Source organism: Pseudomonas sp. B19(2017) (assembly GCF_002113165.1).
In the GTDB taxonomy this organism is placed as follows: Bacteria; Pseudomonadota; Gammaproteobacteria; order Pseudomonadales; family Pseudomonadaceae; genus Aquipseudomonas.
Genome location: NZ_NEJR01000018.1, coordinates 1 through 57,130 on the forward strand (window position 1 = coordinate 1; position 57,130 = coordinate 57,130).

The 57,130-nt window shown below is 61.3% G+C and carries 51 protein-coding genes, 5 tRNA genes and 2 pseudogenes (1 of these 58 cut by a window edge); 39 read left to right on the top strand and 19 right to left on the bottom strand.

The features are described from left to right. Positions 1–392: 392 nt before the first annotated feature. On the top strand, positions 393–1,811 hold the full coding sequence (locus tag CAF70_RS20895) for an amino acid permease (protein WP_172827514.1): 1,419 nt from the start codon (positions 393–395) through the stop codon (positions 1,809–1,811). 176 nt (positions 1,812–1,987) lie between these two features. Here the strand turns inward: CAF70_RS20895 and CAF70_RS20900 are convergent, their stop codons facing one another. Next, a complete protein-coding gene (locus tag CAF70_RS20900) occupies positions 1,988–2,872 on the bottom strand; it encodes a LysR substrate-binding domain-containing protein (RefSeq protein ID WP_085623079.1) in 885 nt (294 codons plus the stop codon). Between the two features lie 152 nt (positions 2,873–3,024). Between CAF70_RS20900 and CAF70_RS20905 the strand changes: the two genes are divergently transcribed. Next, positions 3,025–6,045, top strand: coding sequence for an FAD-binding and (Fe-S)-binding domain-containing protein (locus CAF70_RS20905; RefSeq protein WP_085623080.1), 3,021 nt, complete (start codon positions 3,025–3,027; stop codon positions 6,043–6,045). 138 nt (positions 6,046–6,183) lie between these two features. On the opposite strand, the gene CAF70_RS20910 is transcribed toward CAF70_RS20905, so the two are convergent. From CAF70_RS20910 to phhA, 4 genes are all read right to left on the bottom strand, one after another. Continuing rightward, entirely contained in the window at positions 6,184–7,383 is a 1,200-nt protein-coding gene (locus CAF70_RS20910; protein WP_085623081.1) for an MFS transporter, read from the bottom strand. A 92-nt stretch (positions 7,384–7,475) separates the two neighbouring features. Beyond that, positions 7,476–7,604 carry a hypothetical protein gene (locus CAF70_RS27970; RefSeq protein ID WP_256202935.1) on the bottom strand — a complete coding sequence of 43 codons (129 nt, stop codon included), beginning with the start codon at positions 7,602–7,604 and terminating at the stop codon, positions 7,476–7,478. A 273-nt stretch (positions 7,605–7,877) separates the two neighbouring features. Beyond that, complete coding sequence (locus CAF70_RS20920; RefSeq protein ID WP_085623082.1) at positions 7,878–8,234, bottom strand: 4a-hydroxytetrahydrobiopterin dehydratase; 357 nt, start codon at positions 8,232–8,234, stop codon at positions 7,878–7,880. A 39-nt stretch (positions 8,235–8,273) separates the two neighbouring features. Next, positions 8,274–9,062, bottom strand: coding sequence for a phenylalanine 4-monooxygenase (phhA, locus tag CAF70_RS20925; protein WP_085623083.1), 789 nt, complete (start codon positions 9,060–9,062; stop codon positions 8,274–8,276). Positions 9,063–9,318: 256 nt separating this feature from the next. On the opposite strand from phhA, the gene CAF70_RS20935 reads away from it, so the two are divergent. Continuing rightward, positions 9,319–10,878 (top strand): sigma-54-dependent phenylalanine hydroxylase transcriptional regulator PhhR, encoded by a 1,560-nt coding sequence (locus tag CAF70_RS20935; protein WP_024087504.1) that lies wholly within the window; start codon positions 9,319–9,321, stop codon positions 10,876–10,878. A gap of 151 nt (positions 10,879–11,029) precedes the next feature. Here CAF70_RS20935 and CAF70_RS20940 read toward each other — a convergent pair whose 3' ends face one another. Continuing rightward, the gene (locus tag CAF70_RS20940) at positions 11,030–11,284 is read right to left on the bottom strand and encodes a DUF2790 domain-containing protein (RefSeq protein ID WP_003260110.1); all 255 of its coding nucleotides are present in this window, start codon (positions 11,282–11,284) and stop codon (positions 11,030–11,032) included. 398 nt (positions 11,285–11,682) lie between these two features. On the opposite strand from CAF70_RS20940, the gene acs reads away from it, so the two are divergent. From acs to mgtE, 21 genes are all read left to right on the top strand, one after another. Continuing rightward, entirely contained in the window at positions 11,683–13,644 is a 1,962-nt protein-coding gene (acs, locus tag CAF70_RS20945) for an acetate--CoA ligase (protein WP_085623084.1), read from the top strand. Between the two features lie 581 nt (positions 13,645–14,225). Beyond that, entirely contained in the window at positions 14,226–15,011 is a 786-nt protein-coding gene (locus CAF70_RS20950; RefSeq protein WP_046614631.1) for an ABC transporter substrate-binding protein, read from the top strand. 88 nt (positions 15,012–15,099) lie between these two features. Beyond that, on the top strand, positions 15,100–15,789 hold the full coding sequence (locus tag CAF70_RS20955; protein ID WP_003260113.1) for an ABC transporter permease: 690 nt from the start codon (positions 15,100–15,102) through the stop codon (positions 15,787–15,789). After that, positions 15,786–16,484, top strand: a complete 699-nt coding sequence (locus CAF70_RS20960; protein WP_085589096.1) for an ABC transporter permease — start codon at positions 15,786–15,788, stop codon at positions 16,482–16,484. Before CAF70_RS20955 ends, CAF70_RS20960 begins: the two co-directional genes overlap by 4 nt. Positions 16,485–16,506: 22 nt before the next feature. Next, positions 16,507–17,271, top strand: coding sequence for an ABC transporter ATP-binding protein (locus CAF70_RS20965; protein ID WP_025340127.1), 765 nt, complete (start codon positions 16,507–16,509; stop codon positions 17,269–17,271). Between the two features lie 98 nt (positions 17,272–17,369). Continuing rightward, positions 17,370–18,350: a transcriptional regulator ArgR gene (gene argR, locus CAF70_RS20970; protein WP_085623085.1), complete on the top strand. Its 981-nt coding sequence runs from the start codon at positions 17,370–17,372 to the stop codon at positions 18,348–18,350. A 279-nt stretch (positions 18,351–18,629) separates the two neighbouring features. Continuing rightward, positions 18,630–19,850, top strand: coding sequence for an aspartate aminotransferase family protein (locus tag CAF70_RS20975; RefSeq protein WP_085623086.1), 1,221 nt, complete (start codon positions 18,630–18,632; stop codon positions 19,848–19,850). A 132-nt stretch (positions 19,851–19,982) separates the two neighbouring features. Then, positions 19,983–21,002: an arginine/ornithine succinyltransferase subunit alpha gene (aruF, locus tag CAF70_RS20980; RefSeq protein ID WP_085623087.1), complete on the top strand. Its 1,020-nt coding sequence runs from the start codon at positions 19,983–19,985 to the stop codon at positions 21,000–21,002. Between the two features lie 78 nt (positions 21,003–21,080). Then, complete coding sequence (astA, locus tag CAF70_RS20985) at positions 21,081–22,109, top strand: arginine N-succinyltransferase (protein WP_085623088.1); 1,029 nt, start codon at positions 21,081–21,083, stop codon at positions 22,107–22,109. After that, on the top strand, positions 22,110–23,573 hold the full coding sequence (astD, locus tag CAF70_RS20990) for a succinylglutamate-semialdehyde dehydrogenase (RefSeq protein WP_085623089.1): 1,464 nt from the start codon (positions 22,110–22,112) through the stop codon (positions 23,571–23,573). It abuts the gene before it with no gap. A gap of 23 nt (positions 23,574–23,596) precedes the next feature. After that, complete coding sequence (astB, locus tag CAF70_RS20995; RefSeq protein ID WP_085623090.1) at positions 23,597–24,946, top strand: N-succinylarginine dihydrolase; 1,350 nt, start codon at positions 23,597–23,599, stop codon at positions 24,944–24,946. Between the two features lie 14 nt (positions 24,947–24,960). Next, positions 24,961–25,251, top strand: coding sequence for a topoisomerase II (locus CAF70_RS21000; protein ID WP_003256592.1), 291 nt, complete (start codon positions 24,961–24,963; stop codon positions 25,249–25,251). 10 nt (positions 25,252–25,261) lie between these two features. Then, entirely contained in the window at positions 25,262–26,269 is a 1,008-nt protein-coding gene (astE, locus tag CAF70_RS21005; protein WP_085623091.1) for a succinylglutamate desuccinylase, read from the top strand. Positions 26,270–26,711: 442 nt separating this feature from the next. Beyond that, positions 26,712–29,336 (top strand): alanine--tRNA ligase, encoded by a 2,625-nt coding sequence (alaS, locus tag CAF70_RS21010; RefSeq protein WP_085623092.1) that lies wholly within the window; start codon positions 26,712–26,714, stop codon positions 29,334–29,336. An 86-nt stretch (positions 29,337–29,422) separates the two neighbouring features. After that, entirely contained in the window at positions 29,423–30,658 is a 1,236-nt protein-coding gene (locus CAF70_RS21015) for an aspartate kinase (protein ID WP_085623093.1), read from the top strand. Between the two features lie 166 nt (positions 30,659–30,824). Beyond that, on the top strand, positions 30,825–31,013 hold the full coding sequence (gene csrA / locus CAF70_RS21020) for a carbon storage regulator CsrA (RefSeq protein ID WP_003254503.1): 189 nt from the start codon (positions 30,825–30,827) through the stop codon (positions 31,011–31,013). Between the two features lie 72 nt (positions 31,014–31,085). Then, positions 31,086–31,176 (top strand) — tRNA-Ser (locus tag CAF70_RS21025). Positions 31,177–31,282: 106 nt separating this feature from the next. After that, positions 31,283–31,359, top strand: a tRNA-Arg gene (locus CAF70_RS21030). Between the two features lie 71 nt (positions 31,360–31,430). Beyond that, a tRNA-Arg gene (locus tag CAF70_RS21035) sits at positions 31,431–31,507 on the top strand. A 72-nt stretch (positions 31,508–31,579) separates the two neighbouring features. Beyond that, positions 31,580–31,656 (top strand) — tRNA-Arg (locus CAF70_RS21040). Between the two features lie 511 nt (positions 31,657–32,167). Further along, positions 32,168–33,610: a magnesium transporter gene (gene mgtE / locus CAF70_RS21045; RefSeq protein WP_085623094.1), complete on the top strand. Its 1,443-nt coding sequence runs from the start codon at positions 32,168–32,170 to the stop codon at positions 33,608–33,610. A gap of 220 nt (positions 33,611–33,830) precedes the next feature. Here the strand turns inward: mgtE and CAF70_RS21050 are convergent, their stop codons facing one another. Continuing rightward, positions 33,831–34,157 carry an Arc family DNA-binding protein gene (locus tag CAF70_RS21050; RefSeq protein ID WP_003254499.1) on the bottom strand — a complete coding sequence of 109 codons (327 nt, stop codon included), beginning with the start codon at positions 34,155–34,157 and terminating at the stop codon, positions 33,831–33,833. Positions 34,158–34,502: 345 nt separating this feature from the next. On the opposite strand from CAF70_RS21050, the gene phnN reads away from it, so the two are divergent. Together phnN and CAF70_RS21065 are read left to right on the top strand one after the other, a co-directional pair. Further along, the gene (gene phnN / locus CAF70_RS21060) at positions 34,503–35,096 is read left to right on the top strand and encodes a phosphonate metabolism protein/1,5-bisphosphokinase (PRPP-forming) PhnN (RefSeq protein WP_085623096.1); all 594 of its coding nucleotides are present in this window, start codon (positions 34,503–34,505) and stop codon (positions 35,094–35,096) included. Between the two features lie 111 nt (positions 35,097–35,207). Further along, positions 35,208–35,284, top strand: a tRNA-Arg gene (locus CAF70_RS21065). A 69-nt stretch (positions 35,285–35,353) separates the two neighbouring features. Here CAF70_RS21065 and CAF70_RS21070 read toward each other — a convergent pair. After that, a complete protein-coding gene (locus CAF70_RS21070) occupies positions 35,354–35,911 on the bottom strand; it encodes a hypothetical protein (RefSeq protein ID WP_085623097.1) in 558 nt (185 codons plus the stop codon). A gap of 40 nt (positions 35,912–35,951) precedes the next feature. Beyond that, a pseudogene (locus CAF70_RS27975) lies at positions 35,952–36,131 on the bottom strand (serine recombinase); the annotation flags it as partial. Positions 36,132–36,208: 77 nt separating this feature from the next. On the opposite strand from CAF70_RS27975, the gene CAF70_RS21080 reads away from it, so the two are divergent. The 3 genes from CAF70_RS21080 to CAF70_RS27185 all read left to right on the top strand — a co-directional run bounded on the left by CAF70_RS21080 (position 36,209) and on the right by CAF70_RS27185 (position 39,287). Continuing rightward, positions 36,209–36,928 carry a hypothetical protein gene (locus tag CAF70_RS21080; RefSeq protein WP_085623098.1) on the top strand — a complete coding sequence of 240 codons (720 nt, stop codon included), beginning with the start codon at positions 36,209–36,211 and terminating at the stop codon, positions 36,926–36,928. 56 nt (positions 36,929–36,984) lie between these two features. Beyond that, positions 36,985–37,800: a hypothetical protein gene (locus CAF70_RS21085; protein WP_085623099.1), complete on the top strand. Its 816-nt coding sequence runs from the start codon at positions 36,985–36,987 to the stop codon at positions 37,798–37,800. A 68-nt stretch (positions 37,801–37,868) separates the two neighbouring features. Next, complete coding sequence (locus tag CAF70_RS27185; RefSeq protein ID WP_143491554.1) at positions 37,869–39,287, top strand: hypothetical protein; 1,419 nt, start codon at positions 37,869–37,871, stop codon at positions 39,285–39,287. A gap of 148 nt (positions 39,288–39,435) precedes the next feature. Here CAF70_RS27185 and CAF70_RS21095 read toward each other — a convergent pair. Next, a protein-coding gene (locus CAF70_RS21095) for an IS3 family transposase (RefSeq protein ID WP_143491555.1) occupies positions 39,436–40,598 on the bottom strand; the annotation gives its coding sequence in 2 pieces (ribosomal slippage) (positions 39,436–40,343 and positions 40,343–40,598; 1,164 coding nt in all). 68 nt (positions 40,599–40,666) lie between these two features. Next, a complete protein-coding gene (locus CAF70_RS21100) occupies positions 40,667–41,197 on the bottom strand; it encodes a hypothetical protein (protein WP_085623101.1) in 531 nt (176 codons plus the stop codon). A 216-nt stretch (positions 41,198–41,413) separates the two neighbouring features. On the opposite strand from CAF70_RS21100, the gene CAF70_RS21105 reads away from it, so the two are divergent. Then, on the top strand, positions 41,414–42,412 hold the full coding sequence (locus CAF70_RS21105) for a diguanylate cyclase domain-containing protein (protein ID WP_085623102.1): 999 nt from the start codon (positions 41,414–41,416) through the stop codon (positions 42,410–42,412). A gap of 177 nt (positions 42,413–42,589) precedes the next feature. On the opposite strand, the gene lpdA is transcribed toward CAF70_RS21105, so the two are convergent. From lpdA to CAF70_RS21125, 4 genes are read right to left on the bottom strand one after another with little or no spacing between them, the layout of a single operon-like run. Further along, positions 42,590–43,969 carry a dihydrolipoyl dehydrogenase gene (gene lpdA, locus CAF70_RS21110; protein ID WP_085623103.1) on the bottom strand — a complete coding sequence of 460 codons (1,380 nt, stop codon included), beginning with the start codon at positions 43,967–43,969 and terminating at the stop codon, positions 42,590–42,592. Between the two features lie 2 nt (positions 43,970–43,971). Beyond that, positions 43,972–45,243: a dihydrolipoamide acetyltransferase family protein gene (locus CAF70_RS21115; RefSeq protein ID WP_085623104.1), complete on the bottom strand. Its 1,272-nt coding sequence runs from the start codon at positions 45,241–45,243 to the stop codon at positions 43,972–43,974. Then, positions 45,244–46,302, bottom strand: coding sequence for an alpha-ketoacid dehydrogenase subunit beta (locus CAF70_RS21120; RefSeq protein WP_013973637.1), 1,059 nt, complete (start codon positions 46,300–46,302; stop codon positions 45,244–45,246). A gap of 1 nt (position 46,303) precedes the next feature. Next, entirely contained in the window at positions 46,304–47,536 is a 1,233-nt protein-coding gene (locus CAF70_RS21125; protein ID WP_085623105.1) for a 3-methyl-2-oxobutanoate dehydrogenase (2-methylpropanoyl-transferring) subunit alpha, read from the bottom strand. Between the two features lie 198 nt (positions 47,537–47,734). Between CAF70_RS21125 and bkdR the strand changes: the two genes are divergently transcribed. The 3 genes and pseudogenes from bkdR (at position 47,735) to CAF70_RS21135 (ending at position 49,881) form a co-directional block, all read left to right on the top strand. Continuing rightward, positions 47,735–48,220 (top strand): Bkd operon transcriptional regulator BkdR, encoded by a 486-nt coding sequence (gene bkdR, locus CAF70_RS21130; RefSeq protein ID WP_012273540.1) that lies wholly within the window; start codon positions 47,735–47,737, stop codon positions 48,218–48,220. A gap of 70 nt (positions 48,221–48,290) precedes the next feature. Then, positions 48,291–48,371: pseudogene (locus CAF70_RS27765) on the top strand (hypothetical protein); the annotation flags it as partial. A gap of 169 nt (positions 48,372–48,540) precedes the next feature. Beyond that, positions 48,541–49,881 (top strand): MFS transporter, encoded by a 1,341-nt coding sequence (locus tag CAF70_RS21135; RefSeq protein WP_085623106.1) that lies wholly within the window; start codon positions 48,541–48,543, stop codon positions 49,879–49,881. A 168-nt stretch (positions 49,882–50,049) separates the two neighbouring features. Here the strand turns inward: CAF70_RS21135 and CAF70_RS21140 are convergent, their stop codons facing one another. The 4 genes from CAF70_RS21140 to flgA form a co-directional block, all read right to left on the bottom strand. Then, a complete protein-coding gene (locus CAF70_RS21140) occupies positions 50,050–50,793 on the bottom strand; it encodes a flagellar brake protein (RefSeq protein ID WP_085623107.1) in 744 nt (247 codons plus the stop codon). A gap of 80 nt (positions 50,794–50,873) precedes the next feature. Continuing rightward, complete coding sequence (locus CAF70_RS21145; protein ID WP_085623108.1) at positions 50,874–51,341, bottom strand: flagella synthesis protein FlgN; 468 nt, start codon at positions 51,339–51,341, stop codon at positions 50,874–50,876. Positions 51,342–51,390: 49 nt separating this feature from the next. Then, positions 51,391–51,705, bottom strand: a complete 315-nt coding sequence (gene flgM, locus CAF70_RS21150) for a flagellar biosynthesis anti-sigma factor FlgM (protein ID WP_063912863.1) — start codon at positions 51,703–51,705, stop codon at positions 51,391–51,393. A gap of 164 nt (positions 51,706–51,869) precedes the next feature. Then, a complete protein-coding gene (flgA, locus tag CAF70_RS21155; RefSeq protein WP_085623109.1) occupies positions 51,870–52,622 on the bottom strand; it encodes a flagellar basal body P-ring formation chaperone FlgA in 753 nt (250 codons plus the stop codon). Between the two features lie 77 nt (positions 52,623–52,699). Here flgA and CAF70_RS21160 point away from each other — a divergent pair, with 77 nt between their 5' ends. From CAF70_RS21160 to flgE, 6 genes are all read left to right on the top strand, one after another. Beyond that, positions 52,700–53,629 (top strand): chemotaxis protein CheV, encoded by a 930-nt coding sequence (locus tag CAF70_RS21160; protein ID WP_085623110.1) that lies wholly within the window; start codon positions 52,700–52,702, stop codon positions 53,627–53,629. 51 nt (positions 53,630–53,680) lie between these two features. Then, the gene (gene cheR / locus CAF70_RS21165) at positions 53,681–54,508 is read left to right on the top strand and encodes a protein-glutamate O-methyltransferase CheR (protein ID WP_085623111.1); all 828 of its coding nucleotides are present in this window, start codon (positions 53,681–53,683) and stop codon (positions 54,506–54,508) included. A 365-nt stretch (positions 54,509–54,873) separates the two neighbouring features. Next, positions 54,874–55,284: a flagellar basal body rod protein FlgB gene (gene flgB, locus CAF70_RS21170; protein WP_015271243.1), complete on the top strand. Its 411-nt coding sequence runs from the start codon at positions 54,874–54,876 to the stop codon at positions 55,282–55,284. A gap of 2 nt (positions 55,285–55,286) precedes the next feature. Continuing rightward, positions 55,287–55,730: a flagellar basal body rod protein FlgC gene (gene flgC, locus CAF70_RS21175; protein ID WP_085623112.1), complete on the top strand. Its 444-nt coding sequence runs from the start codon at positions 55,287–55,289 to the stop codon at positions 55,728–55,730. 12 nt (positions 55,731–55,742) lie between these two features. Continuing rightward, a complete protein-coding gene (flgD, locus tag CAF70_RS21180) occupies positions 55,743–56,444 on the top strand; it encodes a flagellar hook assembly protein FlgD (RefSeq protein ID WP_085623113.1) in 702 nt (233 codons plus the stop codon). Positions 56,445–56,473: 29 nt separating this feature from the next. Next, positions 56,474–57,130 carry the start of a flagellar hook protein FlgE gene (gene flgE / locus CAF70_RS21185; protein WP_085623114.1) on the top strand. It continues 666 nt past the right edge of the window, so only the first 657 of its 1,323 coding nucleotides appear in the window; its start codon is at positions 56,474–56,476; the stop codon falls past the right edge of the window.

Below are 57,130 nucleotides of genomic sequence, written 5' to 3' on the forward strand. Positions count from 1 at the left end.
CCCTTGCCCAAACCCCCGCCTCACGGTGTTATAGCCGCCATTGCCGTGTGCAAAAGCCTGTCCACAGAGCCAGGCTGACAAAACAACAAATGGAGGCGCCATGTACGCCGATCACTCCGCCTTTCAAGGCCCACACCACAGGATCGCTGCGTTTTTTCCCGAGGAAACGACGCAACGCGTTGACGCCTGCGCGTTTGCAGGGGTATACAGTGCGCCGCGTTTTACCTGTGACTCCTTTGCGTACCGCGCACTCCTGATCACGCCTGGTTAAACCGCTCCGGCGGCACCTGAGGTCAGGAAACCCAAGGTAACCACCTTGCCCATTCCGCTGCGCCACGAGCGCGGTGGGTCCGATTCCGTCACAGATAAAAACAATGCAGGTGACTTCGTTCATGAGTGGACAAAACATGCATTCAGGCGAGCTCAAGCGGGGCCTGAAGAACCGCCATATCCAGTTGATCGCCCTCGGCGGTGCAATTGGTACCGGCCTGTTCCTCGGCTCGGCAGGCGTGATGAAATCCGCCGGCCCGTCGATGATCCTTGGCTACGCCATCTGCGGCTTCATCGCCTTCATGATCATGCGCCAACTCGGTGAAATGATCGTCGAAGAACCGGTGGCCGGCTCCTTCAGCCATTTCGCCCACACCTACTGGGGTGGTTTCGCCGGCTTCCTGTCGGGCTGGAACTGCTGGGTGCTGTACATCCTGGTGGGCATGTCGGAGCTTTCGGCGGTCGGCAAGTATGTTCACTACTGGTGGCCGGAGATCCCCACCTGGGTCACGGCGGCAGCGTTCTTCGTGCTGATCAACGCCATCAACCTGATGAACGTGAAGTTTTTCGGTGAGGCCGAATTCTGGTTTGCCATCATCAAGGTGGTGGCCATCGTCAGCATGATCGGCCTGGGTGCCTACTTGCTGACCAGCGGCAGCGGCGGCCCTGAAGCCACCGTGGCCAACCTGTGGTCGCATGGCGGCTTCTTCCCGAACGGTGTCAGCGGGCTGGTGATGGCCCTGGCCTTCATCATGTTTTCCTTCGGTGGCCTGGAAATGCTCGGCTTCACCGCCGCCGAGGCCGACAAGCCGAAGACCGTGATCCCCAAGGCGATCAACCAGGTCATCTACCGCATCCTGATCTTCTATGTCGGTGCCCTGGTGGTGCTGCTGTCGCTGACCCCATGGGACAACCTGGTCGCCAGCATCGATGCGTCCGGTGGCAGCTATGGCAGCAGCCCGTTCGTGCAGGTGTTCTCGCTGCTGGGCAGTGACGTGGCCGCGCACCTGTTGAACTTCGTGGTCCTGACTGCGGCGCTGTCGGTGTACAACAGCGGTACCTACTGCAACGCCCGCATGCTGCTGGGCATGGCCGAACAAGGTGACGCCCCGGCGGCGCTGGCCAAGGTCGACAGCCGCGGTGTACCGGTGCGCTCGATCCTGGTGTCGGCAGCCGTGACCCTGATTGCGGTGCTGCTCAACTACCTGATGCCGTCGAACGCGCTGGAACTGCTGATGTCGCTGGTGGTGGCTACCCTGGTGATCAACTGGGCGATGATCAGCTACTCGCACCTGAAGTTCCGCCAGCACCTGGACCGCACCGGCCAGAAGCCGCTGTTCAAGGCCCTGTGGTACCCCTATGGCAACTACATCTGCCTGGCGTTCGTGGTGCTGATCCTGGGCATCATGCTGATGATCCCGGGTATCCAGGTTTCGGTGTATGCGATCCCGGTGTGGCTGTTCGCCATGTTCGTAGCCTACATGATCAAGCCGCGTCGCAAGGCGCAGGCTGTTGGGGCTGCTGGTAGCGTGGCCCGATAAGGCGCTACAGGTAGCGTATGAAAAACCCGAGGTCAGGAACTGGCTTCGGGTTTTTTATTGCCTGTACCGGCCTCTTCGCGGGTAAACCCGCTCCCACAGGGATATCACCTGACCCGAGAGCAGCGCTACATCTGTGGGAGCGGGTTTACCCGCGAAGAGGCCGGCACAGCCAGAAATCAGATCTGCTCCAGCAACCAGCTGCGAAACGCCCGCAGCGACGGCAGCGCCTCATTGCGCGGGGGATAGATCAGGTAATAACTGCGCTGGCTGGCAAAGGCCTCCCCGGGGCTGTACAGCTCACCCTTGGCCAGTTCCTCTTCCACCAGTATGCGCGGCACCAGGCCGATGCCGATCCCGGCCCGTACCGCCTGGATCAGGTGTGAGGTCAGTTCGAAGCTCGGCCCCAGGCGCATTGCCCGGTGCGCCAGGCCATGGTGCGAGAACCACTCGCCCCAGGCATGCGGGTTGTTGGCCACATTCAGCAGCACCTCTTCACTGATGCGCGTCGGGCACCAGCCTTGGCTGTCCGCGCCAGCCTCCGGCGGCAATATCACCACCAGTTCCTCGGCATGCAGGCGATGGCAGATCAACCCGGGCAGGTCGTGGCTGGCCACGCCGATGGCCGCATCGATCTCGCTGGTGTCGAAGTTGATGGCTTCGATGCGGGAATGGATGTGCACCAGCATGCCCGGATGGGCGCTGTAGAAGGCATGCAACCGCGGCAGCAGCCATTTCGAGCCAAAGGTGGGCAGGGTGGCCAGGCGCAAGGTGCCCACCCCCGACTGGTAGGCCAATGCCTGCAAGGTGGCGCTGCGGATGCGCCCCAGTGCCTCGCTGAGCTCGCGCTGGTACAGGCGGCCGACATCGGTCAGCTGCACCTGGCGCCCCTCGCGGCGGAACAGGGTGAGGCCCAGTTGCTGTTCCAGCGCCTGCACCTGGCGGCTGACCGCGCTCTGGGTGAGCGACAGCTCGGCGGCGGCACGGGTGTAGCTTTCATGTCGGGCGGCGGCCTCGAATGCCAGCAGCAGCGACATGGACGGGGTCAGATGGCGGTAATTCATTCATGAAAGTCATCAATAGCGGCAGGATTATCCGTTTGCCCCTGGAGCGAAACTACAGGAACATTGGCCTGTACGTCATCCCCGCATGCCACCACCCATGCCGGTACGACAGGAATCCCGTGAATTTGCCAATATCAAGAGGCCATCCTTCGATGATCGCCCAGCTGCCGACCGTTGCCCCGAGCGCCAACTACCCCGAATTCCTCGAAGCCCTGCGCAACAGCGGCTTCCGTGGCCAGATCAGTGCCGACTACGCAACCCGTACGGTGCTGGCCACCGACAACTCGATCTACCAGCGCTTGCCACAGGCGGCGGTGTTCCCGCTGGATGCCGACGATGTGGCGCGGGTCGCCACGCTGATGGCCGAGGAGCGCTTCCAGCAGGTGAAGCTGACCCCGCGCGGCGGCGGTACGGGCACCAATGGCCAGTCGCTGACCGACGGTATCGTCGTCGACCTGTCGCGGCACATGAACAAGATCCTCGAAATCAACGTCGAGGAGCGCTGGGTGCGCGTGCAGGCCGGTACCGTCAAGGACCAGCTCAACGCCGCCCTCAAGCCGCACGGGCTGTTCTTCGCTCCCGAGCTGTCCACCTCCAACCGCGCCACAGTCGGCGGCATGATCAACACCGATGCCAGTGGCCAGGGCAGCTGCACCTATGGCAAGACCCGCGACCACGTGCTGGAACTGCATAGCGTGCTGCTCGGTGGCGAGCGCCTGCACAGCCTGCCGATCGACGATGCCGCGCTGGAGCAGGCCTGTGCCGCGCCCGGCCGGGTCGGCGAGGTGTACCGCATGGCGCGCCAGATCCAGGAAACCCAGGCTGATCTCATCGAAGCTACCTTCCCCAAGCTCAACCGTTGCCTGACCGGCTACGACCTGGCCCACCTGCGCGACGAGCAGGGTCGCTTCAACCTCAACAGCGTGCTGTGCGGCGCCGAGGGCTCGCTGGGCTATGTGGTCGAAGCCAAGCTGAATGTGCTGCCGATCCCCAAGTATGCCGTGCTGGTCAACGTGCGCTACACCAGCTTCATGGATGCCCTGCGTGATGCAAACGCGCTGATGGCACACAAGCCTCTGTCGATCGAGACCGTCGACTCCAAGGTGCTGATGCTGGCGATGAAGGACATCGTCTGGCACAGCGTCGCCGAGTACTTCCCGGCCGACCCCGAGCGACCGACCCTCGGCATCAACCTGGTGGAGTTCTGCGGCGACGAGCCGGCCGAGGTCAATGCCAGGGTGCAAGCGTTCATCCAGCACCTGCAGAACGACACCAGCGTCGAGCGCCTGGGCCACACCCTGGCCGAGGGGGCCGAAGCGGTGACCCGCGTCTATACCATGCGTAAACGTTCGGTGGGCTTGCTGGGCAACGTCGAAGGCGAAGTACGCCCGCAACCGTTCGTTGAAGACACCGCGGTACCGCCGGAGCAACTGGCCGACTACATCGCCGAGTTCCGCGCACTGCTCGATGGCTACGGCCTGGCCTATGGCATGTTCGGCCACGTTGATGCCGGCGTGCTGCACGTGCGCCCGGCACTGGACATGAAGGACCCGGCCCAGGCCGCACTGGTCAAGCCGATTTCCGATGCCGTGGCGGCGCTGACCAAAAGCTATGGCGGTTTGCTGTGGGGCGAGCACGGCAAGGGCCTGCGTTCGGAATACGTGCCGGAGTACTTTGGCGAGCTGTACCCGGCGCTGCAGCGCCTGAAGGGCGCTTTCGACCCACACAACCAGCTCAACCCGGGCAAGATCTGCACCCCGTTGGGCAGCGCCGAGGGCCTGACCCCGGTCGATGGCGTAACCCTGCGCGGTGACCTCGACCGCACCATCGACGAACGCGTGTGGCAGGACTTCCCCAGCGCCGTGCACTGCAACGGCAACGGCGCGTGCTACAACTACGACCCCAACGACGCCATGTGCCCATCGTGGAAGGCCACCCGTGAACGCCAGCATTCGCCCAAGGGCCGTGCCTCGTTGATGCGCGAGTGGCTGCGCCTGCAGGGCGAGGCCGACATCGATGTGCTGGCTGCCGCGCGCAACAAGGTCTCGTGGCTCAAGGGCCTGCCGGCGCGCCTGCGCAACAACCGTGCGCGTAGCCAGGGCCAGGAAGACTTCTCCCATGAGGTGTACGATGCCATGGCCGGCTGCCTGGCGTGCAAGTCGTGCGCCGGGCAGTGCCCGATCAAGGTCAACGTGCCGGATTTCCGTTCGCGCTTCCTCGAGCTGTACCACGGCCGCTACCAGCGCCCGCTGCGTGACTACCTGATTGGCTCGCTGGAATTCACCATCCCGTACCTGGCCCATGCGCCCGGGCTGTATAACGCGGTGATGGGCTCGAAATGGGTGAGCAAGCTGCTGGCCGACAAGGTCGGCATGGTCGACAGCCCACTGATCAGCCGCTTCAACTTCCAGGCCACCCTGACCCGCTGCCGCGTCGGCGTGGCCACGGTACCGGCCCTGCGTGAGCTGACCCCGGCCCAGCGCGAGCGCAGCATCGTGCTGGTGCAGGACGCCTTTACCCGTTATTTCGAAACGCCGCTGCTTTCGGCCTTCATCGACCTGGCCCACCGTTTGGGCCACCGGGTGTTCCTGGCGCCGTACAGCGCCAACGGCAAGCCGCTGCACGTGCAGGGCTTCCTCGGTGCGTTCGCCAAGGCGGCGATTCGCAATGCCACCCAGCTCAAGGCCCTGGCCGACTGTGGTGTGCCGCTGGTGGGCCTGGACCCGGCGATGACCTTGGTGTATCGCCAGGAGTACCAGAAGGTACCGGGCCTGGATGGTTGCCCGCAGGTGCTGTTGCCGCAGGAGTGGCTGATGGATGTGCTGCCTGAGCAGGCGCCGACCGCGCCGGGCAATTTCCGCCTGATGGCGCATTGCACCGAGAAGACCAACGTGCCGGCCAGCACCAGGCAGTGGGAGCAGGTGTTCGCTCGCCTGGGCCTGAAGCTGGTGACCGAGGCGACTGGCTGCTGCGGTATGTCCGGTACCTACGGGCACGAGGCGCGTAACCAGGAAAGCTCGCGGACCATCTTCGAGCAGAGTTGGGCGACCAAGTTGGACAAGGAAGGCGAGCCGCTGGCAACGGGCTACTCGTGCCGCAGCCAGGTCAAGCGCATGACCGAGCGGCAGATGCGCCACCCGCTGGAAGTGGTGCTGCAGTACGCCCAGCGCTAGGTCTCAGGGCGTCGGGGGCTGCCTCGCAGCCCATCGCCGGCAAGCCAGCTCCCACACCGACCGCATTGATCTCAGGTCATGTGCTACCCCTGTGGGAGCTGGCTTGCCGGCGATAGGGCCAGTGCAGGTACTACGAATTCAGGCTTCTTGCGCTCTGTTTCGTCCCCGTCGCGCCTGCCGATACAGATACAGGCTCAACACCAGCCCGCAGGCCGCCGCCGCAGCAGCAAACAAAAACATCGAAGCAAACCCGAACCCCGCCGCCACCGCGCCCACCAGCGGCCCGGTCACTCCCAGCGACAAATCGATGAACAGCGAATACGCCCCCACCGCCGCCCCGCGGTTGGCCGCCGACACCTGGTTCACCGCCTCCACGCCCAATGCCGGGAACACCAGCGAGAAGCCGAACCCGCTCAACGCCGCCCCTGCCAATGCCATCTCGGCGCTGGGCGCCAGCCACAGCATCAGCAGCCCAAGCGTTTCCACCGACAGGCAGGCGATTGCCACCCGGAACCCGCCAATCCGGTTGATCAGGTTGCCGAACAACAGCCGTGCACTGATGAAGGCGGCGCCGAACAGGCTCAGGGTCAGCGCCGCATTGGCCCAGCCGCGGCTGGCGTAATACAGGGTAATGAAGGTGGCAATGGTGCCAAAGCCGATCGAGCCCAGCGCTAGCCCCGAGCCATGCGGGAACACCTTGCCCAGCACACGCAGGAACGGCAGGCGCACGCCGCTGACGATCGGTGCGGCCCGCTTGGGCCAGGCCAGCAGCAGCCCGAGCGCACACAGCAGGATGATGCTCACGCCCATGCTCCACAGGCCCAGGCCCTTGACCATCAGCACGCCCAGCGGGGCGCCAATGGCCAGCGCGCCATAGCTGGCAATGCCGTTCCAGGAGATGACCTTGGCCGTGTTTGCGGCACCCACCCGGCCAATGCCCCAGCCAATCGCACCGGAGCCCACCAGGCTTTCGGCGCTGCCGAGCACCAGGCGGCCGAGCAGCAGGCAGGCCAGGCTCAGCCACGGCAGGTGGCTGAGAAAGGCGCAGGCCAGCATGAACACCCCGCTGAGCCCGCAGCCGGCCAGGCCATACATGACGGCTTTCTTGCTGCCGTGGTTGTCGATGATGCGGCTGGCGGTGGGGCGGCTGAGCAGGGTGGCCAGGTACTGCACGCTGATCACCAGGCCCGCGACCACGGCACTGAAGCCCAGGTCGTTGTGCACGTAGCCGGGCAATACGGCCAACGGGATGCCGATGTTCAGGTAGCCGATGAAGGTGAAGAGGACGATGGAGACGACTTGCAGGGTGACCGCAAGGGGGCGCGGTGAGTGGGGCATGAGGGCCTACGTGGGTTCTGGACGGTGTGAAAACGTGATGACGGGGGTGGCCCGCAGGTCAGCCGTTTTCACACAGTCGGGGGGATGCGCGGTTATTCCTGGTCAGCGCTGGATTGATCGTCACCATCCTGCTCGACGGCGGTTGCCGGTTCGGCGTGAACGGTCACGGTTGGCTCTTCTGGGTTCAGGCTTGGGAAGGGAAGATTCGGGATTTCATGCATCTCGTCGTTCCTCGCAAGTGTGAGTGAAAAGTCTGCGCCAGGCGCGTTTAAGCTTCGCGAAGCAGGGGCAGGATACACAAGTCTGGATGACAGTTTGGAATTTTTGCCGATCGTTTGTCGGTTTTGCGGGCGAACAGCGGACAGTTATCCTGCAAAAAACTGGGGCCCCTGTGGGAGCGGGTTTACCCGCGAACACCGGCGAAGCCGGTGCCATGCACCGCGTTGTCTGCTTCGCGGGTGAACCCGCTCCCACAGGCCCCATTTTCTCAGTGCTTACTTGCGGCCTTCTGCCGTTTTCGCAACTTCGTCAGTACGCGCACACATGATGAAGTCGTTACGGTGCAGGCCTTTGATCGAGTGGCTCCACCAGGTCACGGTGACCTTGCCCCACTCGGTCAGCAGCCCCGGGTGATGGCCTTCGGCTTCGGCGATCTCGCCTACGGCATTTGTGAACGCCAGGGCGTGCTTGAAGTTCTTGAACAGGAACACGCGCTCCAGCTCCATGTGGCCGTCACGTACTTCGATGTTCCAGTCCGGGATTTCGCGAATCAGCTCGGCCAGTTCTTCGTCGGTGACCTTCGGTGCGTCGGCGCGGCAGGCTTCGCAATGGGCTTGGTTCAAGGCATTCATGTGGTGTTTTCCGGTTCGAGTTGTTATCGGCAAAGTCGCTCAGGCAGCGACCTTGGGTGGAAATTTCGGTGCGTGCAGGCCCAGCTGCATGGCTTTGTGAACCATGCCCATGATGTCTTCGTGGGCCAGGTCGAACAGACGCTTCATGTTCGGTAGCACGAAATACAGCGGCTGCAGAATGTCGATGCGATACGGTGTACGCATCGCCTCGATCGGGTCGAAGGCCTGGTGCTCGGGCTCGTCAGACAGACAGTAGACGGTCTCTTTGGGTGACGAGAGGATGCCGCCGCCATAAATCTTGCGGCCCTGCGCGGTTTCCATCAGGCCGAACTCGATGGTCATCCAGTACAGGCGCGCCAGGTACACCCGTTGTTCCTTGGTCGCGGCCAGGCCGAGCTTGCCATAGGTGTGGGTGAATTCGGCGAACCAAGGGTTGGTCAGCAGCGGGCAGTGGCCGAAGATCTCATGGAAGATATCGGGCTCCTGCAGGTAGTCCAGCTCTTCCGGGGTGCGGATGAAGGTGGCTACCGGGAAGCGCTTGCTGGCCAGCAGTTCGAAGAAGGTCTGGAAGGGGATCAGCGCCGGGACCCGGGCAACCTGCCAACCGGTGGTGGCGCCCAGCACCTTGTTGATCTCGCCCAGCTGCGGAATGCGGTCATGGGGCAGCTTGAGCTGGTCGATGCCGTCCAGGTATTCCTGGCACGCACGGCCTTCGATCACTTTCAGCTGGCGGGTGATCAGGGTGTTCCATACCGCATGCTCTTGCTGCGGGTAATCGATAAAACCATGCGCATCGGGCTCGCGTGCCACGTATTGCGTCTGTTTCATGTGGCTCTCCTGGTGAGGGCTTTTCTTGTTATGTACAGGACATGCCTAAGGAATATCCCTTCGCTGGCCGCTTTGCACGGGGTGGGTCAACGGCCGGTGCTGGCTTTGGGCGGTATTTTCGTAACGATAATTTTACAAAAATGCGCAGGTGTCGGAAAATCCGAGGCATCTGGCTGAAGCTTCGGCTGTTTTTGTCAGCTTATCTTTACGACTTTTCCGCGCGGTGTTGAAAAACATTGGCGCTTCGAGAGCCCTCATGCGTATCAAAGTGCATTGCCAGAACCGTATTGGCATCCTGCGCGACATCCTCAACCTGCTGGTGGAGTACGGCATCAACGTGCTGCGCGGCGAGGTGGGCGGTGACCATGGCAACGCCATCTACCTGCATTGCCCGAACCTGATCAATTTGCAGTTCCAGGCGCTGCGGCCGAAGTTCGAGGCCATCGCCGGGGTGTTTGGCGTCAAGCGCGTGGGGCTGATGCCCAGCGAGCGCCGGCACATGGAGCTGAATGCGCTGCTCGGGGCGCTGGACTTCCCGGTGCTGTCGATCGACATGGGCGGCAGTATCGTCGCCGCCAACCGTGCCGCTGCGCAGTTGCTGGGGGTGCGGGTAGACGAGGTGCCGGGCATGCCGCTGGCGCGCTATGTGGAGGACTTCGACCTACCAGAGCTGGTGCGGGCCAACAAGTCGCGCATCAACGGCCTGCGCATCAAGGTCAAGGGCGATGTGTTCCTCGCCGACATCGCGCCGCTGCAGTCCGAGCATGACGACAGCGAGGCGCTGGCCGGGGCAGTGTTGACCCTGCATCGCGCCGACCGTATCGGTGAGCGCATCTACAACGTGCGCAAGCAGGAGCTGCGCGGTTTCGACAGCATCTTCCAGAGCTCGCGGGTGATGGCGGCGGTGGTACGCGAGGCGCGGCGCATGGCGCCGCTGGATGCGCCATTACTGATCGAGGGCGAGACTGGCACCGGCAAGGAGCTGCTGGCGCGTGCCTGCCACCTGGCCAGCCCGCGCGGCCAGTCGCCATTGATGGCGCTCAATTGCGCCGGGTTGCCCGAGTCGATGGCCGAAACCGAGCTGTTCGGCTACGGCCCCGGGGCATTCGAAGGGGCGCGGGCCGAGGGCAAGCTGGGGCTGCTGGAGCTGACCGCCGGTGGCACGCTGTTCCTTGACGGGGTAGGGGAGATGAGCCCGCGTCTTCAGGTGAAGCTGCTGCGTTTTCTGCAGGATGGCTGCTTCCGCCGCGTAGGCAGTGATGAAGAGGTGTATCTGGATGTGCGGGTGATCTGCGCGACCCAGGTGGATCTGTCCGAATTGTGTGCCCGTGGCGAGTTTCGCCAGGACCTGTATCACCGGCTCAATGTGTTGTCGCTGCACATTCCACCCTTGCGCGAATGCATGGATGGCCTGGAAGGGCTGGTGCAGCACTTTCTCGACCAGGCCAGCCGGCAGATTGGCTGCGCCATGCCACGCCTGGCGCCGGCGGCGATGGACAAACTTGGCCAGTACCATTGGCCGGGTAATGTCAGACAGTTGGAAAACGTATTGTTCCAGGCGGTTTCGTTATGCGAAGGCGGCGTGGTCAAAAGTGAACATATCCGTTTGCCGGATTATGGTGTGCGCCAGCCGTTGGGTGAGTTTTCGCTGGATGGAGATCTTTCGCAAATTGTCGGGCGCTTTGAAAAAGCGGTGCTGGAAAGTTTGATGGGGGAGTTTCCGAGTAGCCGGGCTTTAGGTAAAAGACTGGGTGTTTCGCATACGACCATTGCCAACAAGTTGAGGGATTATTCGTTGGGCAAGTCGGTGGATTAACAAGCGGTCAATAACCTGTTAATCAGGTGCAATATTCTTCGCGGGCTTGCCCGCTCCCACAGGTACCGCGCCAGATTCAAGGCAGGCGCTGTACCTGTGGGAGCGGGCAAGCCCGCGAATGGGGCCCGCAGGGCCCCCAATCCACAAGGTATCAGCCGTTCGAGCAGCCGTTCCCCATCACGCGGTATTCGAGAATGTGCTTCTGGCCCTTGGAGTCCTCGTAGGTCATGCGGGCTGGCACGACTTCGCACACATTGGGCACTTCGCTCATGGAAATGACGCGGGCAATGTCCAGGTGCTGCGAGTAACTGTACTGTTCAACCGGAATCTGCTCGGCATCTTTGGCTTCGCCGGCCATCGCCGCGCCGCAAAGACTGCCAAGTACCAATACCAGTAAAGCTTTCATTTTCAATTTACCTGTCTAAGGTCGTGAGGGGGCACGCGGCGCTTATGGCGCCGCGAGTATTGCTGGTTTTAACTATCGGGTTTGGATGGGGATTAACGCTTGCCTTCGTGGGGGCTGTTACCAGTTGTTAATCGCCTTGCCGTTGCTGGCGAAGTGAATTTTATGGCTGGGGCGAAGGCCGAAACAGTGGGTCTTTTGATAAAGTGTTTTGGCAAAATCTGTAACAATCTTCTGCTAAAGCCCCCCGTTTTTTCGTGGTCAGGGCTGTAATCCGCATGCCAGAGCGCTTTGCCGGGACGGGCGTACCAAATTACTACCAACGTCGAATGGCTTTTGTTGCTCTGGTACAGTTACAAACGGTTCCATACAAAAACAACTATTACACCGAGGTAACACAGATGAGTGCGGCTCCACTGTATCCCGTTCGTCCCGAGGTTGCGGCCACTACCCTGACCGACGAGGCCACCTACAAGGCCATGTACCAGCAGTCGGTGATCAACCCGGACGGCTTCTGGCGCGAGCAGGCCCAGCGCATCGACTGGATCAAGCCATTCACCAAGGTCAAGCAGACCTCTTTCGACGACCACCACGTCGATATCAAATGGTTCGCCGACGGCACTCTGAACGTTTCCTCCAACTGCCTGGACCGCCACCTCGAAGAGCGCGGCGACCAGTTGGCCATCATCTGGGAGGGTGACGACCCTTCCGAGCACCGCAACATCACCTACCGCGAACTGCACGAGCAAGTCTGCAAGTTCGCCAACGCCCTGCGTGGCCAGGATGTGCACCGCGGTGACGTGGTCACCATCTACATGCCGATGATCCCCGAAGCCGTGGTCGCCATGCTGGCCTGTGCCCGTATCGGTGCGATCCACTCGGTGGTGTTCGGTGGCTTCTCGCCCGAGGCGCTGGCCGGCCGTATCATCGACTGCAAGTCCAAGATCGTGATTACCGCCGACGAAGGCGTGCGCGGCGGTCGCCGTACCCCGCTCAAGGCCAACGTCGACCTGGCGCTGACCAACCCGGAAACCAGCAGCGTGCAGAAGATCATCGTGTGCAAGCGCACCGGTGGCGACATAGCCTGGCACCAGCACCGCGACATCTGGTACGAAGACCTGATGAAAGTGGCTTCCAGCCACTGCGCGCCGAAGGAGATGGGCGCCGAGGAAGCGCTGTTCATCCTTTATACCTCCGGCTCCACTGGCAAGCCCAAGGGTGTACTGCACACCACCGGTGGCTACCTGGTGTACGCCGCGCTGACCCATGAACGCGTGTTCGACTATCGCCCGGGCGAGGTGTACTGGTGCACCGCCGACGTGGGTTGGGTCACTGGCCACAGCTACATCGTCTACGGCCCGCTGGCCAATGGCGCCACCACCCTGCTGTTCGAAGGCGTGCCGAACTACCCGGACATCACCCGTGTGTCGAAGATCATCGACAAGCACAAGGTCAACATCCTGTACACCGCGCCAACCGCCATCCGCGCGATGATGGCCGAAGGCGAGGCCGCGGTTGCCGGTGCCGATGGCTCCAGCCTGCGTCTGCTTGGCTCGGTGGGTGAGCCGATCAACCCGGAAGCCTGGAACTGGTACTACAAGGCTGTGGGCAAGGAGCGTTGCCCGATCGTCGACACCTGGTGGCAGACCGAGACCGGCGGCATCCTGATCAGCCCGCTGCCGGGCGCTACCGGCCTCAAGCCGGGTTCGGCAACCCGTCCGTTCTTCGGCGTGGTGCCGGCACTGGTGGACAACCTGGGCAACCTGATCGAGGGCGCCGCCGAGGGCAACCTGGTGATCCTCGATTCCTGGCCGGGGCAGTCGCGCTCGCTGTACGGCGACCACGACCGTTTCGTCGACACCTACTTCAAGACCTTCCGTGGCATGTACTTCACCGGCGACGGTGCGCGCCGCGACGAGGATGGCTACTACTGGATCACCGGTCGCGTGGATGACGTGCTGAACGTGTCCGGTCACCGCATGGGCACTGCCGAGATCGAAAGCGCCATGGTGGCCCATGCGAAAGTGGCCGAGGCGGCGGTGGTGGGTGTGCCGCACGACATCAAGGGGCAGGGCATTTATGTGTATGTCACCCTTAATGCCGGTATCGAGGCCAGCGAGCAGTTGCGCCTGGAGCTGAAGAACTGGGTGCGCAAGGAAATCGGCCCGATCGCCTCGCCGGATGTGATCCAGTGGGCGCCGGGGCTGCCGAAGACCCGTTCGGGCAAGATCATGCGCCGTATCCTGCGCAAGATTGCCACGGGTGAGTACGATGCCCTGGGCGATATCTCGACCTTGGCCGACCCGAGCGTGGTGCAGCACCTGATCGATACCCACAAGGCCATGAGCCTGGCTTCGGCATAACAGCCGCGTGTGGGAGCGGGCGCGCCCGCGAACACCGGCGCAGCCGGTGCCATCCACCGCGCCGCCTGCTTCGCGGGCACGCCTGCTCCCACATGCAGGGGCGTGTACCGCCAACAAGAACCCCGCCCGGGCAACCGGCGGGGTTTTTGCTTTACTGTTACCCGACATTCATCGGTAACTGTTCTGTCACCGTTGGCGCACGTCATCGGGGCGCCAGGAAACAATTCCGCTTCGTTTCGGTGCATTTCGCTGGCATTTTTCCCCGCGCAACACGCTACACTTGCCGTACTACAAGGCTTTGCCAATAATAGGCCCGGGAATTGCTAGGTCTATAGGTTCTATTTCTTGCGCTTTTGCATATTTTGCACTGGCTGTCAACATCGCCCGCAGCGGTTTCAGGCGCTTCTGTAAGTAGTTGTCGCTTTGAAGAAATATCGACTACCGGGCTGTCGCTAGAATGCCACTCACACGCTCGTGGTCTGCGACCTTGGTCGATACCCTGCGCGGCTCGCGTTGTACCCATTCGCATATCGGGCAGCCGTTACCTGCCTTGTATTGCCCCGTACCGATGGAGTTACCTGATGAAGAAGCTCGCACTGCTTGGCGCCCTGGCGCTGTCCGTGTTTTCCCTGGTATCGCAGGCCGATGAAAAACCGTTGAAAATCGGTATCGAGGCCGCCTACCCACCCTTTGCCTTCAAGCAACCTGATGGCAGCATCGCCGGTTTTGACTACGACATCGGCAACGCGCTGTGCGAAGAGATGAAAGCCAAGTGCACCTGGGTCGAGCAGGAATTCGACGGCCTGATCCCGGCGCTGAAGGTGCGCAAGATCGACGCCATCCTGTCGTCCATGTCGATCACCGACGACCGCAAGAAATCGGTCGACTTCACCAAGCGCTACTACCTGACCCCGGCGCGCCTGGTGATGAAGGAAGGCACCGCCGTCAGCGACAGCCTGGATGAACTCAAGGGCAAGAAGATTGGTGTGCAGCGCGGCTCGATCCACGACCGCTTCGCCAAGGAAGTGCTGGGCGCCAAAGGTGCCACCGTGGTTCCTTACGGCACCCAGAACGAAATCTACCTGGACGTGGCAGCTGGCCGCCTCGATGGCACCGTGGCTGACGCCACCCTGCTGGAAGACGGCTTCCTCAAGACCGACGCCGGCAAGGGCTTCGCCTTCGTAGGCCCGTCCTTCACCGACGCCAAGTACTTCGGTGACGGCATCGGCATTGCCGTGCGCAAGGGTGACAAGGCCAACGTCGACCGCATCAACGCGGCCATCGATGCCATCCGTGCCAACGGCAAGTACAAAGAAATCGAGAAGAAGTACTTCAACTTCGATATCTACGGTCCAGACTCGAACTAAGACGTCGGGTTTCACCTGTGCAATGGTGCAAACAGCAGAGGCTCTGAGGTTTGCACCATTTTTCATTCTCTAGGTCGAGGACCTCATCATGTTGAAAGGCTACGGGGCAGTCATCCTCGACGGGGCGTGGCTGACGCTTCAGCTCGCCCTGTCGTCGATGGCCCTGGCCATCGTGCTCGGCCTGATCGGTGTGGCGCTGCGCTTGTCGCCGGTGCGCTGGCTGGCCTGGCTGGGCGATCTGTATTCCACGGTGATTCGTGGCATTCCGGACCTGGTCCTGATCCTGCTGATCTTCTACGGCGGGCAGGACATCATCAACCGGGTGGCGCCGCTGCTCGGCTATGAAGACTACATCGACCTGAATCCGCTGATCGCGGGTATCGGTACCCTGGGCTTCATCTTTGGCGCCTACCTCTCGGAAACCTTCCGCGGTGCATTCCTCGGTATTCCGAAGGGCCAGGCCGAAGCGGGTGTGGCATATGGCATGAGCAACCGCCAGGTGTTCTTCCGCATCCAGGTGCCACAAATGATTCGCCTGGCGATCCCGGGCTTCACCAACAACTGGCTGGTGCTGACCAAGGCCACTGCACTGATTTCGGTCGTGGGCCTGCAGGACATGATGTTCAAGGCCAAGCAGGCGGCCGACGCCACCCGCGAGCCTTTCACCTTCTTCCTGGCGGTGGCGGCCCTGTACCTGGTGCTGACCAGCATCTCGCTGCTGGCCCTGAAGTATCTCGAGCGCCGCTACTCGGTGGGCGTCAAGGTGGCTGAACTATGATCTTCGACTACAACGTCGTCTGGGAGGCATTGCCGATGTACTTCGGCGGCCTGCTGACCACCCTCAAGCTGCTGGCGATCTCGCTGTTCTTCGGCCTGCTGGCGGCCATTCCGCTGGGCCTGATGCGGGTTTCCAGGCAGCCAGCGGTCAATCTCGTGGCGTGGCTGTACACCTACGTGATCCGTGGCACGCCGATGCTGGTGCAGCTGTTCCTGATCTACTACGGCCTGGCGCAGTTCGAGGCGGTGCGCGAAAGCTTCCTGTGGCCGCTGCTGTCCAGCGCTACCTTCTGCGCCTGCCTGGCGTTCGGCATCAACACCAGTGCCTACACCGCCGAAATCATCGCCGGCAGCCTCAAGGCCACGCCCCATGGCGAAATCGAGGCAGCCAAGGCCATGGGCATGTCGCGCATGAAGATGTACCGGCGCATCCTGCTGCCGTCGGCCCTGCGCCGCGCGCTGCCGCAGTACAGCAACGAAGTGATCATGATGCTGCAGACCACCAGCCTGGCGTCGATCGTCACCCTGATCGACATCACTGGCGCTGCGCGTACGGTCAATGCCCAGTACTACCTGCCTTTCGAGGCCTACATCACGGCGGGCGTGTTCTACCTGTGCCTGACCTTCATCCTGGTGCGCCTGTTCAAGATGGCCGAACGCCGCTGGCTCGGCTACCTGGCGCCGCGCAAGCACTGACCGCTTTGTGAGAATCGACAGCATGTACAAACTCGAAGTCCAAGACCTGCACAAGCGCTACGGCAGCCATGAAGTGCTCAAGGGCGTGTCCCTGTCGGCCAAGGCAGGCGATGTCATCAGCATCATCGGCTCCAGCGGTTCGGGCAAGTCGACCTTCCTGCGCTGCATAAACCTGCTGGAGCAGCCGCACGCCGGCAAGATCCTGCTCAACAACGAAGAGTTGAAGCTGGTACCAGGCAAGGATGGCGCACTCAAGGCCGCCGATCCGCGTCAGTTGCAGCGCATGCGCTCGCGCCTGTCGATGGTGTTCCAGCACTTCAACCTGTGGTCGCACATGACTGCGCTGGAAAACATCATCGAAGCGCCGGTGCACGTGCTGGGCGTGAACCGCAAGGAGGCCCTGGAAAAGGCCGAGCACTACCTGGCCAAGGTGGGTGTCGCCCATCGCAAGGACGCCTTCCCTGGGCATATGTCCGGCGGCGAGCAGCAGCGTGTGGCAATTGCCCGGGCGCTGGCCATGGAGCCGGAGGTCATGCTGTTCGACGAGCCGACCTCGGCGCTGGACCCGGAACTGGTCGGCGATGTGCTCAAGGTGATGCAGGCGCTGGCCCAGGAAGGCCGCACCATGGTGGTGGTGACCCACGAAATGGGCTTTGCCCGCGAGGTGTCCAACCAGCTGGTGTTCCTGCACAAGGGCCTGGTCGAGGAAACCGGCTGCCCGCGCGAAGTGCTGGCCAACCCGCAGTCGGAGCGCCTGAAGCAGTTCCTCTCCGGCAGCCTGAAGTAAAAACTGCAATTTTGCACCAGAATAGGGCATGCTGCGCGGCGAGCGCAGCCTGACCCGGCGCACAGACTCGAACGACCTCAGGTTTCGGACCGCACCCTATGACCACCCAGCGAATCGGTTTTCTTATCTGGCCCAGCACCAGGCCTTTGACCCTGGCGCTGGCCGAGGAAGTGTTGCAGGTGGCGCAGCGGGTGCACCCCGAGGTGGTCTACGAGCTGCTCTTCCTGCAGGCGGAGCCGGCGCAGGAGGGCAACTGGCGTTTGCCGGGCGAGCCGTGGAACGGCCGTCTCGAAGGGTGCCACAAGCTGTTCCTGCTGGCTGACGAGCAGCCGCCGGCGGTGGGGGCGGCGTTGTCGGCGGCGCTCAAGCACCTGGCGCGCAGTGGCTGCGTGATCGGCGGCCTGTCGGCCGGGGTCTACCCCTTGGCGATGCTGGGACTGCTTGACGGTTACCGGGCTGCAGTGCACTGGCGCTGGCAGGATGATTTTGCCGAGCGCTTTCCCAAAGTCATCGCTACCAGCCACCTGTTCGACTGGGACCGCGATCGCCTGACTGCCTGTGGTGGCATGGCCGTGACCGACCTGTTGCTGGCGGTGCTGGCCCGTGACCACGGGGCGGAGCTGGCCGGGGCGGTGTCGGAGGAGCTGGTGGTCGAGCGCATCCGCGAGGGTGGCGAGCGCCAGCGCATTCCGCTGCAGAACCGCCTGGGCTCGAGCCATCCCAAGCTGACCCAGGCGGTGCTGCTGATGGAAGCCAACATTGAAGAGCCGCTGACCACTGACGAAATTGCCCAGCACGTGTGCGTGTCGCGCCGGCAACTGGAGCGAATTTTCAAGCAGTACCTGAACCGCGTGCCGAGCCAGTATTACCTGGAGCTGCGGCTGAACAAGGCGCGGCAGATGCTGATGCAGACCAGCAAGTCGATTATCCAGATCGGGCTGTCCTGTGGCTTCTCGTCGGGGCCGCATTTTTCCAGTGCCTACCGCAACTTCTTTGGTGCAACGCCACGGGAAGATCGTAACCAGCGGCGTAGCAGCAGCCCGTTCGAACTGAGCTCGGCGCCTGCCGAAAAAGGCTGATATTTCCTTCTCCTATGCCGGCCCTTTCGCGGGCGTGCCCGCGAAGAGGCCAGTGCAGGCAGCGCCTTTCTTAATGTGAACACCCGTTCACCCAGCCCCCTCTCTCCCGTACACTGCGCGATTGCGACAGTGTTTGTCGCATTGCCGAAAGCCTTGTCAAAACTGGGTTTTGCGCTGTAACAAGTTGTCGCTTGGCCGCAAGGACAGGCGCGGATCAGTCCTTACAATCCCCCCATCGCTCGCCACTTCCAGGCCAGCGTTCCTCTTCAGGAGACTCAGATGTCCGTTGAGCAAGCCCCGGTGCAACGTGCCGATTTCGACCAGGTCATGGTTCCCAACTATTCTCCGGCGGCCTTCATTCCTGTGCGAGGCGAGGGTTCCCGTGTCTGGGACCAGTCAGGTCGTGAGCTGATCGACTTTGCCGGCGGCATCGCGGTCAACGCCCTGGGCCACTGCCACCCGGCACTGGTCAAGGCCCTGACCGAGCAGGCCAACACCCTCTGGCACGTATCCAACGTGTTCACCAACGAGCCGGCGCTGCGCCTGGCCCACAAGCTGGTGGACGCCACCTTTGCCGACCGTGCGTTCTTCTGCAACTCCGGCGCCGAGGCCAACGAGGCCGCGTTCAAGCTGGCCCGGCGCGTTGCTCATGACCGCTTCGGCCCGGAAAAGCACGAAATCATTTCCACCGTGAACAGCTTCCACGGCCGTACCCTGTTTACCGTCAGCGTCGGTGGCCAGCCGAAGTATTCCGACGGCTTCGGTCCGAAGATCACCGGCATCAGCCACGTGCCGTACAACGACCTGGAAGCGCTGAGGGCACAGATTTCCGACAAGACCTGCGCCGTGGTGATCGAGCCGATTCAAGGCGAGAGCGGCGTGGTACCGGCTGACAAGGCCTACCTGGAAGGCGCGCGCAAACTGTGTGACGAACACAACGCCCTGCTGATCTTCGACGAAGTGCAGACCGGCGTGGGCCGTACCGGTTCGCTGTATGCCTACCAGCACTACGGTGTGACGCCGGATATCCTGACCAGCGCCAAGAGCCTGGGCGGCGGCTTCCCGATCGGCGCCATGCTGACCACCACCGAGCTGGCCAAGCACCTGGCCGTCGGCACCCACGGCACCACCTATGGCGGCAACCCGCTGGGTTGCGCCGTCGCCTGCGCAGTGCTGGACGTGGTCAACACCCCGGAAACCCTGGCTGGCATCAAGGCCAAGCACGAGCGTTTCAAGGTGCGCCTGGAGCAGATCGGCCAGAAGTACCAGCTATTCACCCAGGTGCGTGGCGTTGGCCTGTTGCTGGGCTGCGTGCTCGCCGACGCCTGGAAAGGCAAGGCCAAGGACGTGCTCAACGCCGCCGAGAAGGAAGGCGTGATGGTGCTGCAGGCCGGCCCGGATGTGGTCCGCTTTGCCCCAAGCCTGGTGGTTGAAGACGCCGATATCGATGAAGGCCTGGATCGCTTCGAGCGCGCCGTGGCCACCCTGACCCAGGCCTGAACGGCCTGAGGTCCCTTCGCCGGCTCCCGCGCTGCCTGCGGGCCGGCGATACCCGATTCCCGTGCAGGTGCCGGTGCACCTGCCGTTTTTTCGTGCCGCCGTGAGCGGTCCGTATTCCAAAGGAGTGACACCATGCTGGTGATGCGCCCCGCGCAAATGGCTGATCTGAACGAAGTGCAGCGCATGGCTGCAGACAGCCCCATTGGTGTCACCTCGCTGCCGGACGACGCTGCTCGCCTGGGCGACAAGATCGCCGCTTCCGAGACTTCCTTCGCCGCCGAGGTCAGCTTCAATGGCGAGGAAAGCTACTTCTTCGTCCTTGAAGACAGCGAAACCGGCAAGCTGGCAGGCTGCTCGGCGATCGTCGCCTCCGCCGGCTACTCCGAGCCGTTCTACAGCTTTCGTAACGAAACCTTCGTGCACGCCTCGCGCGAGCTGAAGATCCACAACAAGATCCACGTGCTTTCGCTGTGCCACGACCTGACCGGCAACAGCCTGCTGACCAGCTTTTATGTACTGCCGGAGCTGGTGAACAGTGGCTGGGCCGAGCTCAATTCACGTGGTCGCCTGTTGTTCATGGCTTCGCACCCGGAGCGCTTCGCCGATTCGGTGGTGACCGAGATCGTCGGCTACAGCGACGAGCAGAGTGAATCACCGTTCTGGGATGCCATCGGTCGCAACTTCTTCGACCTCAACTACGCCGATGCCGAACGCCTGTGCGGCCTCAAGAGCCGCACCTTCCTCGCCGAGCTGATGCCGCACTACCCGATCTATGTGCCGCTGCTGCCTGACCTGGCGCAGGAAGCCATGGGCCAGGTGCACCCGCGGGCGCAGATTACCTTCGACATCCTCATGCGCGAAGGCTTCGAGACCGAGCACTACATCGACATCTTCGACGGCGGCCCGACCCTGCATGCGCGTACCTCGGGTATCCGCTCGATCGCCCAGAGCCGGGTGGTGCCGGTGAAGCTCGAGGACGCCCCGGTCAAGGGCGGGCGCCCATACCTGGTGTGCAATGGCCAGTTGCAGGACTACCGCGCAGTGCTGCTGGACCTGGACTGGGTGCCCGGCAAGCCGGTCAGCCTGAGCCTGGCGGCCGCCGATGCGCTGGGGGTGGGCGAGGGCGCCAGCGTGCGCCTGGTCGCGGTCTGAGGTCTGGCAACAGACGTTTGCGGATTGATGCGTTAGCAGAGTTTCGCGCCGGCCGCCGCCGTCGCACAAGGAGATAGCATGATCGTTCGTCCTGTACGCAGCAGCGATTTGCCTGCGTTGATCGAATTGGCACGCAGCACCGGGACCACCGGGCTGACCACGCTGCCGGCCAACGAAGAGCGCCTGGGGCATCGCGTTGGCTGGGCGGAAAAAAGCTTCCGTGGCGAAGCCGAGCGCGCCGACACCGACTACCTGTTCGTGCTGGAAAACGACGAAGGCATGGTCGTGGGCATCAGTGCAATCGCCGGTGCCGTCGGCCTGCGCGAGCCCTGGTACAACTACCGGGTCGGCCTGACCGTCAGCGCCTCGCAGGAGCTGAAGATCTACCGCGAAATCCCCACCCTGTTCCTGGCCAACGACCTGACCGGCAACTCCGAGCTGTGCTCGCTGTTCCTGCGCAGTGACTACCGCTCCGGCCTCAATGGCCGCCTGCTGTCGCGGGCGCGCATGCTGTTCATCGCCGAGTTCCCCGAGCTGTTCGGCAAGAAGATCATCGCCGAAATGCGTGGCATGTCCGACGAGCAGGGGCGTTCGCCATTCTGGGAAAGCCTGGGCCGGCACTTCTTCAAGATGGAGTTCAGCCAGGCCGACTACCTCACCGGCGTGGGCAACAAGTCGTTCATTGCCGAACTGATGCCGAAGTTTCCGCTGTACACCTGCTTCCTGTCCGAGGCAGCGCGCAACGTGATCGGCCGCGTGCACAAGGACACCGAGCCGGCGCTGGCCATGCTCAAGCAGGAAGGCTTCAACTACCAGGGCTACGTCGATATTTTCGACGCCGGCCCCGCCATCGAGTGCGACACCGACAAGATCCGCGCCGTACGCGAAAGCCAGACCCTGGTGCTGGCCGTGGGCACACCGGGCGATGACGCCACCCCTTACATCATTCACAACCGCAAGCGCGACGACTGCCGCATCACGGCTGCACCTGCGCGGTTGGCCGCCGGTACCCTGGTGGTCGACCCCTTGACGGCCAAGCGCCTGCGCATGGGTGCCGGCGACAACGTGCGCGCGGTGCCGCTGTCGGCAAGCCGGGAGGCCAAATAAATGACCACGCATTACATCGCAGGCAACTGGCATGCCGGGCAGGGCGAAACCCTGCAGTCGCTCAACCCGGTAACGCAAGCCGTCGTCTGGGAGGGGCAGGGCGCCGACGCCAGCCAGGTGGATGCCGCCGTACAGGCTGCGCGTCACGCCTTCCCGGCCTGGGCGCAATTGAGCCTGGAAGCACGTATCGATGTGCTGGAGAAGTTCGCCACGCAACTGAAAGCGCATGCCGAAGCCATGGCCCAGTGCATCGGTGAGGAAACCGGCAAGCCCCTGTGGGAATCGGCGACCGAAGTCACCAGCATGATCAACAAGGTGGCGATCTCGGTGCAAAGCTACCGCGAGCGCACCGGCGAAAAGAGCGGCCCGCTGGCCGATGCCACGGCCGTGCTGCGGCACAAACCCCACGGTGTGGTGGCGGTTTTCGGCCCGTACAACTTCCCCGGCCACCTGCCCAACGGCCATATCGTGCCGGCGCTGCTGGCGGGCAACTGCGTGGTGTTCAAGCCCAGCGAGCTGACACCCAAGGTAGCCGAACTGACGGTCAATTGCTGGATCGCCGCCGGTTTGCCGGCGGGTGTGTTGAACCTGGTGCAGGGCGCGCGTGAAACCGGCGTGGCGCTGGCCGCCAATCCGGGTATCGATGGCTTGTTCTTCACCGGCTCCAGCCGCACTGGCAACCTGCTGCACCAGCAATTTGCCGGTCGCCCGGACAAGATCCTGGCCCTGGAGATGGGCGGTAACAACCCGCTGCTGGTGGACGAGGTCCAGGACCTCGACGCCGCGGTGTACACCATCATCCAGTCGGCGTTCATTTCCGCTGGCCAGCGCTGCACCTGCGCCCGTCGTCTGTTGGTGCCACAAGGCGCCTGGGGCGATGCGTTGATCGCGCGGCTGGTCGAAGTGAGCAGAACCATAACGGTTGGCGCGTTCGACCAGCAGCCCGCGCCGTTCATGGGCTCGGTGATTTCGCTGCAGGCGGCGCGGGCGCTGATTGCGGCACAGGCCGAACTGGTCGCCAAGGGTGCCGTGAAACTGCTGGAAATGACCCAGCCGCAGGCCGATGCGGCACTGCTGACCCCGGGCATTGTCGATGTCACCGCCGTGGCCGAGCGCCCGGACGAAGAGTTCTTCGGCCCGCTGCTGCAGGTAATCCGCTATGCCGACTTCGATGCTGCCATCGACGAGGCCAACAACACCCAGTACGGCCTGGCCGCCGGCTTGCTGTCCGACTCCCGTGCCCGCTACCAGTACTTCTGGCTGCGCAGCCGCGCCGGCATCGTCAACTGGAACAAGCAACTGACCGGCGCCGCCAGCAGCGCGCCGTTCGGTGGTGTCGGCGCCAGTGGCAACCACCGCGCCAGTGCCTATTACGCAGCCGATTACTGCGCTTACCCCGTGGCTTCGCTGGAGACCGCCAGCCTTGCCTTGCCGGCGACCTTGACGCCGGGCGTCACCCTATAACAACAGGTCACGGAGCCTAGCCGATGAAATCCTACGAAGTGAATTTTGATGGCCTGGTGGGGCCTACCCACAACTATGGCGGCCTGTCCTACGGCAACGTGGCTTCGCAGAGCAACAGCCAGCAGGGTTCCAACCCGCGCGAAGCCGCGCGCCAGGGCCTGGCGAAGATGAAAGCGCTGGCCGACATGGGCTTCAAACAGGGCGTGCTGGCGCCGCAGGAGCGCCCGGATGTGGCCGCACTGCGCCGCCTTGGCTTCAGCGGCAGCGATGCCGAAGTGATTCAGCGTGCTGCCAGAGAAGCCATGCCATTGCTGGTCGCCAGCTGCTCGGCCTCGAGCATGTGGGTGGCCAACGCCGCCACCGTAAGCCCCAGTGCCGACACGGCCGATGGCCGCGTGCACTTCACCGCTGCCAACCTCAACTGCAAGTACCACCGCAGCATCGAGCACCCGACCACCAGCCGCGTGCTCGGGGCCATGTTCAGCAATGAGCAGCATTTTGCCCACCATGCGGCACTGCCTGCCGTGGCCCAGTTCGGTGACGAGGGCGCGGCCAACCACACGCGCTTCTGCCGTAGCTACGGCGAGGCTGGCGTGGAGTTCTTCGTCTACGGCCGCAGTGCGTTCGACAGCCGCTACCCGGCGCCGCAGAAATACCCGGCCCGGCAAACCCTGGAAGCCTCACAGGCGGTGGCCAGGCTGCATGGCCTGAGCGACGATGGCGTGGTCTACGCTCAACAGAACCCGGCCGTGATCGACCAGGGCGTGTTCCATAACGATGTAATCTCGGTGGGCAACGGCGAGGTGCTGTTCTACCACGAGGACGCTTTCCTCGAGACCGACGCGGTACTTGGCCAGCTGCGAGCTAAACTGGCCAGCAAGGGTGGCAACTTCCAGGCCATCTGCGTGCCGCGGGCAGCGGTTACGGTGGAGGACGCGGTGCGTTCCTACCTGTTCAACAGCCAGCTGCTCAGCCGCGACGACGGTTCGATGCTGCTGGTGGTGCCGGAAGAGTGCCGCAACAACGAGCGGGTCTGGGCCTATCTGGGTCAGTTGACCAGCCAGGGCGGCCCGGTGAAGGAGGTCAAGGTATTCGACCTCAAGCAGAGCATGCAGAACGGTGGTGGCCCGGCGTGCCTGCGTTTGCGCGTGGCGTTGAAGGAAACGGAACTGGCAGCGGTCAACCAAGGCGTTATCATGACCGCCCCGCTGTACGACACCCTGCTGCAATGGGTCGACAAGCATTACCGCGATCGCCTAGGCGAAGCGGACCTGGCCGATCCGCAATTGCTGGTGGAATGCCGTACGGCACTGGACGAATTGACCCAGATCCTGAAGTTGGGCTCGGTGTACCCGTTCCAACGCCAACCTTGAAGAGAGACTTTGCAATGACCGACGCCCTGCGCCTTATCCTGGAAGATGAAGACGGCACCCAGCTGGAAACTTCCTGCACCCGCTTTGCCGTGGTCTGGCAAGGCAAGGAAGTGTGGATTCAGCAGGATGGCCGTGGCCAGTTGCTGATTGGCGTGGATGTCGAGGAAGACGACACCGAATACGCCAACCTGCTGCTGCGCCCGATGGCCACCAACCTGGTCAGCCTGCAGCTGGAAATGGAACCGGCGGAGGTCGGCGAAGACGACGATCACGTCCATGGCCCCGACTGCGGCCACCACCACTAAGGAAGTACCTATGCTCGCCCTTGGCAAATTGCTTGAGCTGACCCTCACCGATCACGAACCGGCCGAGAAGACCCAAGTGACACCCAAGGGCGCGCGGTTGCGCTGGCTGGGGGAGGGCGCGCTCGAAGTGCGCCCTGCCGAAAGCGAGGATTGCGGGTTGGACCTGCTGTTGTCCGCCGGCATCCACGGCAACGAAACGGCACCGATCGAATTGCTCGAGCGGCTGCTGCATGGTGTGGCCAACGGCAAGATCAAACCCAAGGCACGGGTGCTGTTCCTGTTCGGCAACCCGGCAGCCATCCGCAAGGGGGAGCGTTTCATCGAGCAGGACATCAACCGCCTGTTCAACGGCCGCCACGAGCTGTCCAGTGGCTTCGAGGCATTGCGTGCCGCCGAGCTTGAACAGTTCGCCCGGGTGTTCTTCAGCAAGCCGGGGCGCAGCCGGCTGCATTACGACCTGCATACTGCCATTCGTGGCTCGAAGATCGAGCAGTTCGCCTTGTACCCTTATAAAGAGGGGCGCAAGCATTCCCGCCGCGAACTGGCACGCCTGGCGGCGGCGGGCATGGAGGCGGTGTTGTTGCAAAGCAAGTCCTCCATCACCTTCAGCGCCTTCACCTACGAGCAGCTCGAGGCCGAAGCCTTCACCCTGGAGCTGGGCAAGGCCCGCCCGTTCGGTCAGAACGAGGAGGTGAACCTCGACAGGCTGGAAGAGCGGCTGATCCGCATCATCGAAAATACCGAGCCTGAAGGCGAAAGCTCGCTGGATGGCCTGCAGCTGTTCAGCGTTTCTCGCGAGATCATCAAGCACAGCGACAGCTTCCACCTGCACCTGCCGGCGGACATCGAGAATTTCTCCGAGCTGAGCAAGGGCTACCTGCTGGCCGAAGACCTGGCCGAGACGCGCTGGGTGGTCGAGGAGGAGGGCGCGCGCATCATCTTCCCCAACCCCAAGGTCAAGAACGGCTTGCGTGCAGGGATCCTCATCGTGCCCGATTCGGGGCAGCGCCTCGGTTAGCCGCAGCAAGAACGCCCAGCCCTTGGGCTGTGATATCGCGCATGAAACCCAATTGATGAGCGCAACGCGGCCTCTGTGGGAGCGGGCGTGCCCGCGAACAATCCAACTCGGTGCATGGCACCGGCTGCGCCGGTGTTCGCGGGCACGCCCGCTCCCACAAAGGGATCTGTGCTCGACTTGATTGCCCATGAAACTCTTTTAATTCACCGTCTGTTCCATTTTCCCTCCCCATGAGCGGTAATTGGCTTGCCAGTGGCGAAAGGCTGGATTTAGCATCCAGTGAAGTCGTTTTCGTTTGCATAGCCCGAAAAACCGTCCAAACGATGGTTTCTATCGTATAAACACACTGCATCGAGACCGCAGGACCGATATAATGCGGCCCTTTGCCGTCGTTTCGTCGACGCGTTTGCCCAACAGGGCCGCCGTTTCCGTGGAAGAACCTATGAAAAGCGCAGAAATCCGTGAAGCCTTCCTTCGCTTCTTCGAAGAGCAGGGCCATACCCGAGTCGCCTCCAGTTCGCTGATCCCGAACAACGACCCGACCCTGCTGTTCACCAACGCAGGCATGAACCAGTTCAAGGACTGCTTCCTCGGTGCAGAGAAGCGTGCCTACACCCGTGCGGTCAGCAGCCAGAAGTGCGTGCGCGCCGGTGGCAAGCACAACGACCTGGAAAACGTCGGTTACACCGCGCGTCACCACACCTTCTTCGAAATGCTGGGCAACTTCAGCTTCGGCGACTATTTCAAGCGCGACGCGATTACCTTCGCCTGGACCTTCCTGACGTCGGAAAAGTGGCTGAACCTGCCCAAGGAAAAGCTCTGGGTCACCGTCTACGCCACTGACGACGAAGCCTACGATATCTGGACCAAGGAAGTCGGCGTGCCGGCCGAGCGCATGGTGCGCATCGGTGACAACAAGGGCGCCCCGTACGCCTCCGACAACTTCTGGACCATGGGCGACACCGGCCCGTGCGGCCCGTGCACCGAGATCTTCTACGACCACGGCCCGGATATCTGGGGCGGCCCACCCGGCTCGCCGGAAGAAGACGGCGACCGCTACATCGAGATCTGGAACAACGTCTTCATGCAGTTCAACCGCACCGCCGACGGCGTGCTGCACCCGCTGCCAGCGCCGTCGGTGGACACCGGCATGGGCCTGGAGCGCGTCAGCGCCGTGCTGCAGCACGTGCACTCGAACTACGAGATCGACCTGTTCCAGAACCTGCTGGCGGCCGCGGCCAAGGCCATCGGTTGCAGCAATGACGGCCAGGCCTCGCTGAAAGTGGTCGCCGACCACATACGTTCGTGCGGCTTCCTGATCGCAGACGGTGTGCTGCCGTCCAACGAAGGTCGTGGCTACGTGCTGCGCCGCATCATTCGTCGTGCCTGCCGCCACGGTAACAAGCTGGGCGCCAAGGGCAGCTTCTTCTACCAGATCGTTGCCGCGCTGGTAGCGGAAATGGGCGAGGCCTTCCCGGAGCTGAACAGCCAGCAGGCGCACATCGAGCGCGTGCTCAAGGCCGAAGAAGAGCAGTTCGCCAAGACCCTGGAGCAGGGCCTGCGCATCCTCGAGCAGGACCTGGCCCAGCTCGAAGGCGACGTGGTGCCGGGCGACGTGGTGTTCAAGCTGTACGACACCTACGGTTTCCCGATGGACCTGACCGCCGACATCGCCCGCGAGCGCGAGCTGACCATCGACGAAGCCGGTTTCGAGCGCGAGATGGACGCCCAGCGTGAACGTGCCCGCTCCGCCAGCGCCTTCGGCATGGACTACAACAGCCTGGTCAAGGTCGACAGCGCCACCGAATTCCTAGGCTACGAAGCCACCGAAGGCCAGGGCAAGATCATCGCCCTGTACAAGGACGGCCAGGCCGTCGACCAGCTGGGTGAGGGCGAGCAGGGCGTGGTCGTGCTCGACCGCACGCCGTTCTACGCCGAATCCGGTGGCCAGGTGGGTGACACCGGCTACCTGCAGGCTGGCGCTGCGCGCTTCGACGTGCGCGACACCACGAAGACCGGCGGTGCCTTCCTGCACCACGGCGTGGTTGCCAGCGGTGCGCTGGTGATCGGTTCGCCGGTCGAGGCCAAGGTAGATGCCGAGGTGCAGCACGCCACCTCGCTGAACCACTCCGCCACCCACCTGCTGCACGAAGCGCTGCGCCAGGTACTGGGCGAGCACGTACAGCAGAAAGGCTCGCTGGTCGACAGCCAGCGCCTGCGTTTCGACTTCAGCCACTTCGAGGCGGTCAAACCGGAGCAGATCAAAGCCCTGGAAGACATCGTCAACCGCGAAGTGCGCAAGAACACTGCGGTAGAAACCGAACTGACCGACATCGAAACCGCCAAGGCCAAGGGCGCCATGGCGCTGTTCGGCGAGAAGTACGGCGACACCGTGCGTGTGCTGAGCATGGGCGGCGATTTCTCGGTGGAGCTGTGCGGCGGTATCCACGCCAAGCGCACCGGTGACATCAGCCTGTTCAAGATCATCAGCGAAGGCGGCGTGGCTTCGGGCGTGCGCCGAATCGAAGCGGTCACCGGCGCTGCTGCGCTGGCCTACCTGAACGCTGCCGAAGAGCAGGTCAAGGAAGCCGCGCAACTGGTGAAGGGTAACCGCGACAACCTGATCGACAAGCTGTCGGCTGTGCTCGAGCGCAACCGCCAGCTGGAGAAGCAGCTGGAACAGCTGCAGGCCAAGGCCGCCAGCGCCGCCGGGGACGATCTCTCCAACGCGGCCGTTGAGGTCAAGGGCGCCAAGGTGCTCGCCGCCCGCCTGGATGGGCAGGACGGCAAGGCCTTGCTGGCGCTGGTCGATCAGCTGAAGAACAAGCTCGGCCACGCAGTGATCCTGCTGGGCAGCGAGCATGAGGGCAAGGTCGTGCTGGTGGCCGGCGTGACCAAGGACCTCTCCAGCCAACTCAAGGCTGGCGATCTGATGAAGCAAGCCGCTGCGGCAGTGGGTGGCAAGGGCGGTGGCCGTCCGGACATGGCCCAGGGTGGTGGCGTCGACGTCGCTGCGCTGGACCAGGCCCTGGCGCTGGCCGTGCCATTCGCAGAGCAGGGACTTTGAGATGAAGGGGGGGATGGTCTAGTCGTCCCCCCCCCCTCATGTTGGATTGTTTTTTGGGGCCCTGTATGGGCTGAGGCACCATTGAAATGGCGTTGATCGTACAGAAATTTGGCGGCACCTCTGTCGGTTCCATCGAGCGGATCGAGCAGGTAGCCGATAAGGTCAAGAAACACCGTGAGGCGGGCGACGACCTGGTGGTTGTATTGTCGGCCATGAGCGGTGAAACCAATCGCCTGATCGACCTGGCCAAGCAGATCACCGATCAGCCGGTTCCGCGTGAACTGGACGTGATCGTGTCGACCGGCGAGCAGGTCACCATTGCCTTGCTGACCATGGCCTTGATCAAGCGTGGTGTGCCAGCGGTGTCCTACACCGGCAACCAGGTGCGCATTCTCACCGACAGCGCGCATAACAAGGCGCGCATCCTGCAGATCGACGACCAGAAGATTCGTGCCGACCTCAAGGAGGGCCGCGTGGTCGTGGTGGCGGGCTTCCAGGGCGTCGACGAGCACGGCAGCATCACCACCCTGGGCCGAGGCGGTTCCGACACCACCGGTGTGGCCCTGGCGGCGGCTCTGAAGGCTGACGAGTGCCAGATCTACACCGACGTCGATGGCGTCTACACCACCGACCCGCGCGTTGTGCCACAGGCCCGGCGCCTGGAGAAGATCACCTTCGAAGAGATGCTGGAAATGGCCAGCCTCGGTTCCAAGGTGCTGCAGATCCGTTCGGTGGAGTTCGCCGGCAAGTACAACGTTCCGCTGCGCGTGCTGCACAGCTTCAAGGAGGGTCCGGGTACCCTCATTACCATTGATGAAGAGGAATCCATGGAACAGCCGATCATTTCCGGTATCGCCTTCAACCGTGATGAAGCCAAGCTGACCATTCGCGGCGTGCCGGACACCCCGGGCGTGGCCTTCAAGATCCTCGGCCCGATCAGCGCCTCGAACATCGAGGTCGACATGATCGTGCAGAACGTTGCCCACGATAACACCACCGACTTCACCTTCACCGTACACCGCAACGAGTACGAGAAGGCGCAGAGCGTGTTGGAAAATACCGCCCGCGAAATCGGCGCCCGTGAAGTGATCGGCGACACCAAGATCGCCAAGGTCTCGATCGTTGGCGTCGGCATGCGTTCGCACGCCGGTGTGGCCAGCCGCATGTTCGAAGCCCTGGCCAAGGAGAGCATCAACATTCAGATGATCTCCACCTCCGAGATCAAGGTTTCGGTCGTGATCGAGGAGAAGTACCTGGAGCTGGCCGTGCGCGCGCTGCACACCGCGTTCGAGCTTGACGCTCCGGCACGACAGAGCGAGTAATACGCTGCCTGGAAGGGCGCGGCTTGCCGCGCCCTTCGCGTTTCTGCTCGCCACGCAGGCCTGTCCTGCCCTGCGTGGTGAGTAACCGGGGCCCGAGTCGTCGTCCACGACCAGGCCGCAACACCCATGACTGTTACCCCTGAATGTTTTGCGTAAGGAGAAAGCTATGTTGATTCTGACTCGTCGGTGCGCCGAGAGCCTGATCATTGGAGACGGCGAGATCACCGTGACGGTGCTCGGCGTCAAAGGCAACCAGGTGCGTATTGGCGTCAGCGCCCCGAAAGAAGTGGCTGTGCACCGCGAAGAAATCTACCTGCGGATCAAGAAAGAGAAGGACGAGGAGCCAAGCCTTTAATTTTTTTGAAGTTTTTTTCAAAAAAAGGGTTGCAAACGAGGAAGAGCCTGTTTAATATTCGCCTCGTGTTGCGGTGAGGTGGCCGAGTGGCCGAAGGCGCTCCCCTGCTAAGGGAGTATACCTCATAAGGGTATCGGGGGTTCGAATCCCCCCTTCACCGCCATTATTCGCTTAGGGCGCTGTAAACGGTAAGAACGCTAAGTAGTTGATTTTAAACGAAAAAGTTCTTGCAAAAATGTTTCAGCGACCTATAATGCGCGGCAAGACACGGACTCATAGCTCAGCTGGATAGAGTACTCGGCTACGAACCGAGCGGTCGGAGGTTCGAATCCTCCTGAGTCCGCCACTTTTGAAGTGGCTTTGCATGCAAGGCTGCTTCAAGAAACCAGTGGTAACCTGGTCTAAAAATACCATCGCGGACTCATAGCTCAGCTGGATAGAGTACTCGGCTACGAACCGAGCGGTCGCAGGTTCGAATCCTGCTGAGTCCGCCACTTTTTGAAGTGGCTCTGCTTGCAAAGGCGCTTCAACCAACCAGTGGTAACCTGGTCTAAAACTACCACCACGGACTCATAGCTCAGCTGGATAGAGTACTCGGCTACGAACCGAGCGGTCGGAGGTTCGAATCCTCCTGAGTCCGCCACACCCAATCAAGAAGCCCGCTCATTTGAGCGGGCTTTTTGTTTTTCTGCGCCAATGAATTGTTGCTGATGTCGATCTAAGCTCATCTGTAGATTGAGCGTGTGCCTTTGGGGCCGCTGCGCGACCCTTTCGCGACACAAGCTCCTACAGAAGTACGCGATCCCTTGTAGGAGCGGCCTTGTGTCGCGATGGGCTGCAAAGCAGCCCCAGAATCGATCAGGCACCACAAACACATCCTGGCACATATCAAATGTGCTTTAACCGCCAGACCCACCGTCGCACTGATAGCTTCGAGCGTTGTCCCAGCTTTATCACGCAAACGATTGTTCTGGCCAAAATTTTAAGCGATCTGACAGCTTTAGCAGTGTATGATTGCGCCCGTCAGCCCCGCCGGGGCTTGTGGAAAACCACCATGGACTTACCCAGTAGTTACTCGCTAACAAGATTCATACAGAAAGATCTGACCGATTGATTCTCCCGGCGTGCTCCGCTGCTGGGAGTGGAGTTCGCCTATGACTGAAGTAGAAGTAAAAAAAGCGCAGGAAAGCCTGCAGGACCGCCTGGCCCAGGTGGTCGAACTGCTGCAGCGCCAGCGCGTGGTCGAAGACCTGACCCACCGTCAGGAAGGCGCCCACAACGACCTGGTGGAAAACCTGGTCCACCGCCAGAACCTCGTCGAGCTGCAGCGCAAGCTCGATGACCTGCACCCCGCCGACATCGCCTATATCCTCGAAGCCTTGCCACTGGAAGACCGCCTGACGGTCTGGCAGCTGGTGCGCTCGGATCGCGATGGCGACATCCTGCTGGAAGTCTCCGATGCTGTGCGGCAATCGCTGATCGCCGACATGGACGATCACGAGCTGCTCGCCGCCGCCAAGGAAATGGACGCCGACGAGCTGGCCGACCTGGCCCCTGAGCTGCCGCGTGACGTTGTTCACGAGCTGATGGAAACCCTCGATGCCCAGCAACGCGAGCGCGTGCGTTCGGCGCTGAGCTACGACGAGGAGCAGGTTGGTGCGCTGATGGACTTCGAGATGGTCACCATCCGCGAAGACGTCAGTCTGGAAGTGGTGTTGCGCTACCTGCGCCGCCTGAAAGAGCTGCCGAACCACACCGACAAACTGTTCGTGGTCGACTATGACGGCATTCTCAAGGGCGTATTGCCGATCAAGCGCCTGCTGGTCAACGACCCGGAGAAAATGGTGGCGGAGGTCATGGCGACCGACCCGGTCTCCTTCCACCCCGAGGAAGATGCCTATGATGCGGCGCAGGCCTTCGAGCGTTATGACCTGGTATCGGCGCCGGTGGTGGACAAGAACGAACGCCTGATCGGCCGTTTGACCATCGATGAAATGGTCGACCTGATTCGTGAAGAAAGCGAAAGCGAAGTGCTGAACATGGCCGGTTTGCGCGAGGAAGAAGATATCTTCGCCTCGGTCTGGCGTTCGCTGCGCAACCGCTGGGCCTGGTTGGCCATCAACCTGATCACTGCTTTCGTTGCATCGCGTGTGATCGGCCTGTTCGAAGGTTCGATCGAGAAACTGGTAGCCCTGGCGGCGTTGATGCCGATCGTGGCGGGTATTGGCGGCAACTCCGGTAACCAGACCATCACCATGATCGTACGCGCCATGGCGCTGGACCAGGTATCGCCGGGCAACACCAGCCGCCTGATGCGCAAGGAGCTGGCGGTATCGCTGCTCAACGGCCTGATCTGGGGCGGGGTGATCGGCGCGGTGGCATTCTGGCTGTATGGCAGCTGGTCGTTGGGCCTGGTGATGACCGCGGCGATGACCTTGAACCTGCTGTTGGCGGCCTTGATGGGGGTGTTGATCCCGATGACCCTGACTCGCCTGGGGCGCGACCCGGCGATGGGCTCCAGCGTGATGATTACCGCGGTGACCGACAGTGGCGGGTTCTTCATCTTCCTTGGGCTGGCCACGCTGTTCCTGCTGTAACCGGTCTTTCCGGCCTACGCGATCCCTGTAGGAGCGGCCTTGTGTCGCGATGGGCCGCAAGGCGGCCCCAGGATTTCAGCGGTGCCGCATGAATTTTTGGGGCCGCCTAGCGGCCCATCGCGACACAAGGCCGCTCCTACAAAGGACCGCGTCTCTTGCAGGACCATCCGCCCATAAAAAAAGCCAGCTTACGCTGGCTTTTTCATGTGCGCTGCAAACCTCAGGAAGCGTCGGCAGCCATTTCCACATCGTGAGCGATGAGGGCGACCAGCGCGTTCTGCTGGCGGTGGGACAGTTGGCGGAAGCGTTGCAGCAACTCGCGTTCATGCAGGGACAGTTCGGGGCTGTCCAGGCGCATGCTCAACTCGTCACCCAGCGCACCTTCCTGGATAAGGCTCTGTTCCAGGCGCGCGATGATCTCGGAGTTCATGCTGCGGTGATGGTTGCGCGCTACCTCGGCAATGCGCTCACGCATTCCGTCTGGCAGGCGGACGACGAACTTGTCAGCGGTGCGGCTCGAATAAATAGCCTGTTTCATTGGGCGCATATAAATTGACCGGATTTTGGTTCAGGGGAAGCGGTTCTCAAATTGGCCGCACGGGGTGGTAGTACGACCGTGGCGACGACAGAATGTTCAACCGTCGGTGAAAAATGGATGCTCATCTTGCCTCATGGTCGCCGTTTCCTTGGCGTCAATTCTGTGACAAATAGTGAGCCGAATAAAGGCTTTATGCCAGTACCAATTATCAGAAATGAGTACTGGTTTGAAAAGTTTTACATGCGCCGGCTTGCCCAACTGTCAGACTTTTGCCGTCAAAAACTGGTAAAAAGCAGCAAAAGGACAGGAAAACCACTAGAATGCGCCGGTTCCCTCTCATAGAGCATAGTGGCTATGCAACATGACGCAAGCGACCGCCAATCAGGGACAGGCCGGTTGATATTTCTTATAGGACCGTCGGGTTCAGGGAAAGATTCCCTGATCGACGCGTCACGTGAGCGGCTGACTGCCGCCGGGGTGGAAATCGCCCGTCGCGTCATAACCCGTTCGGCCGAAGCCAGGGGCGAAGCCGCCCACGGGGTCACGGCCGAACAGTTCGAAACACTGCGGGCTCAGGGTGCGTTCGCCATGCATTGGCGAGCCAATGGCCTGGATTACGGCATTCCACAGCAGCTTGACCAGTGGCTGGCGGCGGGCAGGGCGGTGCTGGTGAATGGTTCGCGCGCTTATCTGACCGAGGCGCGCCAGCGCTACCCGAACCTGCTGGCAGTGCGTGTCGAGGTCAGGCCCGAGGTGCTGCGCGAGCGCTTGCTGGCGCGCGGTCGGGAAACCGCAGATGAGGTCGAGCAGCGGCTGGCCCGTAACGCCCGCTTGCAGGCGCTGAACGATCCGTCGGTGCATGTGCTGGACAATTCCACCAGCCTGGAAGCAGCGGTCGCGGCGTTGTTCGCGCTGCTGCGTGATGAAGGTGTGTTGCCGCAGGTGTAGCATTGGCAGAAAAGGATTACGCGAAAAAGCCCGCTTGAAGCATGACAAACGCCGGCATGCTGGTTAACATGCTGGCCGTCCCGCTGTGCAGCGCTCGTTGCCGGCACTTGCGTCTCAGTAGCTCAATTGGATAGAGCATCCCCCTCCTAAGGGGAAGGTTGCAGGTTCAATTCCTGCCTGGGACGCCATATTTTACGCGGGTTTCAGATGTTTTGACTCTTAGGCGAATGATATCCGCGGGTGCAGAGTGGGTGCATCTACTGGCCGTCATCGTGGATGTAGCCTCCCGTGGCGTTCAAAAGATGATCAGACTCATGCAGTCCGTGCATCTTGGCCAAGTACTGCATCAATTCGGTGAACTGGATTTTGGCTTTCGCCGCCCATGCCTTATTCAGCTTGGTGAACCAGGCTGGTTCCAAGTGGTTCGTGGTCAAATACCGATGTGCTTCGGCAGGGTCCTCAAATACCGGACCAAGCGTACGCTCGGGTTTTCCGTGAGCCAACTTGTCTCTGAGCATGAACAAGCTGCTCGCAAACTGCAGGTGCGATTGTCCCCAGTCAGCTTTCTGGCCAGCCAACTCGTGGAGAATAGTCACTTTCTTCCTCCAGGGCAGTCGCTCCAGCTCATTCCAGTAGCTGATACGTTTTGCCCCGAGATTGTTCAGGTAAGACTCGACCGCGAAGGCCATAAAGACAACGGCAGGAACCACAAGCGTGGCTGAGTCGGGTTCTTTTTCGATCTGGTAGAGCATATGCATAAGGACCCGCACATTCATACCTTGTGCGGTCACTTCGCGAAACGGCTGGTACGTCATAGAGCCTCTCAAGCGTTCGGCTGGGAATCACGGATTCGTAAACGGTGGTGGTGGAGCAGTTCGCGTGTTTAGCTGTGGCCCGGATGCCCAGGCCGGCGCCAAGCAGTTCCTTGACTCGCTTGTGCAGTTCCTCGTCAACCGGTCGGCCTTGGGACTTGCCTTCCGCTTTTGCCTTCTGGATGCCTTGCGCCTGGCGTTCGCGGCGCTGCTCTCCATCCCTGTTTAGCGGGTGTCCTCAAATCTGAGGACACCCTACAATCTAGGGGAAACTCACGGAAATTATGGCAGGAGGGAGCCATGTCTGAGCAGGAATCTGGGATAAGCGCGGTAATGGACTTTGGCGGGATGCTTGCCACCTTTGTGACAGCGGTCGCGACAATATTTTTGTGGCGTGTCACCAAGTTGCTCGCGAAAGAAACCACGAGGATGGCCGAAGCATCAGATCAGCCTCATGTGGTCGCGACTCTCAGCCCAAATCGCTGGTCTCTGCGTCACTTTGACTTGGTTGTGGATAACACTGGAAATGCCACGGCTTACGACATCCAAATTCAGTTTGATCCCCCGCTTCAAAATGGAGAGGCCCGCAGGGAGGATGCGAAAATTCCTTTTGAGCGCGTTAGCGTTTTGAAGCCAGGTCAGGGCTTGCGAAGCTACCTTGCCGACATCAGCGTCTTAGAGGGCAAAGCTTTCAAGGTCTCGATTTCGTGGCGCCGAGGCGATAAGGGGAAGCCGAGGGAGACCAATGTGTACACATTGACCATGGCGGATTACATGGGGACAAGCGAACTTGGACGAGACCCTCTAATCGACATGGCACGTAGCCTTCAAAAGGTGGAAAAAAGTCTAGGATCCATGGTGCGTTCAAAGCACCTGAAGGTCGATGTCTATACGTCCGCTGATCGTATGCAGGAGCGGCAAGATACGCTTGATACCCTTGAACGGATGGAGGCAAGGCGATCCTCTGAAAAGCCCAGGCCGACGTTGAATGATAACTCCATACCACGAGCTGATTTGTAGAGCGTGACCGCACCTAGTCACGCTGTTTAGGTGTCCTATATGGAATTCTGGGATATATGCGAAGAATAGTGGTCGACACAAATTTTTTGGAGAGGCCGGAGCTTCGAAGCTACCTTAAAAGGAACCCGCAAAACTATGCGGTGATTGCGGATTATACAGCGATAGAGATGTATAAGTGCGGAGAACTGACGGCACTTAGTAAGCGGGTTTCGATTATTCGTGACTATGATTCGCAAATAGGAATAATTAAAAGCACTTATCATGCCTGTGCAGTGCGTGGCCGCAGAGCTGGTTTGCAGAGTCGTTTAATAGATGGCTTTCAAACATCCATTTTTCCTGAATTCATCAGGTTGCTTGACTCCGCTATAGCAGGGGATGTTCAGACCCTGGATGCGTTTGGCGAGCATGTGAAAGCTGCCAAAACCCAGATGCAGAGTCTGCTTGCGGGATCTGAAATCGTAATAAATGGTATGGTTGAGATGTACAGCAATTTCTCAACGGCAGACCTGCAAAAAATTAGGGCCGGCCGGGGAATTGATGTGGCCCTATCTGCTCAGGGTACTAGCGATATACTTGCGATGGCTTACAGTTTCTTTAGCGGTCATCCCAATGTTCGCGTCATTCCAAACGCTACTGAGCTGCCATACACCTATTTGTTTAGAGTGGCAGTTTCCGCGTACTTTTATACATTAGACAGAGCAAAAGATGGCATAGCATCAAACCTGTCACCTGCGAAGGTTCGTAATGACATGATAGACATTTACACCCTGGCCTACGGAACGCTTTTTGATGGTTTATTCTCGGAGGATGAACGAGCAAACAGGGTGTTTCGATTAGTCAAAAAATATCTTGAAATCCGTAAAGTCGTTTGATTACTTGGTGTCCTTAGATCTAGCCTGCCTTATTAGCTTGCGCACGGCGCTATTTAGATGGAATTTTTATGAGTCAGAACTTAACTGGACTGTTCTTGGGCGCAGGCGCTTCGTTCGATGTTGGAATGCCTCTTGTTTGGGATCTGACTAAAAAAACAAAAAACTGGCTGACGCCAGAAAAATTGCGCAGATTCAATGAAGGCTGGAAAAGGCAAGGTGGTGGGGTTTCAAATTCGATTATTGAGGAATTGATAGGTGTTATGTCGAGGGAAGACTTGCATTATGAGAGTGTTCTCGGATATCTAGAGGTTCAATCTAAACGACACGGCGGTGACTCTGCAGGGTACCACACGATGTATTCGTGGATGGTGGAGATGGTTTATATGCAGCTGTATTTGCAGCATGTAAATGGATCTCAATTTATTATAGATCATCTTGATCTCTATAGAGGGATAAATGCCCTTTATGAAAATAACACACCGTTATGGGTATTTTCACTAAATCACGACTCCATTGTGGAGATGATTGCCAAAAATCTTTCTATTCCGTTGTATTCAGGTTTTACAGACGCATTGGTTGAGCTACCTCGACGGAACGCCGCAGGGGAAATAATTGGTACTCTTTTGGCTGAATCAATCTCTAAAAATGAGTTGGATAACGGATGTATGCGGTTCCCCAATCCACCGGAGCCTGGGATATACTTGCTCAAGCTTCACGGATCTCTTGATATATTCGTCCACAATGACAATTCTGATTTGGTAAAAATTCTTCCCCAAGGTGATACACCTGAGGCTGTCATTGACTCTCTGCGGGCCGCTAACGAAGAGTTGGTTTATGTAGATCAGCGTGCGCCTGGCGGTAAAGCCAAAGTACTAAACGAGATAGCCTACGCTGACTTTGATGGAGAAATGCAATTTCTCCGCAGAACCCTACTTTCTGGAGCTCAGAAATTCAATGAGCGGTCTTCTCAGGTTCTTCCTAAGTCGATGCTAAAGCACTTCAGAAGTAATATAAATTTCGTCCGCGAGTTGATTTGTGTTGGTTACGGATTTGGTGATCTGCACATTAATGAGATTATGAAATCTTGGTTGGAGTTTTCTGCGGATAGGACTATCAAAATCGTAAGTCCAGGCGCGAGGTCGATTCCGTCCTTTCTCTTGCATCTTGCTCCGCAGGTTGAGTTAGCTTCGAGCGGGGCTACGGAATTTTTTGATGAAATAGCGGGAATAAAGAGGTCTGAAAAAGAGTTGCTAGCGAAAAGAATTTTCCTGGCGACTCGTAGACTTGGACCTCTCAAAAGTGCGGAAGCGCTTAAGTTTTTTGAGGCGAGTGAGCGCGATAGGCATCTCGCTGCCGTCGCGGAAATGGTGTTATCGATTAAAGACGGAGAAGATCCGGAAAGCATTTTAAAGAGAACTGAAGACGTCGTAGCTTCGGAAATCGAATCGAGTCGACGTTTTTTAGAACATCTTGAATCTCTGTCCTGAGTCACACGGGGGTGTACTCAAAAGTGAGGCCACCCTACTTACCCGGGATTTGGGGTGTTTACAGGTGACTCAGGCTCACATCAAGCCTTGTCCTGCGCCACGATTGAAGCCGAGATGATAGCCCCGCCCCAGCGGCGGTGTGTAGTGGTCAACTCATCCCGGACACGATTTTGAGTTTTTCTTCAGCTTTCGCCGGAGCCAGCCCGTCGTTGAACTGATGAGGCCGGATCCAGTTGTAGTGGCCCATCAGGTATTGGCCAATGTCTCGTTGAGCTTGCTGCCCGGTCAGGTAGCCCGTGGTCGGTATCCACTCTGATTTCAAGCTGCGAAAGACTCGCTCCATCGGTGCATTATCCCAACAGTTGCCTCGGCGGCTCATGCTCTGGCGCATGCGGTAGCGCCACAGTCTCTGGCGGAACTGACGGCTGCCATATTGCGATCCCTGGTCGGAGTGGAACAGGAGTCCTTGAGGCTTTCCACGTTGTTCGTAGGCGACGTCCAGTGCTTTGACCACCAGGTCTCCATCCGGCTTTTCTGATAAGGCCCAGCCAACCACTCTGCGTGCATAGAGATCCAGGACAACTGCCAGATAGTGCCATTTGCCCTGTGCCCAGACGTAAGTGATGTCTCCACACCAGACCTGATTTGGAGCTTCGACATCAAACGCTCGGTTCAAGGTATTCGGTATATCTGGCCGCTCCACTGTGGCCTTTTTGTACGCATGTGATCCTGGCTGCTTGCTGATCAACGCCAGCTCACGCATCAGGCTGCGTACCTTGAACCGCCCGATTTGCTCACCCTCTTCTTGCATCATTGCCATGATGGTGCGGCTGCCGGGCGCACTTCGACCTCGCGTGAACAACTCATTCACTCGACTGCGCAACCGTAGTCGTTCAACGTCCGGAGTTCGCCTTCTGTGACGATGTGCGTAGTAACTTGAGCGAGTGACTTCGAGCACTTCGCACAAACAATCAGCGGGCTCATGGTCGCTGAGCTGGCGGATCAGCGCGTACGCTCGAGATCTTCCGACATCAAGAGCGCGGTAGCCTTTTTTAGTATCGATTTCTCGCGTTCAAGGCGCGTGATCCGGGCTTCCAACTCTTGGATTTTTTGCTGCTCTGGCGTCAACGCTTTGCTGGCCGGCGTAACGCCGCCGCGCTCCTGCTGAAGTTGATTAACCCATCGGCGCAGGGCCGACTCGACCAAGCCGAGCGAACGGGCCGCTTCGGCATGGCTGTAGCCTTGATCGAGCACCAGGCAGGCAGCTTCGCGCTTGAACTCAGGGGTAAAGGTACGGCGTTGCTTGGTCATCGGACACCTCTCTGTGGCGAGCATTCTCGCCTAAATGGGTGTCCGGGGTTAGTAGACCACTACACCTGTTACATTCCCGTGCGTGCTGTCAGGTGCTGCCCATCCTCAGTGGTTTCCCGCGCAGTGGCTTGGTCGTCGATCTTTGCCTGGGTCTTTATTTCCACATCTTCCTGCATACGTTGGGCAAGCTGCTGGGCGACCTTTTCCTTCTGCTCGGGCGGTAAGGCGTTGTATTCGTCCTCGGTCATGCCCAGTTCATGCAACAGCTTCTCCTTGATCATCTCGCCCGGGGTCTTGTTCATGTAGTCGTCAAAGGCCTGGCGGGCGCTGCTGGTTTCCGCAGTCGCCCCGTCCCCCGGTGGGCTGCCGGCGGCCTCGGGGTTGTGCAGCATTACCTTGAGCCTGGCAAAGGCTTCTTCGCGGGCGTCATCGGCATTCTGCTGCGCAGTATTGCCTCGGCTGCCGTGTTGCGCGGTGGCATTGCTGGCGACCATCAGCGGGCTGAGCTGCGGTCCATTGGCCGGCGTTTGCTCGTTGCTGGTGCGCTGCTGCTGATGTACTACGGCCTGCCAGCCGAGGCCGTTGATGGCAATCGACATGGGGTCCTCCTCGGAAAGGTGATTGGCCAGTGTGGAATGGCAAATGCCATGCCAGCCGCCAACGCCGAGAAAATAAGGGGTTGGGGTATTCCGATGGTGGCACGCTGGGCATATGCTTGCCCGTCAGAGGCATGACCTTGCCGCCTGCGGCAATGACCACCACTGTCGGCAGCCCCTTGATCGGAGCGAAGTTGCTGGGCATCAGGGAGAGCATTCATGAGTCAGGAAACCCGGCCGGTACCTGCCGGCTTCAGCGAGCAGCAGTTGCATACGTTGTTCGATTTGATCAGCGATGGCATTTGGGACTGGAATGCCAATACCGGCTATGTCTATCGCAACCCGGGCTGGTACGTCATGCTCGGCTACCCCAGCCATTCCATGGCCAATTCAGTGCTCACCTGGGAAAGCGTGATCCACCCGGAGGACTACCCTCGGGTGATGGCGCATTTCGAGGCGTACATCAACCAGCGCAACGAGCACTACCTGGTCGAATACCGCTGTCGTTGCCAGGACGGTAGCTACCTGTGGGTCGAGGACAGCGGCTACATCATCGACCGTAATCCGGATGGCTCGGTGGCGCGCATGCTTGGTGCCCACCGCAACATCGATGCCGGCAAACGCCTGGTGGCGCAGCTGCAGCAGAAGAACCAGTCGCTGGAAAGCCAGGTCGCCGAACGCACCCGCGAGCTGTCGTGGGTGAACCAGCAGTTGCAGCGGCAACTGGATGAGAACCGCGAGTTGGCCGAACGCGATGCCTTGACCCGGGTCGCCAACCGCTACCGGCTGGAAAACGTGCTGCAGCGGGAATGTCAGCGCGCCCAGCGCTTTCGCCAGCCGTTGTCGCTGATTGCCATGGACCTGGATGACTTCAAGCCGATCAATGACCGTTATGGCCATGCCCAGGGTGATGCGGCGCTGGTGCGGGTGGTCGACAGCCTGCGAACCTGCCTGCGAGAGCCGGACCTGCTGGCCCGTTGGGGTGGTGACGAGTTCGCCATCGTGCTGCCACAGACCTCGCTGGGCGAAGCGCTGGAGGTGGCGGGGCGATTGCGCCAGGTGATGGAGCGGCTGGGGCCGGTGGGCGATTGCCGGCTGACCATGAGCTACGGCGTGGTGCAATGGCAGGAAGAAGATGACCCGTATACGCTGCTGGCGCGTGCCGACCAGGCGCTGTACCGGGCCAAGGATGCTGGCAAGAACGCCATTTCGGAGTAAACCGAGCGGGCCTCTTCGCGGGTGAACCCACTCCCACAGGTATTGCACAAGGCTCAAAGGCAGTACAAATCCTGTGGGCGGGTTTACCCGCGAAGAGGCCGGCACCGATCAGGCATGAAAAAAGACCCGCGGCGCCTTGGGGCGCAGCGGGCCAAATCGGCCTCAGCCGCTTCAGTGTCAGATATGCAGAGCGTGGCCCAGGGCGCGCAGTGCCGCTTCCTGTACCGCCTCACCCAGTGTCGGGTGGGCATGGATGGTGCCGGCTACGTCCTCCAGGCACGCGCCCATCTCCAGCGACTGGGCAAACGCCGTCGACAACTCGGAAACCGCCACGCCAACCGCCTGCCAACCAAGGATAAGGTGGTTGTCACGGCGCGCCACCACGCGCACGAAACCGCTTTTGGATTCCAGGCTCATGGCCCGGCCATTGGCGGCGAACGGGAACTGCGCGACGATGCAGTCCAGCCCTTGCTGGCTGGCTTGCTCCGGGGTCTTGCCGACCACCACCACTTCCGGGTCGGTGAAACATACCGCGGCGATCGCGCTAGGTTCGAAACGGCGTGCCTTGCCGGCGATGATCTCCGCGACCATCTCGCCCTGGGCCATGGCCCGGTGCGCAAGCATCGGTTCGCCGGCCACGTCGCCGATGGCCCAGACGTTGCGCATGCTGGTCTGGCAGCGCTCGTCGATGGCGACGGCGGCGCCGTTCATCTTCAGGTCCAGGCACTCCAGGTTGAAACCTTGCGTGCGTGGCCGACGGCCTACGGCCACCAGCACCTGGTCGGCTTCCAGGCGCAGTTGCCCGCCCTGGCCATCACGGGCCAGCAGGCAGCCGCCTTCGTAACCTTCGACGCTATGGCCCAGGTGCAGGGCGATGCCCAGCTTCTTCAGCGATTCGGCCACCGGGGCGGTCAGCTCGCTGTCGTAGGTCGGCAGGATGCGCTCGCGCGCTTCCACCACACTGACCTGCGCGCCCAGCTTGCGGTAGGCAATGCCCAGTTCCAGGCCGATATAGCCGCCGCCCACCACCACAAGGTGCTGCGGCAGGGTTTTCGGCGCCAGGGCTTCGGTCGAGGAAATGATCGGCCCGCCCAGCGGCAGCATCGGCAGTTCGACGCTGCTGGAGCCCGTGGCCAGCAACAGGTGTTCGCACTGGATACGCTGGCCATCGACCTCGACCTGCTTGCCGTCGAGGACCTTCGCCCAGCCATGGATCACTTTTACCCCGTGCTTTTTCAGCAGCGCGGCGACGCCGGTGGTCAGCCGGTCGACGATGCCGTCCTTCCAGGCCACGCTCTGGCCGATGTCCAGGCGTGGCGAGGCGACACTGATACCCAGAGGCGATGGCTCGGTAAAGCGCGAGGTCTGGTGGAACTGCTCGGCCACGTGGATCAGCGCCTTGGACGGGATGCAGCCGATGTTCAGGCAGGTACCGCCCAGTGCCTGGCCTTCTACCAGGACGGTGGGGATGCCCAGTTGCCCGGCGCGGATGGCAGCTACGTAGCCGCCAGGGCCGCCGCCGATGATCAACAGGGTAGTCTGGATAGTCTGTTGCATGCTCACTCCACGAACAGGCAGGCGGGTTGTTCGAGCAGGCCGCGCACGGCCTGGATGAACAGCGCGGCGTCCATGCCATCGACCACGCGGTGGTCGAACGAGCTGGACAGGTTCATCATCTTGCGCACGACGATCTGGCCGTCGATTACCACCGGCCGCTCGACCATGCGGTTGACGCCGACGATCGCCACTTCAGGGGTGTTGACCACCGGTGTGCTGACGATACCGCCCAAGGCGCCCAGGCTGGTCAGGGTAATGGTCGAACCGGACAGCTCATCGCGGCTGGCCTTGTTGTTGCGGGCAGCGTTGGCCAGGCGCGAAATCTCGCCGGCATTGCTCCACAGGCTGCCCGCTTCGGCATGGCGCAGCACCGGCACCATCAGGCCGTTGTCACCTTGGGTGGCGATGCCCACATGCACCGCGCCATGGCGGGTGATGACCTGGGCTTCGTCGTCATAGGTGGCGTTGATCTGCGGGAAGTCGCGCAGCGCCACGACCAGAGCACGGACCAGGAACGGCAGCAGGGTCAGTTTGCCACGGCTGTCACCGTGCTTGCTGTTGAGTTGCTGGCGCAGGGCTTCCAGCGCGGTGACGTCGATTTCTTCTACATAGCTGAAGTGCGCGACCCGGCGCTTGGCGTCCTGCATGCGTTGGGCGATCTTGCGGCGCAGGCCGATCACCGGCACCTGTTCGCTGTCGGTGCGTTTGGCATAGCCACTGGACGCTTGCCCGCCCGCGCTGTGCGGCTTGCTCATGAACGCGTCGAGGTCTTCGTGCAGGATGCGGCCGGCCGGGCCGCTGCCATGTACGTAACGCAGTTCGATACCGGCATCCAGGGCACGCTTGCGCACCGCCGGCGAGGCCAGTGGCTTGTCGCCCGGCTGGCGCGGCACGATCGGGGCTGCCTCATGGTTGAGCGGCGCCTGGCATGCAGCCGGCTTTACTTCCTTCTGCGGTTCCGGCCTGGCGGCCACGGGGGCTGGCGGGGCTTCGGCCGGCTTGGCCTGCGGCACGTCCACATGGTTGCCGCTGCCTTCCACTTCGATGCGGATCAGCTCGCTGCCAACCGCCATCACTTCACCCGGCTGGCCACCCAGGGCCAGCACCTTGCCGCTGACCGGCGACGGGATTTCCACGGTGGCCTTGTCGGTCATGACATCGGCCACTACCTGGTCTTCGGCGATCATGTCGCCGACCTTGACGAACCACTCGACCAATTCGACCTGCGCGATACCTTCGCCAATGTCCGGCATCTTGATGACGTGCGTGCCCATTCAGACCTCCATGACCTTTTTCAATGCCGCACCTACCCGCGAAGGCCCTGGGAAGTAAGCCCACTCCTGTGCGTGGGGGTAGGGGGTGTCCCAGCCGGTGACGCGCTCGATCGGCGCCTCCAGGTGGTGGAAGCAGTGTTCCTGCACCAGCGACACCAGTTCGGCGCCGAAGCCACAGGTGCGGGTGGCCTCGTGTACCACCACGCAGCGGCCGGTCTTTTTCACCGACTCGACGATGGTGTCCAGGTCCAGCGGCCACAGGCTACGCAGGTCGATCACTTCGGCGTCGACGCCGGTCTCTTCGGCGGCCACCTGGGCCACGTACACCGTGGTGCCGTAGGTCAGTACGGTGACATCATTGCCGGGGCGGGTAATGGCCGCCTTGTCCAGTGGTACGCTGTAGTAGCCGTCTGGCACGGCACTTTGCGGGTGCTTCGACCACGGGGTAACGGGGCGGTCGTGGTGGCCATCGAACGGGCCGTTGTACAGGCGCTTGGGTTCGAGGAAGATCACCGGGTCATCGCATTCGATCGAGGCGATCAGCAGGCCTTTGGCGTCATACGGGTTGGACGGCATGACGGTGCGCAGGCCGCACACCTGGGTGAACATCGCTTCCGGGCTCTGGCTGTGAGTCTGGCCGCCATAGATACCGCCACCGCAGGGCATGCGCAGGGTCAGCGGGGCGATGAATTCGCCGGCCGAACGGTAACGCAGGCGCGCCATCTCGGAAACGATCTGGTCGGAGGCCGGGTAGAAGTAGTCGGCGAACTGGATTTCCACCACCGGGCGCAGGCCGTAGGCACCCATGCCCACGGCGGTACCGACGATGCCGCTCTCGGAGATCGGCGCGTCGAACACGCGGGACTTGCCGTACTTGTTCTGCAGGCCTTCGGTGCAGCGGAACACGCCACCGAAGTAGCCGACGTCCTGGCCGTAGATCACCACATTGTCGTCGCGCTCGAGCATGACATCCATGGCCGAGCGCAGGGCCTGGATCATGGTCATGGTAGTGGTGGCCATGGCGGTTTCCGGGTTGATGCTGTTGTTATGGTCGTTCATCTCAAACCCCCAGTTCCTGGCGCTGACGGCGCAGGTGGTCGGGCATTTCCTTGTACACGTCCTCGAACATCGAGGCGGCGCTCGGGATGTGACCGTTGGCCAGGGTGCCGTACTGCTCGGCCTCTTTCTGCGCGGCGATCACCGCGGCTTCGAACTCGGCAGTGGTGGCCTGGTGTTCTTCCTCGGACCAGTGGCCGATCTTGATCAGGTGCTGCTTCAGGCGGGCGATCGGGTCGCCCAGCGGGAAGTGGCTCCAGTCATCGGCCGGGCGGTACTTGGACGGGTCGTCCGAGGTCGAGTGCGGGCCGGCACGGTAGGTGACCCATTCGATCAGGCAGGGGCCCAGGCCGCGCCGGGCGCGTTCGGCGGCCCAGCGCGAGGCAGCGTACACGGCGACGAAGTCGTTGCCGTCAACCCGCAGCGAGGCGATGCCGCAACCCACGCCACGGCCGGCGAAGGTGGTCGACTCGCCACCGGCAATGGCCTGGAAGGTGGAGATCGCCCACTGGTTGTTGACCACGTTGAGGATCACCGGGGCACGGTAAACGTGGGCGAAGGTGAGGGCGGTATGGAAGTCCGACTCGGCGGTGGCGCCATCGCCGATCCATGCCGAGGCGATCTTGGTATCGCCCTTGATCGCCGAGGCCATGGCCCAGCCGACCGCCTGTACGAACTGGGTCGCCAGGTTGCCGCTGATAGTGAAGAAGCCGGCCTCGCGTACCGAATACATGATCGGCAGCTGGCGGCCCTTGAGCGGATCGCGCTCGTTGGACAGCAGCTGGCAGATCATATCGACCAGCGAAACGTCGCGGGCCATCAGGATGCTTTGCTGGCGGTAGGTGGGGAAGCACATGTCGCTGCGGTTCAGCGCCAGCGCCTGGCCGCTGCCGATGGCTTCTTCACCCAGGCTCTGCATGTAGAAGGACATCTTCTTCTGGCGCTGGGCGACCACCATGCGGCTGTCGAAAATCCGCGTCTTGAGCATGGCACGCATGCCTTGGCGGAGAATTTGCGGGTCGATGTCCTCGGCCCATGGGCCTTGGGCGTTGCCTTGCTCGTCGAGCACGCGGACCAGGCTGTAGGCGAGGTCGGCGGTGTCGGCAGCATCGACATCGACAGGGGGTTTACGGGTTTGACCTGCATCGTTCAGGCGCAGGTAGGAGAAATCGGTCTGGCAGCCTGGCCGGCCGGTAGGCTCGGGCACATGCAAACGCAGGGGGGCGTACTCGTTCATGCTTTTTACGCTCGCTCGGGTATTTGTTTTTGTGAGCTCTGAAGCGGCCGCCGCTGAGTACCGGCTTGTGACTGGTAAGTCAGCGTCCCCTACATCTTAGTGGCCCGGCAGGAGAATTTTTCTCTCAAGTTGATTGCCTTTACTGCGCGGGGAAGATAAACATTCCGCATAAACATAAAAAACCGGTGAATTTGTCTCATGCGCAAACTCGATCGTACCGATATCGGCATTCTCAACAGCCTGCAGGAAAACGCCCGCATCACCAACGCCGAGCTGGCGCGCTCGGTAAACCTGTCGCCCACGCCCTGCTTCAACCGGGTGCGGGCCATGGAGGAACTGGGGGTGATCCGTCAGCAGGTGACCTTGCTGTCGCCTGAGGCGTTGGGGCTGGATGTGAACGTGTTCATTCACGTGAGCCTGGAGAAGCAGGTTGAGCAGTCGCTGCACCGCTTCGAGGAAGAGATAGCAGAACGGCCTGAGGTGATGGAGTGCTATTTGATGACCGGCGACCCGGATTACCTGCTGCGGGTGTTGTTGCCGAGCATCCAGGCGCTGGAGCGTTTTCTCGATTACCTGACGCGGTTGCCGGGGGTGGCCAACATACGTTCGAGTTTCGCCCTCAAGCAGGTGCGCTACAAGACCGCCTTGCCGTTGCCGGCCAATGGCATGACGTTGCGGGAATAGCAGCCCCCTGTTGGCGGCCTTTTCGCGGGCCCGCCCGCTCCCACAGTGTCCCTGCTATTCAATGAGTCATGCGCAGGAACTGTTCGGCAGCGAGTTCATCGAAGGCTACGTCGCCAGCAAGGCCCAGGAGCTGAGTGATTTCTTCGACTAGATCACGCCATGGGAGCGTCGGGTGCTGGCGGCACAGGCCTGATCGCGACACGGCCGACACCGGATACGCCCCCGCTGCGCAAAATCATTGCCGGGGGCCTGCGCCGGGCGGTTTTTGCCCTTATGCTTCTAGCACCCCCGCCACCTGACCAGGGAGCTTTACGGGACGTATGCGAAATATATGGAAGCCGTTTCAGTCGTTGTATTTCGCCGCGCTGATGATGTTGATCGGCTCGGGCCTGCTCAGTACCTATCTGGCCCTGCGCCTGGCGGCCGACCATGTCGACAGCCTGTGGGTAGGTGCGTTGATGGCCGCCAACTACTTTGGCCTGGCGGTCGGCGGCAAGGTCGGCCATCGGTTGATTGGCCGGGTCGGGCACATACGCGCCTATGCCACCTGCGCCGGTATCGTCGGCGCGGCGGTACTCGGCCATGGCCTGACCAGCTGGCTACCGGCCTGGGTCGGGCTGCGGATGATCGTCGGCCTGGGCATGATGTGCCAGTACATGGTCATCGAGAGCTGGCTCAACGAGCAGGCCGATGTGAAGCACCGCGGCGCGGTGTTCAGCGGCTACATGATCGCCTCGTACCTGGGCCTGGTGCTTGGCCAGCTGATACTGGTGGTGCACCCTCAGCTAGGCCTGGAGCTGCTGATGCTGGTGGCCATGTGTTTCACCCTGTGCCTGGTACCGGTCGCGATGACCCGGCGCATCCACCCGGCGCCGCTGCGACCGGCACCGATGGAGCCCAAGTTCTTCATCAAGCGTGTACCGCAGTCGCTCAGCACGGTGCTGGGCTCGGGGCTGATCGTCGGTTCGTTCTATGGCCTGGCGCCATTGTATGCCGCTGGCCAGGGCATGAGTACCGAGCAGGTCGGCCTGTTCATGGGTAGCTGCATCTTTGCCGGCCTGCTGGTGCAGTGGCCGCTGGGCTGGTTGTCCGACCGCTACGACCGGGCCGTGCTGATCCGTAGCGTGGCGGTGGGGCTGGCGCTGGCCTCGGCGCCGCTGGCGGTACTGCCCAGTGTGCCGCTGGAATTGCTGTTCGGCATAGGCTTTGTGATTTCGTTGCTGCAGTTCTGCCTGTACCCGCTGGCGGTGGCGTTTTCCAACGACCATGTGGAAAGCGAGCGGCGGGTGTCGCTGACCGCGATGCTGCTGGTGACCTATGGCGTGGGGGCGTGCATCGGGCCGTTGGCCGCTGGCGTGCTGATGAAGGTGCTGGGCCCGCAGATGCTGTATGCCTTCTTCGTATTCTTTGCCTTGGTGCTGGTGTGGCGCATTCGTCCGAAGGCGGTCACCGGGCTGCACCAGGTGCAGGATGCGCCGTTGGGCCACGTGGCGATGCCGGCGGCCGGTTCGCCATTGTCGGCGGCGCTGGACCCGCGGGTTGATGAGCAGACCGTGCAGGATGTGATGCAGGCGCCGGTGGCCGCAGAGGACACCGAGGCGGAAGAGAAGGGGACCGGGCAACCGGCGTCTGAGCCGCAAGAGGTCAGCAAGTCGGTGTAAGCCTGTGCCTGCCTGTTCGCGGGCATGCCCGCTCCCACCGGGACCGCATCAAGCCTGAGGGCTGCGCCGTCCCTGTGGGAGCCGGCGCGCCCGCGAAGAGGCCGGCACTATAAGGACACAAATGAAAACGCCACCTTGGCAGGTGGCGTTTTTGCATTCGGCCGACGATCAGTAGTCGTCCTTGTCGAACCGGCGCGCCTCACGCTGCAGCTGGTACACAAAGCTCTCGATCTTGCGCTGCGCCTGCCCGGTGAGGTTGTGGAAGCGCACACCGGCGAAGGTGGTGTTGATCCGCTCTTCATAGTGCAGGTGGCGCAGTTCGACCATGGTGTCCACCAGCCCCAGCGGGTTACCCGCTTTGAAGCGCTCATACACCTGACCCAGTTGCAGGCGATCTTCGACATTGCCTTCGAAACGCAATTTGCAGCCGGTGGCAGAGATGTCCAGCAACTTGCCACGCAGGGCACCGTTGCCCTTCAGGTGGGCACCATCGAGGATGATATCGACCAGTTGCGACAGCTTCAGCGCGGCGCGGAAGGCGTTGCGGCGCTGGTGATAGGTCACCTCCTGGGGCATGGCGCCGCGGTAGCAGCGGTGGCCGTCGACTTCACTGATCTTCAACGCGTGGTTGCAGTCCCAGGCGATACGCACGCCATCGTGGAAGCCTTCTACGCGGAAGTGTTCGCCGTTCTCGATGAATTTCTCGCCGTCGCGCGGGATCATTTCGTCCAGCGCCAGGGTGTTGCTTTCACGGTCCACATGCACCACGTAGCTCTGGAAGCGCTGGCTGCGGTCATGGAAGGTGATGATCAGGGGGTCGTGGCTTTCCTGCAGCTGCCGTAAGTTGGCCGCAATCTCCAAAGGGGTGTTCAGCACCTTTGGCGGCTGCGGGGCATCGGATTCATTGAACACGGCTTATCGTTCTCCAGGCAAAAGCGACACACGCAATTAACGGCATTTTGCCAGTATGTTCCGTGCCTTGACAGAAAAAATCACACTTGACTGAGGGCCCGTGGCTTGGCCAGCGGCGAGGTGCTGCCACGACTGTCATAGAGCGACGGTGAATCGCCGCCCATGAGGATGCGGATCTGGTTGTTGGTGGCGTGTTGCTGCACCTGAATGATCCGGCCATTGGTCTGGTTGACCTGCTGGCAGTTGTCCATCAACTGCGAAAGCATGTCGAGCCGCTGCAGCATCACTTCGCCATGGGGCGATTGCGCGGCCACCGCTTGTACACCGGCCCGATCGGCACTCAGGCCCAGGCTGCCGAGCAACTGGCTGCGGCGCTGGCCGTGCTGCTCAAGCAAGATGATCAACGACTGCTTGCGCGCCAGGATCTGCTCCAGCAGCGGCATGTCGCGGCCATGCAGGGCGATCGCTTCTTTTTGCAGAAGGTCCAGCAGTTCCTGCATCGGGGCAATGTCATCTTCGATCAGTTGCAGCAAGGTGGTGTCGTGCATGGCTAACTCTTGGCTTTTCTGGCGTCCGTGAAGTCAGCGCGCCGAACGGTCAGCGCTGGGCTTCGAAATCGAGCAGTTTGCTGGCGACCCGGCCGGCATCGACCTGGTAGCTGCCGTCGGCGATTGCCTGTTTCAACTGGGCCACACGGGCACTGTTGACCACCGGCTCGTCGCGCAGCTTGTCGCTGATCTTCTGCAACTGCTGGGCCTCCTGGCTGAGGTGTACCGCTTCTCCGCTGGCGCTGGTGGCGGTTGCCGCTTCCTGGCTGGCTGCCGGTTTTTCGGCGCTGCCGGGCGCGGTGTTGCCGCGCACGCCGCCCGTGACGGACGGAGAGTTATTCAAACGACTGAAGTCGATGACCATGATCAGAAACCTCTGGGTATTTGGACGCTTGCCTTGTTTTCGGCCAACCCGAAAGAAACTTTAGGCACAAATGCATAGCCGCCTGTCAGCAAGCTCGCGAACCCGTTTTCTGACACAGTTTAGGAAAAGCGGTTCCTCACCGCCAGCGCAAATCAATGGGCTGGCTACATACTGACCTCGACCTGGCCGGGGCCGGTCACCCTGGCCTTGACCACCCGTTTGGAGTTGAGGTTGCGCACCCGGATCTGTTCACTCAGGCTGCCTTTGCTCAGGGCTTCGCCGGGCATGCGCACGCTCAGGCTGCCACTGCGGGCGATGATCACCACGTGGTCGCCCTTGCGCACCACCTCGGCCTGTTCCAGGTGTTGCGGGGTGAGGACCTGGTCGATCACCGTCGGGCGCAGCATTTTCATGCCCAGCGCCTGATCCAGTTCGGTCAGGAAGCCTTGGCCCAGGGTGCCGACATCGCGCTCGCGCAGGGCAACGTCGCCTTCGCCCACCACGTTGTCGCGCTTGAGCGGGCGGGTCACCACCACTACGTCGCGGAACAGCCGCACGGTGGCCGGCACGAACACGGTCCACGGTGCCATGCCTTCGCAGCGCACCTTTACCGTGACGCGGCCCAGCGGCTGGGCCGGGCTTTCCAGCGAGGCGTCAAGTTGCTGGCTGCACAACGGCATGCGCAGGCGCGGGTCCAGCGGGTTGACCTGGATTTCGTAGCGGCCGGCGGTCTGGGTGGTCGCCAGGTAATCTTCGACGCTGAATTCAAGAAACCCTTGGGTGACACCGATAAGTTGTTCAGGCAAGGTAAACGCGTCCGCTACCGTGCGAACGCCGGGCAGCAACAGGCACAGCATGGCCAGCGAGCCAGTCAGCAGGCGCGTCAATCGTCGGGAAAATGTCGTTTTCGTGTACATGGCGCTCAAAAAAGCAAAGCCCGTGCCGACTCTCTACCTGAGTTGCAACGAAAGGCTGAAACATAAAGGAGTCTGGCATGGCAGGTGTGATGGATTCGGTCAACCAGCGCACACAGCTGGTGGGGCAGAATCGCCTGGAATTGCTGCTGTTTCGCCTCAATGGTGAACAGCTTTACGGCATCAACGTATTCAAGGTCAGGGAAGTGCTGCAATGCCCTGCGCTGACCCTGCTGCCCAAGGCGCACCCGGTGGTGCGCGGCGTCGCCAATATTCGCGGGGCGACCATCCCGATCCTCGACTTGTCGATGGCCACCGGGTTGCGGCCGCTGCAGGAAGACACGCGCAACAGCTTCGTGATCATCACCGAATACAACACCAAGACCCAGGGTTTCCTGGTGCACTCGGTGGAGCGCATCGTCAACATGAACTGGGAGGCAATCCATCCGCCACCCAAGGGCACCGGACGCGACCACTACCTGACTGCGGTCACCCGGGTAGATAACCGCATGGTCGAGATCATCGACGTGGAGAAGGTGCTGGCCGAAGTGGCGCCTTCGTCGGAGTCGGTGTCGGACGGGGTGATCGATGCCGAGGTGCAGGACAAGGCCGTGCTGCTGCGGGTGCTCACCGTCGACGATTCCTCGGTGGCGCGCAAGCAGGTCAGCCGTTGCCTGCAGACCGTGGGGGTGGAGGTGGTGGCGCTCAATGACGGCCGCCAGGCCCTGAACTACCTGCGCCAGCTGGTGGACGAGGGCAAGAAGCCGGAAGAAGAGTTCCTGATGATGATCTCGGACATTGAAATGCCGGAAATGGACGGCTATACGCTAACGGCAGAGATCCGCAGCGATCCGCGCATGCAAAAATTGCATATCTGCCTGCATACTTCGCTGTCCGGGGTGTTCAACCAGGCGATGGTCAAGAAGGTCGGTGCCGATGACTTCCTGGCCAAGTTCAAGCCGGACGACCTGGCCCAGCGGGTGGTCGACCGGATCAAGGCAACGCATTGACGCGGCCGGGGGCAGGCCCCCGGCTCCAGTGATTGAAAAGAGGCGGCAGTAGTGTCTACGGGTAATTTGGATTTCGAACAGTTCCGGGTATTCCTGGAGAAAGCCTGTGGCATCCTGCTGGGCGAGAATAAGCAGTACCTGGTTTCCAGCCGTCTCAACAAGCTGATGGAGCAACAGGGTATCAAGAGCCTGGGCGAGCTGGTGCAGCGCATTCAGGCCCAGCCGCGTGGCGGTTTGCGCGAACAGGTGGTCGATGCCATGACCACCAACGAGACCCTGTGGTTTCGCGACACCTACCCGTTCGAGGTGCTGAAGAACAAGGTTATTCCCGAGTTCATTCGCAACAACCCCGGCCAGCGCCTGCGCATGTGGTCGGCGGCGTGTTCGTCGGGGCAGGAGCCGTATTCCATCTCGATGGCCATTGACGAGTTCGAGCGCAGCAACCTCGGCCAGTTGAAGATGGGCGCGCAGATCGTTGCCACCGACTTGTCCGGCACCATGCTGACCAACTGCAAGACCGGTGAGTACGACAGCCTGGCGATAGCCCGTGGCTTGTCCCAGGAGCGCCTGCAGCGCTACTTCGACACCAAGGGGCCGGGGCGCTGGGCAGTCAAGCCGGCGATTCGCAGTCGCGTCGAGTTCCGCGCCTTCAACCTGCTCGACAGCTATGCCAGCCTGGGCAAGTTCGATGTGGTGTTCTGCCGCAACGTGCTGATCTACTTCTCGGCGCAGGTGAAGAAGGACATCCTGTTGCGCATTCACAGTACCTTGAAGCCGGGTGGGTACCTGTTCCTCGGCGCTTCCGAGGCGCTGAACGGGCTACCGGACCATTACCAGATGGTGCAGTGCAGCCCGGGGATCATCTACCAGGCCAAGTAAGCAAGGGGGCCGGCAGCTAAGCTGCCGGCCTTTTTGTTTGCCTGTGCCGGCCTCTTCGCGGGCATGCCCGTTCCCACAGGATCCATGCAAACCTTGGGGTGGCGCCCTACCAGTGGGAGCGGGCGCGCCCGCGAAGAGGTCGGCACAGGCAAAACACTGACGTCAATTTTTTGTTTTGCCGCTTTTGCCGCCCGGCAATTGCCGCTTTCGCCACCCAAGGCGGAAGGCCTTTGCCGCTTTTCTGGCATCACTCTGACAGCACTGCGCCCTGCAAGCCCGTATTTCCGGGCTTTTCGTTGGTTGGCACAGCCCTTGCTATACCTTGCCCAACGATATTCCGGTCAACCTCCGAAGGTTTCCCCGACATGAGCATCAGCTTCGACAAGGCGCTTGGTATTCACGAAAAGGCCCTGGGCTTCCGCGCCCAGCGCGCCGAAGTGCTGGCCAACAACATCGCCAACGCCGACACGCCCAACTACAAGGCGCGTGACATGGACTTCGCCTCGGTGCTCGCCGCCGAAAGCGATAAACAGCAGAGCGGTGGCCGCTTCAGCCTCGATCGTACCAATAGCCGCCATATCGAGGCCGAGGGCCTGGCCATGGCCGACGATACCCTCAAGTACCGCACGCCAACGCAGCCGTCGATCGATCAGAACACCGTGGACGCGCAGATCGAGCAATCGAACTACACCGAGAACGCCGTCGGCTTCCAGGCCAGCTTCACCTTGCTCAACAGTAAATTCAAAGGGCTGGTTTCGGCCCTGCGGGGAGAATGACCATGTCCCTTTCCAGTGTTTTCAATATTGCCGGTAGCGGCATGAGTGCGCAGAACACGCGCCTGAACACCGTTGCGTCGAACATCGCCAACGCCGAGACCGTGTCCTCGAGCATCGACCAGACCTACCGCGCTCGCCACCCGGTGTTCGCCACTACCTTCCAGGACGCACAGGCCGGCAGCAGCCAGTCGCTGTTCGAGGACCAGGGCGAGGCAGGGCAGGGCGTGCAGGTAAAGGGCATCGTCGAGGACCAGAGCAACCTGGAGGCCCGTTACGAGCCCAACCACCCGGCGGCGAACAAGGACGGCTACGTCTACTACCCGAACGTCAACGTGGTCGAGGAGATGGCTGACATGATCTCCGCCAGCCGCGCGTTCCAGACCAATGCCGAGCTGATGAACACGGCCAAGAGCATGATGCAGAAAGTCCTGACCCTGGGGCAGTGATAGGAAGCCGACATGACCACTACCAATTCCACCACCGACGTCGGTAGCGCATACCTGACCTCGCTGCAAAAGCAGCAGAGCAAGAACAGCAGCAGCACCGGCGCCGCCGGCAGTGCCCTGGGCAAGGATGCGTTCCTGCAGCTGCTGGTTACCCAGATGAAGAACCAGAACCCGCTCGATCCGCAGGAAAACGGCGAGTTCGTGGCACAGTTGGCCCAGTTCAGCAGCCTTGAGAGCATGCAGTCGCTGAATGACTCGGTGCTCTATATCGCCGCCGGGCTGCAGTCTTCCCAGGCCCTGCAGGCCTCGTCACTGGTCGGGCGCAACGTGATCGTCGAGACCGACAAGGCCGTGGTCGATACCAGCAAGGGCATCAAGGGCTCGATCAACCTGACGTCGTCCAGTACCGCCACCTCGGTGGGTATCTACGACAAGGACGACAAGCTGGTGCGCACCATCGACCTGGAAACCCAGAAAGCCGGCAAGATCGACTTTACCTGGGATGGCCTGGACGACGACGGCGAAGTAGCGGCCGCAGGTACCTACACCTTCAAGGCCACCGCTTCGATCGAGGGCAAGGCCACGGCCATGACCACCAACCTGCCGGCCACGGTAACCAGTGTGACCATGGGAACCAATGGTTCGGAGATGACGCTCAACCTTGCGGGGCTGGGCAGCATTGCGCTTTCCAAAATTCAGAGCATTGGCATCTAGGGCCTAAGCACACCGACAGGAGTTAGCACATGTCTTTCAATATCGGCCTTAGCGGCCTCTATGCAGCAAACAAGGCCCTGAACGTTACCGGCAACAACATTGCCAACGTTGCCACCACCGGCTTCAAGTCGTCGCGTGCCGAGTTCGCCGACCAGTATTCCAACTCCATTCGTGGTACCAGTGCCGGCAAGACCGTTATCGGTACTGGGGTGAAGACGGTTGCGGTATCGCAAAAGTTCTCCGCCGGCAACATCAATGGCACCGGCCAGGCGCTGGACATGGCCATCGATGGCAATGGTTTTTTTGCCTTGAACGACAACGGGTCGAAGATCTACACCCGTGCCGGTGCTTTCTACAGTGACAAGCAGGGTTATGTAGTGAACTCTTCGGGCGCCAACCTTCAGGGCTATGCCGTGGGTGCGGATGGCAAGGTCATTCAGGGTGTGCTGACAAACCTGCAAATCGACACGTCGAACCTGACGCCGAACCCGACCGGAAAAATCTCCGAGAACGTCAACCTGAACTCCAGCGCCACCGCGCCGGCCATCGCGCCGTTCGATCCAGCCAATACCGGCAGCTACAACTACACGTTCAACACTGATGTGTACGACAGCCAAGGTAATGCGCATCAGTTGAACCAGTACTTCGTCAAGGATGCCGCCAGCAATTCCTGGACCATGTACACC

Bases quoted from the DNA above. Each gene is read 5' to 3' on its own strand.
- CAF70_RS20935 (WP_024087504.1), top strand. From the start codon at position 9,319: ATGCGTATCAAAGTGCATTGCCAGAACCGTATTGGCATCCTGCGCGAC.
- lpdA (WP_085623103.1), bottom strand. From the start codon at position 43,969: ATGCAACAGACTATCCAGACTACCCTGTTGATCATCGGCGGCGGCCCT.
- acs (WP_085623084.1), top strand. From the start codon at position 11,683: ATGAGTGCGGCTCCACTGTATCCCGTTCGTCCCGAGGTTGCGGCCACT.
- flgB (WP_015271243.1), top strand. From the start codon at position 54,874: ATGAGCATCAGCTTCGACAAGGCGCTTGGTATTCACGAAAAGGCCCTG.
- CAF70_RS20975 (WP_085623086.1), top strand. From the start codon at position 18,630: ATGTCCGTTGAGCAAGCCCCGGTGCAACGTGCCGATTTCGACCAGGTC.
- flgC (WP_085623112.1), top strand. From the start codon at position 55,287: ATGTCCCTTTCCAGTGTTTTCAATATTGCCGGTAGCGGCATGAGTGCG.
- CAF70_RS20940 (WP_003260110.1), bottom strand. From the start codon at position 11,284: ATGAAAGCTTTACTGGTATTGGTACTTGGCAGTCTTTGCGGCGCGGCG.
- phhA (WP_085623083.1), bottom strand. From the start codon at position 9,062: ATGAAACAGACGCAATACGTGGCACGCGAGCCCGATGCGCATGGTTTT.
- CAF70_RS21115 (WP_085623104.1), bottom strand. From the start codon at position 45,243: ATGGGCACGCACGTCATCAAGATGCCGGACATTGGCGAAGGTATCGCG.
- CAF70_RS20950 (WP_046614631.1), top strand. From the start codon at position 14,226: ATGAAGAAGCTCGCACTGCTTGGCGCCCTGGCGCTGTCCGTGTTTTCC.
- CAF70_RS21145 (WP_085623108.1), bottom strand. From the start codon at position 51,341: ATGCACGACACCACCTTGCTGCAACTGATCGAAGATGACATTGCCCCG.
- aruF (WP_085623087.1), top strand. From the start codon at position 19,983: ATGCTGGTGATGCGCCCCGCGCAAATGGCTGATCTGAACGAAGTGCAG.
- CAF70_RS27185 (WP_143491554.1), top strand. From the start codon at position 37,869: ATGAGTCAGAACTTAACTGGACTGTTCTTGGGCGCAGGCGCTTCGTTC.
- alaS (WP_085623092.1), top strand. From the start codon at position 26,712: ATGAAAAGCGCAGAAATCCGTGAAGCCTTCCTTCGCTTCTTCGAAGAG.
- CAF70_RS20895 (WP_172827514.1), top strand. From the start codon at position 393: ATGAGTGGACAAAACATGCATTCAGGCGAGCTCAAGCGGGGCCTGAAG.
- CAF70_RS21100 (WP_085623101.1), bottom strand. From the start codon at position 41,197: ATGTCGATTGCCATCAACGGCCTCGGCTGGCAGGCCGTAGTACATCAG.
- CAF70_RS21070 (WP_085623097.1), bottom strand. From the start codon at position 35,911: ATGACGTACCAGCCGTTTCGCGAAGTGACCGCACAAGGTATGAATGTG.
- CAF70_RS21000 (WP_003256592.1), top strand. From the start codon at position 24,961: ATGACCGACGCCCTGCGCCTTATCCTGGAAGATGAAGACGGCACCCAG.
- argR (WP_085623085.1), top strand. From the start codon at position 17,370: ATGACCACCCAGCGAATCGGTTTTCTTATCTGGCCCAGCACCAGGCCT.
- csrA (WP_003254503.1), top strand. From the start codon at position 30,825: ATGTTGATTCTGACTCGTCGGTGCGCCGAGAGCCTGATCATTGGAGAC.
- CAF70_RS27970 (WP_256202935.1), bottom strand. From the start codon at position 7,604: ATGCATGAAATCCCGAATCTTCCCTTCCCAAGCCTGAACCCAGAAGAG.
- astB (WP_085623090.1), top strand. From the start codon at position 23,597: ATGAAATCCTACGAAGTGAATTTTGATGGCCTGGTGGGGCCTACCCAC.
- CAF70_RS21125 (WP_085623105.1), bottom strand. From the start codon at position 47,536: ATGAACGAGTACGCCCCCCTGCGTTTGCATGTGCCCGAGCCTACCGGC.
- CAF70_RS20960 (WP_085589096.1), top strand. From the start codon at position 15,786: ATGATCTTCGACTACAACGTCGTCTGGGAGGCATTGCCGATGTACTTC.
- phnN (WP_085623096.1), top strand. From the start codon at position 34,503: ATGCAACATGACGCAAGCGACCGCCAATCAGGGACAGGCCGGTTGATA.
- mgtE (WP_085623094.1), top strand. From the start codon at position 32,168: ATGACTGAAGTAGAAGTAAAAAAAGCGCAGGAAAGCCTGCAGGACCGC.
- flgD (WP_085623113.1), top strand. From the start codon at position 55,743: ATGACCACTACCAATTCCACCACCGACGTCGGTAGCGCATACCTGACC.
- CAF70_RS20955 (WP_003260113.1), top strand. From the start codon at position 15,100: ATGTTGAAAGGCTACGGGGCAGTCATCCTCGACGGGGCGTGGCTGACG.
- CAF70_RS20920 (WP_085623082.1), bottom strand. From the start codon at position 8,234: ATGAATGCCTTGAACCAAGCCCATTGCGAAGCCTGCCGCGCCGACGCA.
- CAF70_RS21050 (WP_003254499.1), bottom strand. From the start codon at position 34,157: ATGCGCCCAATGAAACAGGCTATTTATTCGAGCCGCACCGCTGACAAG.
- CAF70_RS21135 (WP_085623106.1), top strand. From the start codon at position 48,541: ATGCGAAATATATGGAAGCCGTTTCAGTCGTTGTATTTCGCCGCGCTG.
- CAF70_RS21015 (WP_085623093.1), top strand. From the start codon at position 29,423: ATGGCGTTGATCGTACAGAAATTTGGCGGCACCTCTGTCGGTTCCATC.
- CAF70_RS20900 (WP_085623079.1), bottom strand. From the start codon at position 2,872: ATGAATTACCGCCATCTGACCCCGTCCATGTCGCTGCTGCTGGCATTC.
- CAF70_RS21085 (WP_085623099.1), top strand. From the start codon at position 36,985: ATGCGAAGAATAGTGGTCGACACAAATTTTTTGGAGAGGCCGGAGCTT.
- CAF70_RS20905 (WP_085623080.1), top strand. From the start codon at position 3,025: ATGATCGCCCAGCTGCCGACCGTTGCCCCGAGCGCCAACTACCCCGAA.
- astA (WP_085623088.1), top strand. From the start codon at position 21,081: ATGATCGTTCGTCCTGTACGCAGCAGCGATTTGCCTGCGTTGATCGAA.
- CAF70_RS21160 (WP_085623110.1), top strand. From the start codon at position 52,700: ATGGCAGGTGTGATGGATTCGGTCAACCAGCGCACACAGCTGGTGGGG.
- CAF70_RS21105 (WP_085623102.1), top strand. From the start codon at position 41,414: ATGAGTCAGGAAACCCGGCCGGTACCTGCCGGCTTCAGCGAGCAGCAG.
- bkdR (WP_012273540.1), top strand. From the start codon at position 47,735: ATGCGCAAACTCGATCGTACCGATATCGGCATTCTCAACAGCCTGCAG.
- CAF70_RS21080 (WP_085623098.1), top strand. From the start codon at position 36,209: ATGTCTGAGCAGGAATCTGGGATAAGCGCGGTAATGGACTTTGGCGGG.
- CAF70_RS21120 (WP_013973637.1), bottom strand. From the start codon at position 46,302: ATGAACGACCATAACAACAGCATCAACCCGGAAACCGCCATGGCCACC.
- astE (WP_085623091.1), top strand. From the start codon at position 25,262: ATGCTCGCCCTTGGCAAATTGCTTGAGCTGACCCTCACCGATCACGAA.
- CAF70_RS20910 (WP_085623081.1), bottom strand. From the start codon at position 7,383: ATGCCCCACTCACCGCGCCCCCTTGCGGTCACCCTGCAAGTCGTCTCC.
- flgM (WP_063912863.1), bottom strand. From the start codon at position 51,705: ATGGTCATCGACTTCAGTCGTTTGAATAACTCTCCGTCCGTCACGGGC.
- astD (WP_085623089.1), top strand. From the start codon at position 22,110: ATGACCACGCATTACATCGCAGGCAACTGGCATGCCGGGCAGGGCGAA.
- CAF70_RS20965 (WP_025340127.1), top strand. From the start codon at position 16,507: ATGTACAAACTCGAAGTCCAAGACCTGCACAAGCGCTACGGCAGCCAT.
- flgA (WP_085623109.1), bottom strand. From the start codon at position 52,622: ATGTACACGAAAACGACATTTTCCCGACGATTGACGCGCCTGCTGACT.